Genomic DNA, 47,542 nt, shown 5'->3' on the forward strand with positions numbered 1-47,542 from the left:
AGCGTTGCTTGCGTGGCTGTTGCTTTTGCATCATTAATCTTACGTTCTTTTTTGATAGCATTCCATCTGTCCTCCTGTAATTCAGTTAAAACATATTTCGTTTTTATCTATTAGCTTTGGTTATAGGGAGGAACACCTATTCTGTGTTGCACTTAGATAAAACACTTCTTCTACCAATTGATACATTATCATGGTTTTGTCGCATTACGAAGCGTTTTCAAGATATTAAATCAAAGGTTAAATAACTACAGATTTTCTTAAAAATTGCAATAGAAAAGGCCGCCAACTCGACAGCTAGCAGCCTTTTTCTCGTTTAAATTACTTCAGGTTAATCTTCGTTTCGGCAGGTTTAGTTTCCGCCAGAATCTTTCCGTGACGGATGTTGTAGAGAACCTCAACGTGCTTGTTAAGGGCATTGTAGAAATCCGCAGCGTTTAAGAGGATGCAGTTAGCAGGCTTGCCAACCTCAATCCCGTATTGGTCGCTGATGTGCATCGTCTTGGCTCCATTATAGGTAACGTAGTTGAAGGCGTCCTGTAATTGGTGATACCCCATCAGATGAGCAATGTAAACCCCCATCGTGACCACGTCGAGCATATTACCGTTGCCCAGCGGGTTCCACGGATCCTGAACATCATCTTCACCGAAGGAAACGTTGATGCCGGCATTGGTCAATTCCTTGATCCGGGTTACTCCCCGCCGCTTCGGGTAGGTGTCAAAGCGGCCGCCAAGGTGTACATTGACCAACGGGTTGGAAACAAAGTTGATATCACTCATCTTGAGCAGGCGGAACAGCTTGTAGGTGTAGGCATTGTTGTAGGAACCCATCGCCGTCGTGTGGCTGGCAGTGACCCGATCGCACATTCCCCGCTCATAGGCTTCGGTAGCCAATACTTCAAGATTCCGTGATGCAGGGTCGTCGATTTCATCACAGTGAACATCCACCAGCCGGTCGTACTTGTCGGCCAGAGCCATCAGGAAGTGGACCGACTGCCAGCCGTATTCGGTGGTGAACTCAAAGTGCGGAATCCCACCGACAACGTCCAGGCCTTCTTTGACCGCTTGCTCCATCAGCTCACGGCCGTGCGGGTAACTCAAGATCCCCTCTTGTGGGAAGGCCACCAGCTGGAGGTCAATCTGGTCCTTTAATTCTTCCCGCAATTCCAGCAGGGCCTGGGCGGCGATCAGGTGTGGGTCGGTAACGTCGACGTGGCTCCGAACGTGCTGGATCCCATGGCCCACCATGTTCTCAATCGTCTTGCGGGCCCGCTTCTTGACGTCTTCCTTGGTCAGATCCTGCTTACGCTCACTCCAGATCCGAATCCCGTCGAAAAGGGTCCCACTTTCGTTCCATTCCGGCTGCCCCGCCGTCAGCGTTGCATCCAGGTGAACATGTGAGTCTACGAATGGTGGCAAAAGGACGTTGCCCTTGCCATCAATCACTTGCTCATTGTCAACTGCCGTCAGTTCTGGAGCGATTTCCTTAAACTTGCCATTGACGATCCGAACATCGGACGTTTCTTCATGATTATCAATATGAACATTCTTAATCAGCATAGCTATGCTTCCTTTCGATCTGCAAACAGCATCAATACATAGTACAGCAAGCCACTCAATACCATATCAACAAAGGTGGCCCCAATCGTATTGGCAAACAGTGGCAGCTGGTGGACGCCAACAAAGAAGGCAACTCCCAAAACAAATGTTATCATTGCCATCCAATTAATACCACCGTGGTACCAATATTTTCCATTGACCTTGCCTAATTCACTGACGTCATACTGCCGGTGTGCTCGGATGTAGAAGTCGGTGCAAATGATGGCAATCGTCGGTCCCAGGACCATCCCCACATAGTCCAGGAAAGATTCGAAGGTCGTCAGGAAACTACCGACAAACATCGGAATGAAGGTAACGATGGTGGCCAGCAGGACTACGATCCAAAGGGAGTACTTCAACCGCAGCTTAGTGAAAATATTGGACAGGGCGGACCCGGCGGCCATCAGGTTAACCGCGTTGGCCGTCATCGACGTCAAGATGATAACCAAGAGGGCGACCACCCCGAGTCCTAACTTGCTGGCAATTGTTGATGGGTCAGAGTTGTTAGCGTCATAGACCCCGCTTGAAATCGCGATACTAATCGTGGAGATCAAACCAATAAAGGCAAACCAAACCACCCCGAATAATGCCCCGAAGAATGGCGTGTAGATCGCGTTATTGCGCTTAGCGGTGAATCGGGTGAAGTCGGCCCCAGCAGTGACCCAAGCCAGGTTGAAGGCCGCTACATAATCAATGGCCGCACCGGTCGCCATCTTGGAATGAGCAGGTACCTGCCAGTGAACGATTTGGCTCAGAGAAACGGTCCTGAAGACGGCAATAGATTCCCAGATCACAAAGATCAAAACAAGGATGATCCCCAATCGTTCAATCATCTGGACGGACCGGGAACCGCTGGAAACACTGATGATGTGGAGGACACTCATGATCAGGATCCCGACGACCAGTCCCAAGTAGCCGCCGTGCTTGCCCCATACCGGCCAGCCGAGCAGGTCATGGAAAAGGATGCTGACGGACTGGGCGGCGATGAAGGTGTTAGCCGCGGTCCAGCCGATGAACTGGGTGATGTTGACCAAAGACGGCAGGTAGCTTCCCCGCTCACCAAATGAGGCCCGGCTGATACTCATCGTCGAAACTCCGGTCTTATAACCGATATAACCGATCAGGCTCAAGAAAACATAGGAAAGCGCCGAGGACAATACCAGGACCTTCATCGCCAGGGCAAAGCCACACGCGGCCAGGACCCCGCCGACAAACCAGGTTCCGTTGTTAGCGTTAGCCCCCACCCAAGTGGCAAACATGTCCCACCGCGTGGTCTTTCGACTCTTCATCGGAACACTGAAAATATGTGCGTGCTGTTGTTCTTCCAAAGTTTTCTCCTCCTTGATTTGAAAGCAAAAAAGCCTTAGGGTCCTCTACGTCCCCTAAGGCTTCACAAAAGTACACGCACTGTGCGCGGTTCTATTTAGTTCGAACGTCTTTCGCAGTCTCACGGGGCTACATTAAAGGACTCGTATTAATTTCCATTATTCTACAAGGATGTGACCAGGTTGTCAATCCCCAGGCTTAGTTCTTGTACACCCGGTGAACCCGGTCGCTGATTCCAGTCAGGATCTCGTAGTTGATCGTACCCACCTGCTTTGCCAGGTCGGTCGGGGTCAATTCGAGCTGGCCCGACTTTCCCATCAGGGTCACCGGAGTATCTACTGGGTAGTACTTCGGTAGCCGGATCATCAGCTGGTCCATGCAGACCCGCCCGGCGATTGGGCAGAACTGACCATCCACCAGTACCTTGAAGCCGCTCAGTGAACGGGGGTAGCCATCAGCGTAACCAACGGGGAGGGTGGCCAGCCATTCGTCTTCTTTGGCAGTGTAAGTTGCCCCATAGCTAACCGACTCGCCGGCCTTGAGCTTCTTGACAAAGCTGATGGCCGTCTTAAAGGTCCCGACCGGTTGCAGGCCCAGGTTCTCCTTGATGTCACAGCCAGATGGATTGTGGCCATACATGGAGATCCCCATCCGGACCGTGTTGGCCGTGATGTGTTCCCGGTGCCACATTCCCGTTGCCGAGTTGGCCATGTGGACGTACGGCGGGAGCTCATCCAAGCTATCGACAAACCGTTGCCAGCGTGCCACCTGCTTCTCAAAGTAGGTCGAATCGGTGCTGTCGGCCGTCGCAAAGTGGGTGAACATCCCCTCGAATTCAAACTCTGGATTCTTTAAAAGGTCCACGGCCTGCTTGAATTGATCGATATCGGTGAAGCCGATCCGCCCCATCCCCGTATCGATTCCGAGGTGAACCTTCAACGGCTTCGTCCAGTGGTTAGCCTGGGCCAGACGATGGTAATTTTCCAGCCAGTCCAGGGAACCGACCGTCAACGATACCCCAGCCATCGCTGCCACATTGGCATACTCGACCGGCGTGATCCCTAAGACTAAACTTAAGGCATCGATCCCGTTGTCCCGCAATTCCAAGGCCTCATCTAAAATAGCCACGCAAGTCCCGGCGGCCCCAGCAGCCAGTGCCGCCTGGGCGACCGGTACCAGGCCATGCCCATAGGCGTTGGCCTTGACTACCGCAAGGATCCGGCTCCCTGTTGGCAGGACGGAGCGTTGTGCCTGAATATTGTGCCGCAGCGCCCCCAAGTCAACTTGATACGTTGTTTTTCGTAAACGACCACTAATCATTTTTCATGCTCACTTTCTAAAATTATTTCTGTCATCACCAGAGTTGCAGTATGACTGACCGAGGCATGAACCCGGCCGGCAAACGGGGAGTGGGTCACTACCGGCGCTCCCGCTTGGTTGTCGACAATCTCAATATCCTGAAAACCGACCGCCTTGCCGATCCCGGTCCCCATCGCCTTGCCGAAGGACTCCTTTAACGACCAGCGGCCCGCCAGATACTCCACGGCCCGTTGAGCGCTGAATTTTTGGTACTGGGCCTGCTCACCCGGCGTCAGGATCCGGCTGACAAACTGGGGATGGCGTTTGGCGAGCTGTTCGACCCGGTCCAGCGGTGTTAGGTCAATGCCAAGTCCTACAATCATTCCCGTTCCTCCTTATAATATCCAAATCATAATCATAGCTAAGTTTAGCATAACTTGCAATTAGTCATTCTGGTGCACTAAGCGTAAATCAATTGCTATTTACTATTTTATTGAGCGGCAAAATGGTTATAATGTAAAAGTTAGAATTATATCCGACTAAACCTTGAAATTTTATTAAAGATTGCAAGATTTATGTTTCCCACTAGGATATGGTGCTAAGCTATCGCCAGTGCTACTGGCACGTTTCGAGAGGAGAGGACTAGAACGTGACAAAATTTACCCAAGAACACCCCGCCTTGAGTTTTACGCTGAAGACGGTGTTTTACTTTGCCGTGATTCTCCTTTTAGTCTATCTATACGGATATTATGGTGCTGGTCAAGAACCATTTATCTATAATGAATTCTAATAATGGAGGAAATTATGACCAAAAATATTGTGACATCGTTCGATGAGTGCGCACAACAAAACGCCGCACGCATCGCCTATGATGAGATGGGGACAACCACCACTTACGGTGAGCTGGCCGCCGCCGTCAATACTCTGGCCGCCTGGCTGACTAAGCAAAGCCTTGCCAAGCAGACACCGATCCTGGTCTTTGGTGACCACCAGGTCGAGATGCTCGTCAGCTTCTTGGCTGCTTTAAAGACCGGTCACCCCTACATCCCGGTTTCAACCGACTCCGCCCTGCCCCGGATTCAATCGATCTTGGACACGGCGCAACCTGGTATGATCATCGCTATTGATGACTTCCCAAGCGACAAGGTGACCACCGACGCTGACGTCATCACTAAGGATCAGTTGATGACGGTCTTGAAGGATCCGCAAGACTTCACGCCCGCTGCCGATCAGATGGTTAGCGGCGACGAACTGGCCTACATCCTGTTTACATCCGGGACAACCGGTTCGCCTAAAGGGGTTGAAGTTAGCCATGACAACCTGCGGACCTTCATCGACTGGATGCTCGGTGACGACTTCAAGCTGCCAGCCAACGTCAACTACTTAGGACAACCCCCATACTCGTTTGACCTATCCAACATGTACTGGTGGCCAGCTCTGCTAAGCGGCAGCACTATCAAGGCCATCCCACATGACGTGGTAGAAAACTTCGGTAAGCTCTTCACCGCTCTACCGAAATTAGACCTCAATGTCTTCGTCGGTACCCCATCATTTGCGGACATGCTGATGCTCAGCCCGGCCTTCAACGAGAAGCAAATGCCGGGATTGAAATTCTTCCTGTTCTGTGGTGAGGAACTGACCGTCAAGACCGCCAAGAACCTGCAGCAGCGTTTCCCACACGCCAAGATCTTCAACACCTATGGCCCAACCGAGGCCACGGTAGCAATCTCGGGCGTCGAAATCACCCCAGAGACGGTTGAAAACAACGACCGATTGCCGGTTGGTTACGCCAAGCCAGGGACCAAGCTTTCCATCTGGAACGGCGACCAGGAGATCACCGAACCTGGCAAACAGGGTGAAATCATCATCAGTGGTGACAGTGTTGCCCAGGGCTACATGAACAACCCGGAGAAGACGGCCAAGGCTTTCTTTACCCTCAACGGTCAAAAGGCCTACCGGACCGGAGATGCCGGCGTGCTCGACGCCGATGGCCTGCTCCACCACAAGGGCCGGATGGACTTCCAGATCAAGCTCCACGGCTTCCGGGTGGAACTGGACGAAGTGCGGGCCAGCCTAGAGAAGAGTCCGCTGATCAAGCAAGCGGTTGCCGTACCGAAGTACAATAAGGACGGCAAGGTAACCCATCTGATCGCCGACGTCATTCCAAAAGAGCAGCCTGATGACCCGGCAGCGTTGACCAAGGCCATCCGGGAGAGCCTCGACGGGCTGATCATGCCATACATGATGCCGACCCAGTTCATCTACCGGGAAAGCTTCCCAATGTCGGCAAATGGTAAGATTGCCGTCAAGCAGCTGATTAGTGAGGCTAACAAGTAATGATTAATTGGATTGCTAGTTTACCTAACTTCAGTGCCTACGGGACCCCGATGTACTTCTTCTACCTGATCCTGGCCATCTTACCCCTTGGCATCGGCCTGTATTTTGGTAAAAGATTCAGCTGGTATGAGGCCCTGATCAGCTTCATCTTCATCTTTCTGATGTTCGATGGCAGCAGCTGGCAGCAGGGAATCTCCCTGATCGTTTACGTCATCTGGGAAACCTGCCTGGTGATGTACTACCACCATTATCGGCAAAAGAACAACGCCAGCGGAGTCTTCTACCTGCTGGTGGCGCTCTCGATTGCTCCGCTGGTCATCGTTAAGCTGACCCCGGCAATGGTTGGCCACAACTCACTGCTCGGTTTCTTAGGGATCAGTTACCTGACGTTCCGGGCGGCCGGGACCATCATCGAAACTCGTGACGGAATGGTCAAGGACATTTCAGCGTGGAAGTTTAGCCGTTTCATGCTCTTCATGCCAACCCTGACGTCCGGGCCAATCGATCGCTACCGCCGCTTCTCCAAGGACTACCAGAAGGTACCTAGTCGCGAGGCCTACCTGGCCCTGGTCAACAAGGGAATCTTCTACTTGTTCCTCGGTTTTTTGTACAAGTTCGTCATCGGTTACTTCTTAGGACAGCGTCTCCTGCCCCAAGTTGAGCGGATGGCCCTCCTCCAGCCCCACATGATCTCGTGGAGCATGGTTGGGGTAATGTACACTTACGGTTTGTATCTCTTCTTCGACTTCGCCGGTTACTCGCTCTTTGCCGTCGCAATCAGTTACTTCATGGGTGTCAAGTCACCGATGAACTTCAACCAGCCATTCAAGTCCAAGAACATCAAGGAATTCTGGAACCGTTGGCACATCAGCCTGTCCTTCTGGTTTAGGGACTACATCTTCATGCGGTTCGTCTTCCTGGCCACCAAGAAGCGGTGGTTTAAGAACCGGAACGCCCTGTCATCCACAGCTTACATGCTGAACATGACCCTGATGGGCTTCTGGCACGGGATTACCTGGTATTATATTCTATACGGGATCATTCATGGCCTGGCCCTCGTTACTAACGATTGGTGGCTGCGGTACAAGCGCAAGCACCTGCCGAACCTGCCGCACAACAAGTTGACGACTGGGGTTGCCATCTTTATTACCTTTAACTTTGTAATGGTTACATTTTTGATTTTCAGCGGTTTCTTAAACACCTACCTGTTGAGCAAATAGCTGAGTAAGATTTAGGAGGATTTATCATGCAAGAACAAATTATTAACATTTTAGCTGACGCAACTGGCCGTGACGCATCTGACTTCAGCGACGCAAGTCAAGATCTCTTTACTTCTGGTCTCCTGGACTCCATGGCAACAGTCAGCCTGCTGCTGGGTCTGCAAGACGCCTTTGACATCCAGGTTCCCGTTTCTGAATTCGACCGGAGCCAATGGAACACCATCGAAAAGATCGAACAACGGGTAAAGGAGTTGCAAAATGCATAACGGCAAGCGGCTGTGGTCGGTCTTCGGCCCGGTAATTCTTGCTTTTGCCCTGGTCCTATTGCTTTTCTCCTTGCCAATCAAGAAGAACCACTCGCTCCACACGGAGAAGCAGGCCGCGGTCTCCTTGAGTCCGATTGTTTTCAAGAACCAGTCACTGAAAAAGCAGGCCTTGAACGATAAGCGGGTCAACTTTGTTCCCTTTTTCGGCTCCAGTGAGCTCCGCCGGATGGACCGTTATCACCCGTCCGTCATGGCTGCGCGCTACCACAACTACACTCCGTTTCTCTTCGGTTCCCGTGGTACCCAGTCACTGCCTCAGTTCTTCAACATCAATTCAATGGAGAACCAAATGACGGATCAGAAGGCGGTCTACATCATCTCCCCGCAGTGGTTTACCAAGCAGGGGGTTCAAGTTCCGGCCTTCAAGTACTACAACGGTTCATACGCGGACTTGACTTGGCTGCAACACGCTAACCCGCGGTCACCATACGATCGTTACGTTGCCAAGCGGCTGCTCAAGCTGATCGGTAGCGACGGAACGGTGGGGGCCGGTGCTCGTAAAATTGCCGCCGGACAATCGCTGAACTCCTGGGACCGTTTTGTTATCAACAGCCGGATTGGTATTCTGGCCCATGAGGATGCGATCTTCTCCGAATTGCAGCTCAACCAGAACTACGAGAAACACATCCTGCCAAACATCAAGCGCCTGCCGAAGAAGTACAACTACGATCGCCTGTACAGTCAGGCGGAACGGGTTGGTAAACGGGACTCAAACAACAATGAGTTCGGCATCCGCAACGCCTTCTACACTAAGCGGGTTAAACCAGAATTGGACAAGTTAGCTGGCTCACAGCGGAAGTTCAACTACACGGCTTCACCAGAATATGGCGACCTTCAGGTAGTGCTCAACGAGTTCAAGAACACCAATTCAAACGTGCTCTTCGTCATCCCACCCGTTAATGCTAAGTGGGAAAAGTACACCGGATTGGATATGGACATGTACTACCGTTCCGTGAAAAAGATTAAGTTCCAACTGCGTGAACAAGGCTTCAATCACATTCTGGACCTCTCTCATGACGGCAGCAAACCAGCCTTCATGGAAGACACCATCCATATCGGTTGGGCCGGCTGGGTTAAATTTGATCGGGCAACCAATCAGTTTATCTCTACCAAGCAGCCGCAACCAAACTACCGGCTAAATGACGAGTTCCTGACCAAGCAGTGGGCTAACTTAAACCCGACCGCACATAACCTGCAGGAATTCAAAAATCAAGAATTACGTTAAATAAAAAATGCGAACCTGAGGATTCTTCCTCATGGTTCGCATTTTTGGTTTGCTAGTCTTCTTTCCGGTGCCGGATATTGAATGAATGACGGCTGGAATGACTGTTGCCATGATGGTCATTGCGCCGGTGGGAACGGTAGCCGTTCCGACGCCCATGACCATCGCGATGACGCCGGTAGTGACCGTTGTTGTTATTCCGGGAGTGATTATGCCGGTTGCGCCGTGGCAGCGGCCGTTCTGGCGTGATCTTGACCGGAACGTCGCTGGCCGCTTCCTTGGTCATGTTGTTGAGCAGGGCGGCCACCAGGTCGGTCGCATCGTGAGTTTCCAGGAGTTTGGCCGCCGCATCCTTGTAACGGTCGGTGGTGTCCTGGGCGATTAATTCGTCGATGTCGTTAAAGGCCGTGGCCACCTGACCGCGGAAGGCTTCCTCGGCGGTCGGCGGCTTCAGCGGCAGCATCCGGACCCGGGTCAGCTTCTCGATCTCGTGGAGGTAGTCCATCTCGTTCGGAGTCACAAAGGTCAGTGACATCCCATGATGACCGGCCCGGCCCGTCCGGCCAATCCGGTGCACATAGCTGTCGGGGTCGGATGGAATATCGTAGTTATAAACGTGGGTCACGCCGGAAATGTCCAATCCCCGGGCCGCTACGTCTGTCGCAACCAGGATATCCAGCTGGCCATTCTTGAACTGGCGCATGATCTTGGTCCGCTGGTCCTGGCTCAGGTCTCCATGAATACCAGCTGCGTTGTAACCGCGGGCAACCAGTCCCTTAGACAGTTCGTCGACCCGCCGCTTGGTCCGGCCAAAGACGATCGTCAGCTCCGGATCCTGGACATCGATCAACCGGGTCATGATGTCGAACTTTTCGTAATCACGGGCCCGGACATAATACTGGTCAACCAGGTCCGTCGTCAGTTCCTTGGCCTTGATCCGGACCATCTTCGGGTCGGTCATGAACTGAACACCAATCTTCTTGATCTCTGGTGGCATCGTGGCCGAGAAGAGCAGCGTCTGGCGGTCCTGCGGGGTCTGCTTGATGATCGCCTCAATGTCATCGAGAAAGCCCATGTTGAGCATCTCATCGGCCTCATCCAGCACTAACGTCTTGATGTTGGCCAGCTTAACCGTGTGCCGGTTCAGGTGGTCACGAAGCCGTCCTGGGGTCCCCACCAGGATCTGGGGGTGCTGCTTCAGACTCTTAATCTGCCGGCGGATATCCGCCCCACCGTAGACAACCTGAACCCGGACGTGCTTATCCTTGCCGAGCCGGTAGAGTTCCTCCTGGGTCTGGATGGCCAGTTCCCGGGTTGGGGAAATCACCAGGGCCTGGATATCGGGGTCCTTGGTGTCAACGTGTTCGATGATTGGCAGCCCAAACGCGGCCGTCTTACCGGTCCCCGTCTGTGCCTGGCCGATCACGTCCTGGCCGTCCAATACCATCGGAATCGTCTGTTCCTGAATCGGGGTGGCCTCTTCGTAGCCGCTCCGCTTAATTGCCTTCAATAGGCTTTCTGATAAGCCTAATTCGCTAAATTTCAAAAAATTTCCTCCTAAAAAATACGGGCAAGGGGCTGCAACCAATGTCACAGCCCCGCGCACCATTAATCATTCTGCTTTTTTTCAATTGCGTCCAGTACTTTTTCAAGGTGAATCCCATGACTCGCCTTCAGCAAGACCAGGTCATCCCTCGTCAGGGTCGACTGCAGGTCCGCGCTCAGCTGGTCCAACTGGTCGGCCTGGTAGTAATGAATGGCTGCAGCCGGATAGCCGTCTGCTTGCAGCTGATCCTTCAGGGACATCATCTGCTTACCAACCAAGTAAACCTCCTGAATCTTGGCCGGATCGATCCGCTCAGCCAAACTGGCGTGCAACCGGGCTGAGGCCTCACCGAGCTCCAGCATGTCACCCAGGACGGCAATCCGCCGCCCCTTGGCTGGCATCTCCGCCACCGTCTTCAGCACCTGCTTAGCGGCCGTCGGGTTGGAGTTGTAAACGTCGCTTAAGATCTGCTCGCCATTCTCACCGGCAACCCATTCTGCCCGGTTCTCAGTCAGCTCAACGTTGGCGAGTGCCTGCTTGATGTGGTCTGGTGTAATGTGGAGCAGACGCCCAACGGCCATAGCCGCCAGGGCGTTGTTGACGTTGTACTCGCCGACCATCGGAATCGTGAACTGCCGGTCTGGCCATTCATTCACCGTGAAGGTCAGCGAACGGGGCTGCTCCTCCACACTCGTGGCATAGAGGTCATCGTCCAGGTGCCGGCCGAAACGAACCAGCCGTTGTTCAAGCTGCGCGGCCCGCTCGTTCAGCAACGGCTCATCCCCGTTGTAAACCAGGGCACCATCTTCTTTCAGGCCATGGGTGATTTCCATCTTGGCGTCTGCGATCCGGTCACGGGTACCGAAGAACTCGATGTGAGCTTCACCAATCATTGTAATAACTGCAATGTCTGGTGATGCCAGCTTGCTTAGAAAGTCTAACTGGCCGAAACGGTCCATCCCCATCTCCACGACAACGGCCTCCGTATTGGCCTCCATGTTGAGCAGGGTAACCGGAACACCAATCTCGTTGTTGAAGTTAGCATGGGTCTTGGTAACGTTCAGTTGGGTACTCAGGATCGACGCAATCATGTCCTTAGTGGTCGTCTTACCATTACTACCCGTAACTGCTACCACCATCGGGTTAATCTTGTGCAGGTAGTACTTACTCAGCTGCTGTAAGGCCTTCAACGGATCGTCAACCACCAGCAGCGGGTGGTCATGATCCACAATCTCGTGATCATTGGCCCACAGCGATGCCCCAGCCCCATTGGCAAAGGCGCTGGCTACGAAACGGTGACCATCCTGAGCCCCCTGCAGTGGGACGAAGAGTGCGCCACGGTCCAGGTGACGGCTGTCAAAGGACACACTGGTCAGCTCAACGTCTTGCCATTGGTCAATATTGTTTTGCGCGTTAATTGCCTTGGCAATTTCCGCTAACTTCATTTTCATGAAAAAGCTACCTCTTCTTTTGATACTTTCGTCTAGCTAATTAATTATAGCACCCTCGCCCGACAAAGGCGATCAAAAGCCGGAGGTGTTATCGAATTGAAACACGAAACAGGGCCGGAGGAAAAACAGCAGTTTCTTCCCCGGCCCTTTCGCTAATTGCAAAAAGCTTTTTTAGCTTTAATCACATTTCTTCTAGTCGTTTGATCCGGTCGTCCAACGGCGGGTGAGTGTCAAACAGGTGGGCAAAGTGCCGGTGCTTGGCATTGCGTTCCGGATCGCTGATGTACAAAGCCGAACTGTTCGGATCGGCTGCCTGCATTGGTTGGGCGCTTTTGAGCTTCTCCAGGGCCGAAATCAGACCGTGGGGATTCCTGGTTAACTCGACCGAACCGGCATCAGCCAGATACTCTCGGTTCCGTGACAGGGCCAGCTGAGCGATCGTCGCTGCCAGCGGTGCCAGAATGATCAGCAGGATGGAGCCGAAGATCGCAAAGACCCCGCCGGGATTATCATCATCACGGTCGTCTCCCCGGCCGCCAAGCCACCAGAAGTTCCCGGCAAAGTTCACCAGGGCCGAAATGGCCGCTGACAAAGCCAAGGCGATCGTTTGCAAGCGGATATCATAGTTGCGCACGTGACTCATCTCGTGGCCCATTACCCCCTCCAGCTCTTCTCTGTTCATGATCTGAAGCAGGCCCGTGGTGGCCGCCACCGCAGCATGTTGCGGGTCATTCCCAGTCGCAAAGGCATTCGGGCTGGGGTCGTTGATAATGAAGACCCGGGGCATCGGCACCTGGGCCACCATCGCCATGTCCTCGACTACGTGCCAAAGTTCAGGGGCCTCGTCAGCCGAATGAATCTCGCGAGCATTATTCATATTCATCACTACATCCGTCGATTGACCGATCATCACGGACATGTAGATGATGGCAATCACCCCGGCGATGATAACTCCTGACACTGCGGAGCGCGAAAAAAGGTAGCCGATCGCCGCCCCGATCAGCGCGACCAGCAGGAAGAAGCCAAACATTACCAGGATGGTCTTGCGCTTGTTACGGGCAATCTGTTGGTATAACATCCGTAATCACACCCTAATCATCAAACGAAACGTTTGGAACACTCTTGGCCGTGTCAGGCACCTGCAGGTATTCCATCGCCGTAAAGTGATGGATCTTAGCGATGATATTGCTTGGGAAGCTCTGGATCTTGGCGTCGAGTGCCGCCACGGTGGAGTTATACAGTTGCCGCGAGTAGGAAATTTTATTTTCCGTATTGCTCAGCTCCTCCATCAGCTTTTGGTACTCAGCACTCGCCTTTAAGTCCGGGTAGTTCTCAGAAACCGCAAAGAGGCTCTTCAGGGTTCCGGACAATTCATTGGAAACTTCCATCTTCTTGGCACGGTCATCATCAGGAACACTAGCCAGGGCCGTCCGCAACTGGGTCACCTTCTCCAGGGTTGATGCTTCATACTTGCTGTAACCCTTGACGGTGGATACCAGGTTAGGGATCAGGTCGTTTCGCCGTTGCAGCTGGACATCAATCTGACTCCATGATTCCTGGGCGTGGACCCGGAGCTGGACCAGACTGTTGTAGAGTGCAATGTAGATTCCGACGATAATCGCGATAACCACAATCACGATAATTAATGTCATTTTCATTTCTCCTTCGCCAATTTGCTCTTATTTTACCAAATCACTAATTCAAAGGGAATAAATGAGCTCCCTGTTTAGCAAATACTTACAAATTCCGGTATGATAGTTATAGATAAAGTGAGGTGTAGACATATGAACGTTTTATTTGTCTGCCTTGGCAACATCTGTCGATCACCGATGGCCGAGGCAATGTTTAGGCAGCTGGTCGATTCCGCTGGCCTAACCGACCAGATCCACGTTGATTCTGCCGGAACCAGCGACTACGAAGAAGGAAACGGCCCACACCCCGGGGCCATAAAGATCATGCGCCAGCATAATCTGCCGACAACGGGACTCATCTCCCGGCCAATCACCAAACGGGATTTCGACCAAGCGGACTACATCATCTGCATGGATGACATGAATTTTGCTGACCTGCGCCGGATGGCTCCGGCAGACGATGTCAATAAGGTTCACCTGGCCAACGAACCGGTTCCTGGCAAGGAACACACGCCGATCGCCGACCCCTGGTACACCCACCGCTTTGAAGACACTTACCAGAGTTTAGCCACGGCCCTGCCGTACTGGCTTGCCATCATGAAGAAACAACTGACCGCATAATGAAAAGCCATCATCAAGTACTCCAAGAACGGAGATTGATGATGGCTTTTCATTATGATGCTCGGCCAGTCGTGTACTTGGTACTAAAGTTTTTCTGGACCTTTTGCGGTGCTTGGTTGAACGGTTCTGACTTAACGAAGTGTCCCCGGATCATGAGGCGGCGCGCCCCGGTCGCATCACAGGTGATCAGGGTAATGATCTTTTGAGTCGTATCATTGACCACCTGGACGTCCGTGGCATCGATGAACTTCCGCTGGTAAATCCGGTATTCGTAGACCCGGTTAAGGTCGGTGATGTAGACCATCTGGCCAACCTTGGCGTGGTAGTAGAGCGGTGAGAACAGGATCTTGCTACCGTTGGCCATGTTATGACCGGCCAAGGCATAGTTGCCCTGCCCCATCTGCATGTCTGAACGCATGGTCCCAGCGGCCAGGGCCAGGGTCGTGTTGCTGACCCCGTTGGCGATTGGGATCGTCATGTTGATGTCGGGAACAGTAATCTCCCCGATGATGTTGATCGGCTGCTTTTTGGCCCGGGCACGGGCGACTGTCTGGAAGTTCAGGTCCTTAACGTTGCTAAAATCATAAGTGGCCTTTTTCTGCTTGTCCCGCTTGATCGACTGCTTGGTGATGGTCGGCCGGTAGCTGCCGACCAGGTGTTCCTTGATCTGTTGGTTAAAAATCAGGCCCACCGAGATGATGAGCAACACAATGACGGCGACCCAACGGAGCCATCCTCGTGAACGGCGCTTTTCTTTCAAGTTTTCTCCTCCTCACGTTTACTGTCCCTTAGTATACACCCTGTTATCTAGTTGCCACCATTCTCGGCGTTACCCGGGGCAGGCTTGGGATCCGGAGTGCTATCCAGCAGGTAATGGCTGATTAGGTTAACGATCTGCTTGTTCTGCGGCAGGCTGGAGTGCTGAGCCTTGCTCCCGGTAACCGTCATAGTGGTGTAATGATCGACCTGCTTCTGGTAAATGTACTTGCCGGCCTCCACGCTCTGTTCGGGAACCAGGCCGTCGGAATCGTAGCTCTCCGTTCCCGCGACCGAATAGACGTCCAGGTTCTTGGGAATCTTTTTACGCCCACGAACCAAGTCATTAAACATCTGCGTGGGTTGCGAGATCGACGTTTCGGCAAAGTTATACGGCGTCCCTAGGGTCATCAACCGTTTAATGGTAATCTGCTCGGCGTACTGATGGTAATACTTTTCCAACCACAGGGTCCAGATCAGCCCCCCGTTGGAATGCCCGAAGGCCTTAAAGTTGTTAAAGTTGTACTTCTCGTCCAGCAACGCGAACGCCGCGTTGAACATCTTCGCCTGCTTCTTGATGTTCTGGTAGCCATCATGGTTATTCTCAAAGCCCACCACGATAATCGGTTCCTGGTCGCCCCGGTTGATCCAACCGGACGACTTGATCTTCCCGTTATTTTCAACCTCCAGCCGCAACAGACTGTGTTTCTTGTTGGTCTGCTTGTTCAACAATTCGACCAGCTGGTTGAACCGGTTCATCGTCGCCGAACTACCCGGGATCATGATTACCGGCGACATCCGGGAGTTGTGTTGGGCCGCCAAGTACGCATTGGCATCCTTCATCCAGAAGTAGGTTGGCAGGGCCAAAATCACCATGAGGGCGACCAGGGCCAGCAGGACCCGGCGGCTATGCTTAGTCACCTGTTTACTCAGTCTACGCATCATGATCACCACCTAGCGTAACCGTAGCCAGCTGGTCCTCAACCAGGAAATTCAACCGGACAAACGGCAGGTACAGGACAATATCCAGGAACAAGAGCAGCAGCGCAAAGACCAGGGTGCCCCAGTTCCCGTTGGTTGCCAAGAAACCGATCAACGGACCCGGCGTCCCCAGCAGGACCGGGTACGGCGTTGCCGGGATCAGGCCCAGGGCCGTCACCCCCGCCGCAATGGCAATGTTGACCAGTGGCAGCAGCATGAACGGTACCAGGAAGACGGGGTTCAAAATCACCGGTAGTCCCACCAGTGCACAATAGTCAAAGTTGAAGACCGTCGGCAATGCCGACCAGCGGGCCACCCGGTGCAGACTGGTGTTTCCGGGAAACAGAAGAATTGCCACGAGCAGGGCCAGTACTAGCCCGTCCCCACCAAAGTTGGCAAAAGAGTTATAGAGAGTACTGCTGAGGTACTTATAGGGCACATGCCAGGCACTACCGTGGGCCAGGGCATAGTTGAGATTGGCAACGTAGGCGGTGGTGTTCAGCGGAACCTTGTAACTGCTTGGGACCCCCAGGCCGAGCCAGTCCATCACCGCCAACGCCAGCGAGAGCAACAGGCTCGTCCAGCCATTTTGTGGGTTCTGGTTGATAGCCGCACTCAACGACGAGTAAGTCCGCGCGTAGACGTGATAAAAGCGGCCCGAGTTGATTGCCAGCGACACCAGCATTGCCAGCATGGTAGTGATCGTCAGCGGCCACAGGGAAGCGAACGCCTGGTGACGCATGTCTTGCCAGGTCATCACCTTATCCGACAGTTGTGCCGGGCCCCGCCAGCGGTAAAGCTGACCGACCCCGTACCCGATCACCAAGGCAATCAGTAGGCTCCGCCCGCCCAAAAGGACCAGGTGGAAGTTAATTGGCATCTGGGGATTGCGGCCATACCGGTAGGCAACCAGCAGGAGGGCAAATACCCCGGTAACCCCCGCCATCTGGGCATCTCGTCGGTAGAAGCGGGCCGTGTTGTATGCGCAAACGAAGCAGGCCAGAACCGCCAGTAAGTTGAAAAAGATTTGGGTAACACTGGTAAAAACGAACTGGAAGGTTCGCAGCCAGCTCAGCGGAAGCCAATCCCCAATCCCGAAGATATTGTAGAAAAAACCGTTGGCATCCAGAAAGCTCTTGACCACCAGCCGGGCCAGCGAGCCAATCAGGGTCACCGGGAACAGGGCCATCAGGGTATGGCGAACGGCCTGGATAAACGACCAGCGATTGAAACGAACAAGACTGTTAACAACTTTTGACTGCATTTGACCACCCGTTTTAGAGAAAATTCTTCTCACCGATTATACCGCTAACTGCAGCAAAACAAAAAAGCGTCCCGTAATTGCAGGACGCTTTGGCAAGTAATATGGTGATTACTTGAGACCGTACTTCTTGTTGAACTTGTCGACCGCACCATCGGCTTGGGTAAACTTTTGCTTACCAGTGTAGAATGGGTGTGAGTCTGAAGTAACTTCAACCCGGATCAGTGGGTATTCGTTGCCGTCTTCCCACTTGATCGTTTCCTTAGAAGTAGCAGTAGAACCAGAAATGAACTTGTAACCAGTAGATGAGTCTTCGAATACTACTGGATGGTAATCTGGATGAATTCCTTGTTTCATAATTTAATACGCTCCTTTTGCCATGAATCATTGCCTGAAACATAGATAATCAACCCTAACAGAATAACACGGATTGAATTTCTACGCAACCGCTTAGTCGATTTTTACTGATGAATCGTCCTCGATTGCCACATTAGCGTGCAGCCGGTTCAGCTTCCAGACGATCCGGTCATAACCCCGCAGGATGTTGCCGGCATTGTTGATCACAGTAGTGCCATCAGCCATCAATCCCGCAATGGTCAGGGCCGCTCCGGCACGGATCTCACCGGCCTCGACATTGGCCCCGTGCAGGTGGTCCGTGTGCTTAACGATGATTGTGCCATCGTGGGCTTCGATGTTCATCCCCATCTTTTGGAGTTCTGGGATGTGCTTAACCCGCTTCGGGTAAATGGTATCCACAATCGTGCTGTCCCCGTCGGCCAGTGAAAGCAACGGCGTCAACGGTTGCTGAAGGTCGGTGGCAAAGCCCGGGAATGGCAGGGTCTTGACGTGGATACCCTTAAGGTGGCCGACCTTTGGAACGTAGATCTTGTCACTGTCGATCTGCAGGTCAACCCCCATCTCGATCATCTTGCTGGTGAATGATTCCAGGTGCTCGGGAATCACGTTATGGATCATGATCCCATCACCAAGGGCGGCCGCTAATGACAGGTAGGTCCCCGTTTCGATTCGGTCGGCGATAATCGTGTGGGTATTCATCGACTGGAGGGTGTTAACACCGGTGATCCGAATCGTGCCGGTCCCAACGCCCCGCACCTTGGCCCCCATGTTGTTCAAGAAGGTCGCCAGGTCAATGATTTCCGGTTCGCGGGCAGCATTCTCAATGATAGTAGTTCCATCAGCCCGAACGGCAGCCAGAATGGCATTGATTGTCGCTCCCACGGATACCATATCCATGAAGATCCGAGCACCGTGGAGGCCATTCTTGGTGGCATCGAGGTGGACCGTCCCACCTTCTTCACTAACTTCAGCCCCCATCGCCTTGAAGGCTTTCAGGTGCTGGTCGATTGGCCGTGGTCCAATGTTGTCCCCGCCAGGGAAAGTCAGGGTTGCCCGGTGAAAACGGCCCAATAATGCCCCCATAAAGTAGTAAGATGCCCGCAAGCTCTTGATAGCCTTGCTTGGCAGTTCAGCTTCCACAATTTGGGTTGGGTCAATGTCTAAGACTCCGTGACTGAACTTAGACTTAACATTCATCGACTTTAAGATAATCATCAAATTGTGAACATCCAAGATATCCGGCACGGTATCAAATTGCACTGGCGTGTCGGCTAAGATTGCTGCTGGGATTAAGGCAACGGTGCTGTTCTTAGCACCGCCGATGGTGACTTCACCCGAAAGTCGGTTTCCTCCTTGAATGATCATTCTTTTCATTTCTGTGTTTCCTCGCTTAAAGATAGTTAATTTATTTTTTAGGTTTTTAATTTAGTTTAGTAAGTGATTATTTTAATTATAAAACAGTCAACTGTAATAATAATGAAATGTTCACTAAATTACAACCTTTTCTAAATAATCTTAAAGAAAATAAAAGCCCACTTTACTTTATTTTTAGTTCAGGTTCATGCGCAACCGTTTTCGCTTAGAACCATTATAATTTCCCGGGGAATGATCAAGGGCTGTGGTCAGTCAATGATTGGCCCCAGCCCTCGGTTTCATTTTATCGATGCTTTTAGATCTTTAAAAACGGTCTAATTATGCTTGGTGGTTGTCAACGGCCGCCTTGATGAATGCCTTGAAGAGGCCTTCTGGGTGGTTTGGCCGTGACTTGAATTCTGGGTGGTATTGTGCAGCCACGAAGAACTTCTTGTCAGGCAGTTCAACTACTTCGACCAGGTTCCGATCGGGGTTAATCCCGGAGACAACCAGACCGTGGTCTTCCATCTCTTGACGGTAAGCATTGTTGAATTCGTAACGGTGACGGTGACGTTCACTGATCATCGATTGATTGTCATATGCCGCCGCAGCAACCGTGCCAGCCTTCAGTTTGCATGGGTAAGCACCTAACCGTTGCGTCCCACCCATATCTTCAACGTCTTCCTGGTCGGCCATCAGGTCAATGATGTTGTGCTTAGTATTTGGATCAAACTCAGTAGAGTTGGCATCCTTGTAACCCAGGACATCCCGGGCAAATTCGATGCAGGCGGTCTGCATCCCCAGGCAGATTCCCAGGTACGGAACATCATTTTCACGAGCGTACTTGATCGCGGTGATCATCCCTTCAACACCCCGGTTACCGAAACCACCAGGAACCAGGATCCCATCGTAATCCTTTAGGGTATCAGCCACGTTCTCCTCATTGATGTGTTCAGCGTTGAAGTGGTCGATCTTGACCTTGGCATCGACTGGGTAGCCGGCGTGCCGCAGCGCTTCGTTGACGGAAATGTAAGCATCCTGCAGGTCAGTGTACTTACCAACCATGGCAATCTTAATCGTCTTCGTCAGACCGTTTTCAATGTGGTCGACCATGTTGGTCCATTCCCGCATGTCGGCAACTGGGACGTCCAGGCCGAAGTGGTCGACAACCAATTGGTCCATTCCCTGCTTTTGGAGGTTCAACGGAATCTCGTAAAGGGTGTTAACGTCCAGTGATTCGATTACGGCCTTCGGATCAACGTCACAGAAGAGGGCGATCTTCTTGCGCATTTCTTCCGTGATCGGCTTCTCTGTCCGCACTACCAGGATGTTTGGCTGAATCCCAAGACCGCGCAGTTCACGCACACTGTGTTGGGTTGGCTTGGTCTTCATCTCACCGGCAGCCCGCAGGTAAGGAACCAGGGTCGTGTGGATGTATAAGACGTTATCGGCGCCGACCTCTTCCTTCATCTGCCGGATGGCTTCCATGAATGGTTGGGATTCGATATCCCCAACGGTCCCCCCGATTTCCGTGATCACCACTTCGGCGTCCTTGCTCTCGCCGGCCCGCTTGATCTTATCCTTGATGGCGTTGGTGATGTGCGGGATCACTTGAACGGTCCGGCCGAGGTAGTCCCCCCGCCGTTCCTTCTTCAATACTTCGGAGTAGATCTTCCCCGTGGTGACGTTGGAATACTTGTTCAAATCATTGTCGATGAACCGTTCGTAGTGACCAAGGTCCAGGTCGGTTTCCGTTCCATCGTCAGTAACAAAGACTTCACCGTGTTGGTACGGGCTCATCGTCCCCGGGTCAACGTTGATGTACGGGTCAAACTTCTGAATGGCCACTTTCAAGCCCCGGTTTTTCAGTAGGCGACCAAGGGATGCGGCAACAATCCCTTTTCCTAGTGATGAAACAACCCCACCGGTTACAAAAATGTATTTCGTCATTGCTTTCTACTCCTTAATTAAGATATTTACGTGGGCTCAATAAATAAAAAAGCTCCCTATTTCAATTGAAACAGGGAGCTTTACTATTTACGAACGATTGGCCTGTAATACAGGCGCCCAAGAAAGATAATACAAGGTCCGCGATAAATAGTCAAGCACTCATCGCCAGATTTTATTCGTCGTCCTCGTCATCGTCTTCTTCGTCGTTTAATTCGGACAGCTGACCTTCGATACCATCGTCCAGATCGTCATCATCGTCACTGTAGTCATCGTTGTCAGCATCGTAATCGTCATCATCAGTGTTGTCATCGTCAGTGTCATCGAGATCCTCATCTTCAGGGTCATCGTTGTCGTAGTCGATCACATCATCGTCATCGTCAGAGTCTGCCAAGAAGGCGTTAACCTTACGACGCTTCTTCTTTGGCCGGTCCTCGTCGTCTTCGTTTTCACCAACCGTGGCTTCATCGATGGACTCGTATGGGTACCATGCCCGCAGACCCCAGGTATTGTCACCAAGGGAAATAAAACTGCCGTCAATATTCAAATCAGTATAGAATTGGGCAAGCCGTTCACGAATTTCCTCATCACTCTTACCCAAGTATTGCTGAACCTCGTTGGTTAAGTCAACAAACGCCATTGCCTCACCGTGATCAGCCAAAATAGCGTGTGCTACTTCAATCATTGAAAGCTCTGATTTGTCTTGGCCGTCAAAAACCTTTAAATCCAAATTGGTGCACATCCCTTCAAAAAGTCTAAACTACATCTTACAATATTAGGCCGTAAAATGCAATTCAATTTGGTAACTTCCAATTTCTTGATCTCCTGCCCGAAGCCGGTAGTGCAGCGATAAACGACCCGTGGCGGATTCTGGAGCCAATTTCTTATCCAGTTGGCTTGTCACCACCTGCAACTGCATTATCCCGTATTCCGTCCGGTAACGGGTGATGGTCGGCTGCGCTTGATCGAAGACTAGCCAGGTTTCCGTCGTTCCCCGCCGGCGGATGTGAACCTCACCGTCATCGAGGCGGAACTGAACCGGGGTAGCCTGGCCATTTTGGTGTTCCAGGTAGCGCAGGTAGTACTTGTCGTTTAAGACGATAAACTCACCAGTCTCTGTAAACTGAAACGTTTCCTGCTGACCGTCCTGTTCCATGGTCGTCTTCAAGCTGACCTTTACTGGTACTTTTTTCTTAATAACAATCCCTTCTTCCCTGAATACTAATATTTACCCATCATGTTTAGTATAATAGACTGTACATAATATTAAAGAAAAGAAGTAAGCCTATGCAAAATTTTACTCAGCAACACGTTGAATACTTCAATCAGCCGCTACTGCCAGCCAATAACCTGGCCTCGTTTGCCTACACCAACGCACTTTTGCGGTCAAGCGAACACATGACCGCACCCCTTTTGCACTTCTGGACCCTCCAGGATTCGGTCATCCTCGGGCTCAAAGACCAGCGCCTCCCGCACCTGGAAGAGGCCCTCGCATTTCTTCGCGATCGTCACCAGCATTACTTCATGCGCAATTCTGGGGGCTTGGCCGTCGTCAGCGACAGTGGGGTCCTTAACTTCTCACTCTTCTTCCCCTGGCACTTAGAAGATCACCAGTTGACGATCGATGAGGCGTACCAGCGAATGGAAGAAGTCGTCGCCGCGGCCTTTCCAGAGCTGACCATCGAGACCGGTGAAATCACCCATTCTTACTGTCCCGGCAGTTTTGATCTAAGCGTCAACCAACAGAAGATCGGCGGAATCTCCCAGCGGCGCAATGCGGCCGGGGTCGTCGTGATGCTCTACCTGAGCGTCTGCGGTGATCAATTATCCCGTGGCGAGCTCATCCGCGACTTCTACACTCGGGGCCTTCAGGACGTCGATAACAAGTGGCACTTCCCTGATATCTGGCCGACCGCAATGACGACACTGGCGGACCTGCTCCACCAGCCGCTTACCGTCGAACAGACCAAAGAGTGCCTGCTTGCCGTCTTTGCCGACCACGGGCAAGATGACTTCCACCAGCTTACCTGGTCCGGTTCGTTCATCAAACTGGCTAGCAATGAACTAACGGCTATGAATCGCCTACAGGAACGACTGAACAAGGGGTGATCCACGTGGAACAATTCGAACGCTTCAACGAAGAAAAGCTGCCCCGGGAGAAAGTCTTCAGGGACCCCATCCACGGGCAGATTATCGTCGATAACCAGATCATCATGGACCTGATCAACACCCCGGAATTCCAACGGCTCCGACGGGTCAAGCAGCTGGGGACCTCCTCGTTCACCTTTCACGGCGCTGAGCATTCCCGTTTTGGTCACTGCCTCGGGGTCTATGAGATTACCCGCCAAATGTGCAATAATTTCCAACGCAACTACCCCAGTAAACAGCCCGGTGACGGTCTCTGGGATGACCGGCAACGGCCCGTAGCCCTCTGCGCGGCCCTGTTGCACGACCTCGGTCACGGACCCTACTCGCACACCTTTGAACACATCTTTCACACCGATCACGAGCAGATCACCCGTCAGCTGATCACCAATCCAGAGACCAACATTAACCGAATTCTGCGACGGGTCTCCCCCGACTTTCCTCACCAGGTGGCCAGCGTGATCGACCATACCTACCCGAATAAGCAGGTCGTGCAGATGATCTCCAGCCAGGTCGACGCAGACCGAATGGACTACCTCCAGCGCGATTCCTACTACACCGGGACCAACTACGGTAAGTTCGACCTCGACCGCGTCCTTCACGTCATGCGGCCGGTCCAAAACGGGATCGCCTTTGAAATCTCAGGAATGCATGCCGTCGAGGACTACATCATCAGCCGGTTGCAGATGTACTTGCAGGTCTACTTCCACCCCGTTTCCCGCTCAATGGAGGTCATCTTAGACCACCTGCTGATGCGGGCCAAGCACATCTACGAACACCCCAATGAGTTCGAGCCCAGTTTCACCCCCTACATGCTGATGCCGTTTTTCAACAAGCACTTCACCCTCGACGACTACTTAGCGCTTGACGACGGAGTCTTAACCACCTACTTCAACCACTGGACTCACTCTAGCGACGACATCTTAAACGACCTGGCCAACCGTTTTCTCAACCGGCGGCCATTTAAGTCGGCAATCTACGACCAGCAGACGGCCGACCTGCTGCCAAACCTGCGCAAGCTCATCCGAACGGCCGGCTTTGATGAACGCTACTACACGGCCGTCAATGACAGCTTCAAGCTTCCCTATGACACCTATAACCCTAAGGCCTCCAAGCCGCAAACCCAGATCGAGCTGGTCCAGCCCAACGGCGAGTTCATCGAGCTGTCCCAGGTCAGCACCCTGGTTGCAAGCGTCTCGGGCCGGGAAGCCGGTGACCAGCGCTTCTTCTTTCCCAAGGAAATGCTCCAAGGACAGCAGAGCATCGAGGTCTTTGAACCAATCTACGAGAAATTCCAAAGTTATATTCAAAACAATCACATCATCAACCCCAAGGAGGAAAAATAATGGCAATCAAACTAGTTGCAATCGATATCGACGGTACCCTGATCAATGACCAGCAGCAGATCACCCCGCAGACGGTGGCCGCCCTCAAGAAGGCCAGCGCAGCCGGGGTGAAGGTCGTTCTCTGCACTGGACGGCCCATGACTGGGGTAGAAGCCTACCTTGAAGAACTCGGGGTAGCCGGCAAGGATGACGAGTACGTGATCAGTTTCAACGGCGGTCTGGCCCAATCGACCAGTGGCAACGTCATCGTCAATCACAGCATCTCCTTTGATGACTACGCCGACTGGGAAAACTACTGCTTAAAGCAAAAGGTCCACTCCCAGATCGAAACCCGCGATTACATTTACACCACTAACCAAAACCTTAGCAAGTACACCATTTACGAGTCGGGCCTGGTTAGCATGCCAGTCCGTTACCGCTCGCTGGACGAAATGTCTCGGCAACGCGACCATTACATCATCGCCAAGGCCATGATGGTCGATGAAAAGGACGTCATCGACACGGCATTAGCTAACCTCCCGCAAGACCTGCGCGACCGTTTTTCAATCGTGCGTAGCGAGGACTTCTACCTGGAATTCATGCACCCAAGCGCCAGCAAAGGCAAGACCCTAAAGACTTTAAGCGACCGGCTGGGAATCAAGCAGAACGAAGTAATGGCCCTAGGAAACGCCCAAAACGACAACTCAATGATCGAATTTGCCGGCATCGGGGTGGCCATGGGCAACTCGGTTCCAGAAACTTTGAAGATCGCTGACGTAACCGTTGCGGATAACAATCACGACGGGGTTGCCGAAGCGGTTAATAAGTACGTCTTTGGTGAAGACTAGTAAGATCACATCCTAAAACGAAATCGACGAGTGCAGAAGCTAGAATCTGTACTCGCCGATTTTTTAGTTTAACATTATTCGAATCGTTGGGGAGCGGTTGGAAAGGCCGCCATCAACTCCCGAAGGTGATGGCTGACCACCGTCCCCGAATGCAGATCGTGAAAATCATACCGTTGCTTAGCAAGGTCGATCACGGCCTGGTAGTGGGTATAGTTATGGGCATGCGCCGGGGTATTCGGCACCGTCACGCTTCTCAGGAAGGCCCACAGCGCGGTGGGGTCTTGCGGCGGCTGCTTCCACCGGCAAATAGCCGCCTTAGTGAAGCGTTCCACCGAATTGCCCCCGGTCGGCAACGGTTTGGCCGTCGTTGAAGCAGCCGTAATCAGTTGGGCAACACTCGCTGTCGTGGGCTGCCCCAGGTAGGTAGCTAATCGTGCGGACTGTTCATCCAATGACGGGGTGTTGGTGAAAACGGCCAGGGGATTGGCCCGGACCTGGAGCCGGTCACCCAGTGGCTCAATCACGTAGGTTCCAGTCGCATCCATCACCAGCCAGTGAAAGGGATAACGCTGGTGGTCATACCAACGCTCCTCAATCACTGTCACCTGATCGAGATCGGCGGCAAGCTCGCTGACCGTGGCGTGGCTGCCCAGGGCCCACATGATGAAGTCCTGGGGTGTCAGAGCGTGGGTGCCGGGCCGGACCACCACTGGATAATCAGCTGCGACCGGAAAGAAAAGCTCCGCGACTGCCATTCCCGTGTCGTTAACCCCGTCCCCGACCAGATAGTGGCCATCAACCACCCGCATTCCGCCGAGTAAGGCCCGCTGGTTGCGATACGTGGTAGTCGTATTTGCCGGTTGCCAACTATAACCCCGCGGCAGGTAAGTCAGGTGCCAGGGCGTGCGCGGAGGAAAGTCCATCGTCCGACCTAACAGCTGTTCTTGGTCAATTGTCATCACAGTACACATCGCATTGCCCCCCTAAAAAAGGACCCGGTACCTTACGATACCGGGTCCCATTGCTTATTCATCGATATGGTTATTGCAACTTGGTAACCGCGCCAGTCTGACTGTTGTACTGGTAGATTCCAATCATGCTGGCAACCGTGTTATCTTCGTTATTTTGCCGAACTTCAAACCGGTAAACATTGCCATTCTTCGCCGTTGGGATAATCTCATAGCCCTTGTTGCCGACAAAGCCCATCTTATTAGCAAACTGGGTAACCACTTGGTCGCTCGTCTGGCTATCGACCGTCGCATTAGCGGCCGTACTGCTACCTTGACTGCTACTGGAGCTAACCGCTGAACTAGCACTGCTGCGGCTAGTGCTGGTCGTCGAACTGCTACTGGAGCTGCTCTTCTTCGCACTCGTGATCTTATCCTGCAGGTCGGCATATGCATCCCGCATCGCCGGACTCGTCGACTTCAGGTTTTTCAGGTTGCCGGCCGCTTGATCATAGTCACCGTTGTCATAGGCTGACTTGGCATTGATGTAGTTCTGCAGGTCGGTGCTCAGCTTGTCGACCTGGCTGGAACGGTGATTGACCGTGTTCAGCTTGTCGTATGCACCTTGGTAGTCATGATTGCGGATTAGGCGGTTGGCAGAACGGTATGCTTTAGTCGATTCGTTTTCCGTAGAATGGACCTTAGAAGACGAACTGCTCGACGGCGAACTGGCCGTACTCTGCTGACCACAAGCCGCCAGCAGAAGGGAAACTGCTAAAGCAGTCGTCCCAACAATTGTCTTTTTCACTACCTTGTTCATAGTAAATCCTCCCCTAAACCAGATCTGGATAATTATATTCACTCTTATTATATCATGGATGGAACAGTCCGACTAAAAAACGACGTGATCGCGGTCAGCGTTCACGTCGCCTGTTATCTTACTTTTCTGCACTCTGGAAAACCCGCTTGAAGAGAGGGCTAACCGGCCGGTTTTCGTTGATCCGCTTGATGGCATCAGCAATCAGCGGTGCAACTGAAACCTGCTTAATCTTCTTGATCTGCTTTTCAGCCGGCAGCTGGATGGAATCCGTCACAACGACCTCCTTGATCGGTGACTTATCCAATCGTTCAATGGCTGGACCAGAGAGAACCGCGTGGGTACATGAAGCGTAAACTTCCTTGGCACCAGCGTCAATCAACGCCTGAGCACCAAGCGTGATGGTCCCGGCAGTGTCAATCATGTCATCAATCATGATGCACTTCTTACCCTTCACGTTCCCGATGATGTTCATGATCTGGGCAACGTTGGCACGGGGGCGACGCTTATCAATGATGGCAATTGGTGACTTTAAGAATTCGGCCAATGCCCGCGCACGAGTAACCCCACCGTGGTCTGGTGAGATAACGACAGCTTCGTCAGCTACCCCTTCACGGATAAAGTATTCCGCCAGCAGGGGTGCCCCCATCAAGTGGTCAACCGGAATGTCAAAGAATCCCTGGATTTGGGCCGCGTGCAGGTCAAGGGCAATCACCCGGTCCACCCCGGAGTTTTGGAGCATGTTGGCAACCAGCTTAGCCGTAATTGGTTCCCGGCTCCGGGCCTTCCGATCCTGCCGCGCATAACCATAGTATGGCATAACCACGTTAATGGTCTTGGCGCTGGCCCGCCGCAGGGCATCAACCATGATCAACAATTCCATCAGGTTATCGTTGACCGGCGCAGAGGTTGATTGGATGACGTAGACGTTGTCACCCCGCACACTTTCCTCAATGTTGATCTGAATTTCGCCATCACTAAACCGGTCGACGGATAACTTCCCCAGTTCGACGCCGACGTGTTCTGCAATCTTTTCAGCCAACGGACGGTTGGAATTTAACGCAAAGATTTTTAAATTAGAGTCAGAATAATGCTGTGTCATTAGATCCTCCGCAATTATAAAATAGCTACTGACGTACGGTTAGCTCATTAGTCAAAGATATGTTCTATCCTTTTCTATCATATAGAGCCGCCTGTTAAAAAGCAAGCAAAACCGGGATTACCACGGTAGCTTCTTAGCGTAATCCTTCTTGTTGACCTGGCGGGCCCGGGCGATCGCCATGTCGTATTGTTCGACACTGTCGGTAATCGTGGAACCGGCCGCAATGAAGGCATCCTTGGCGATGTTGACCGGGGCGACCAGGTTGCTGTTGCTGCCGATGAAGGCGTGGTCGCCGACGTTGGTGTGGTGCTTGTTGGTCCCGTCGTAGTTGACGAAGACCACCCCGCAGCCGACGTTGATGTTCTTACCCAGCGTCGCATTGCCGATGTAGGTCAGGTGGCCCACCTTGGTGCCTTCACCGATGTAGGCCTTCTTGACCTCACAGAAGTTACCAATATGGACGTTTTCACCGATCTCAGCCTCCGGACGCAGGTGGCTGTTTGGACCAATGTCACTGCCGTTATGCATCTCAGCGCCCTCCAGGGTCGAAGAAATAATCTTAACCCCGTCGTGGATCGTGGAGTCGATGATCCGGGAACCCGCACTGATGTAGCAATCATTGCCGATCACCGTCTTACCCTTCAAGACGACGTTGCCTTCCAGGACGGTATCCCGACCCAGCGTGACGTCGGCATCAATGTAGGTGGTAGCCGGGTCGATCATTGAGACCCCTTCTTGCATCCAGTGCTTGTTGATCCGGTCGCGCATTACCTTGTTGGCCCGGGCCAGGGCAACCCGATCGTTAACCCCCATCGACTCGTCGAAGTCATCCATCTTATAGGCCGTGACAATCTCGTCTTCGCCCTTCAGGATGCCGATCACGTCGGTCAGATAGTATTCGCCCTGGGCGTTGTTGTTATTGATCTTGTCCAGTGCTGCGAAGAGCTTCTTGTTGTCAAAGCAGTAAACCCCAGTGTTGATTTCCTTGATCGCCTGTTCCTGAACAGTGGCGTCCTTTTGTTCCACAATCCGTTCCACAATTCCAACATCGTTGCGGACAATCCGGCCATAGCCAGTCGGGTCTGGGGCAACAGAAGTCAGGATCGTGACGGCAGCGTGGCGCTGTTCGTGGTATTGGAATAGCTTCTCAAAGGTTTCTGCCTTAAACAGCGGGGTATCACCACTGACGATGATCGTCTCACCGTCGATGTCGCCCAGGATGTCCTTGGTCTGCATCACCGCGTGTCCCGTACCCAGCTGCTGCTTTTGCAGGACATAGCGGGTCCGGTGCCCAAGGCTTTCCTCAACGGTCTTGGCACCGAAGCCAACCACCGTGATGATGTTTTCGATGTGGGCCTTCTCAAGCTGCGTCAAGACGTGGTCCACCATCGTCTTACCACATACCTGGTGGAGGACCTTGTAGAGCTTGGACCGCATCCGGGTCCCCTTACCAGCTGCCAAAATAATTGCGTTACGTTTTGCCATCTTTTAATCTTTCTCCATTCCTAATCAAACACTGTTGTCATAAAGTTGCCGGGACGGGCCGTGATTGACTTCGTCTCACCGTCTTCAGCATCTACTTTAATTAACGAGGTGCAATTGTCAACCAGCCGCTTCCCGTTCGTGGCGTTTCCCTCTGCCAAGACGGTCATACCAACCAAGTTCGCGTCAAACTCCTTAATCAGGGAGTGCATCCCGTTGAGGGTGCCCCCACCCTTCATGAAGTCATCAACCACGACCACATTGGATCCCGCCGACAAGGTCCGCCGGGAGAGCTCCATCTTCTTGATCCGTTGAACTGAACCGGAGACATAGTTAACACTGACGGTTGGCCCTTCAGTAATGTGGGAACTGTTGCGGACAATCACAAACGGCTTGTTCATGTACATAGCCACACTCTGGGCGATTGGAATCCCCTTGGTTTCGACCGTCATGATCACATCTACGTCGGAATCGACGTACTGAGTGGCGATCAAGCGACCCACCTGTCGGAGAATATCCGGCCGGCCGATCAAATCAGACAGGTAAACATAGCCACCCGGGAGGAGACGGGAGTTATCATTGACCTCCGCGACCAGGTTGTCGATGGCCTGCTGAGCATTCTCCTTAGAGTAAAGCGGCGTCAGCACGGCACCGCCACTGGCACCGGGGATGGTCTCAAGACGTCCTTCTCCCCAGGTATGGAAGGTGTGCTTGACGATACTTAGGTCTTCACTGATCGAGGACTTGGCGGATCCGTAGCGTTCACTGAAGAACTTCAAGGATACCAGGGTGCGGGGATGTTCCATCAGGTAACGGGTCATATCTACCAAACGGTTACTTCGACGTACTTTCATCATTCTTCTCTGCCTTTCAAAAAGTATTAATTCTAATTAATTCTACCATAAAATGTTCGGATTTAGCTGAAATATTTGAAAAACATCGGCTCGTGGGTGGTGGAGTAAAAAAGCGCACTCCTAATGGCTAAGTACGGATAAGCATCGGCCCATTCTGTGCCGACGCTCGTCCTACCTTAGCTATGCGGAGCGCGCTAGTGTTTTTTCCAGCTTCCAAACTAATTAGACTCAACAAAGTAATTCTGATAGACCAGGGCCACCACGTAGATCACAACCTCGATCACCGCGATGAAGAAGCTAACCGGCCAGTTGGTCAAATAGCCCAACAAGAGCCCCAGCCAGGTCCCCAGCAGGGAGAAAAGGATCGCCAGGATGATCATCTTGCAGACCCCGTGAGTGAAGTACTTAGCACTGGCAGCCGGCAAGGTTAACAGGATGAAGATCAAAAGTGAACCCACGATCTGGGCAGCGACACTGACGCTCAAGGCCAGGAGGAGCAGGAAGATCACCGAAACCAGCGTCTCGTTGATCCCGGCCACCTGGGCACCAATCGAGTCGAAGGAACTGAACTTCAGCTTCCGGTAAATTGCCAGGGTAATCAATAATACCACCGCAGAAAGGGCGATCAGCTGGTGAACCTCATTAGCGCTGATCCCGACCACGCTCCCGAAGAGGATGCTGGTGGCGGAACTGGCAGTCTGGCTACTCAATGACAAGAAGAGAATTCCCAAACCGATGAAGAGAGCCGAGACGGCACTAATCACGGCTTCCCGCCGCGACTCCTTGATACTCATCTGACCGACCAGGACCGAGCTGAGCATGGTAAACAGGATCATCCCGTCTAAAGCTGGCCAGCCCGCAAACACCGCAAATGAGGCCCCGGCAAAGCCAATTTCAGAAAGGGTATGCGTCAAAAACGACAATTGCCGGGCCACTACAAACACCCCAATGACCCCACTGACCACCGCAATGAAGGTACTGGCGATAAAGGCATGCCGCATGAAAGATAGTGTTAACATTTAGTCCCCTCCTACTCTTGCAACGTGGGCAGTTCATTGATCGGCCCCTCGCTATAACTATTAGGCATCATGTGCAGGAAGCGGGTCCCATAATGGCGAGCCAGGTCCCAGTCATGAGTGATGAACATCACGCTTAAGCCATCCTGCTGAAAGCGAGTCACCAGGTCAAGCAGCTCGTACTTCATCTCATTGTCCAGGCTGGCAGTTGACTCATCGAGGATCAAGAGTTTAGGGGAGCGAAGCAGGGCCTGGGCCAGGTAGGCCCGTTGCTTTTCCCCACCAGAGGCTAACCCCAGGGGCCGGTCCGCGATGGCCGTCAGGTCCGTCATCCGGATCATCCGGTCGACCTTATCCCGTTCCTTCTTGCTCAGCCAGGGAAAACCCGTCTTCTTGACGTTTAGCGAGACGAAATCCCGGATTGAGAGCGGATATTCCGTGTCGATGTTGCGAAATTGCGGAACATAGCCGATCGCGCTGCGGGCGGGCACATCAATTTCACCGCTGTGGGGCTTGATCATTCCCAGCAGGGCCCGGACCAGAGTGGTTTTCCCCACCCCGTTTTCGCCGACCACCACCATGAAGTCACCCTCGTTCACCGTAAAGCTCAGGTCTGAAATGACCTGGTGGTTTCCATAGGCCACGTTAAGATCCTCTACTGATACAACTGCCATCCTATTCTCCTTCCTGCTGAATCCGAGCCAACTGCCGGTACTGGTTCAACATCCATTGAACATAACTGACCCCGTTTGGTTTAGTCTCGGTCACTTTCCACACCGGAACACCGTGTTGGTGAGCCAGCGTGACCATATTGTCGATGACCCGGTCACTCGATTGGCTGTTCTCAACAAAGAACGCAATCTGGTGGTTGACAATTGCCTGCTGGAGTTCTTGAATATCCTGCGGCGACGGGTCATTACCATCCTCAATTGCCTTCTCAAAGTGCGGGTCAATCACCCGGTATCCCAAGGCCTTCAACGCGTAATCGGCGACCGGCTCGCTGACCGCCACCGCGCGCTTGTTGCCCACGTTGGCCTTTATACTGGCGATCTCCTTATTAAGCGGTACCAGTGATCGGTGGTATTGACGGGCCCGGCGCTGGTAATAGGCCCGGTGTGCAGGGTCGATCTGGCTGTAGCGCTTGGCCAGCGTATCCGCCAGTTTCCCCATCGTTTGCGGGTCGTACCAGACGTGCTCATTGTCCCCAGAATGCTTCTTAGCCACCTGACTGCCGACATCGACGACGGTACAATCTTGGCTGCCCGATGACTGGGTCAGCTTAGTCAGCCAGTGATCATAGCCGAGGCCGTTTTGGATCACCACGTTGGCCTGGGCCATCTTCTGCGCCTGGGAAGTCCCCGGCTGGTAATCATGCGGATCAATAGAAGCGTTGTTGATCAGCGACGTCACCTGGCCATACTTACCAGCCACCTCCTGGGCAACCTCCCCATAAAAATCCAGGCTGGTGATCACCCGGATCGGCCGTTGCTCTTGGTGCATGGTGCGCCACGGAACCATTGATAACCCCAGGATCACCAGCAGGGCCGCTACCAGACCGCTAACCCCTAACCAATACTTGCTTTTCCTCACCAGTCGTTATCCTCCTTCTCTTTAAATAGTAATCATTACTATTTGCAACATGAACTATCTTACCGAAGATTAACTCAGTGTGCAAGCCTCCAATTGAAAAAGACTGCCAAAAGCTTTATGAGCAAAAAGCGGCTTCAAGCATTCGGCGGAAACGAACACTTGAAGCCGTTAGGTATATGGTAGCTGCGCACCACCGCAACCTTCAAATTTACAACATGGTAACGACATGCACATCTCGGCAAAAGCCCCGGATACTGTTTTGGATTCGCCGCGCCCGCGATTCAGTATGGCAAATGGCAAAAACCGTCGGCCCGGTACCGCTCATCTGCGCCACGTCCGCGCCGAGGCTGACCATCTTGTCCTTTAAGCGACGGATCTCCGGGTGACTCTGCATCGTCACCGGCTCCAAAACATTACCCATGTATTTGACGGCGTTTTTCCAATCCTGGGCCTTAAGACACGCGATCAAGCGTTTATTATCCAGGTGTTCCAGCTTCTCGTAGTTGATCTGACGAAGAATTTGCGGGGTGGAAACACTTGTCTGCTGCTTGGCAATCACTACCCAGTAGTGCGGATTGCCCGGCAGTAGCTCAATCTGCTCACCGTGGCCAGTCACGTGGGCTAGCCGACTGTAAACACAATACGGCACGTCTGAATCGATCGTCAGCGCTACCTTAGCCAATTCCTGCTGACTGAGGCCGAGCCGCCAGATCCGGTTCAGAGCGCGGAGAACTGCCGCCGCATCCGAGGAACCGCCGCCTAGGCCAGCTGCCACGGGAATGTTTTTCTTGATCCGGATGGTTACTCCTTCCCGGCAGTGAAAACGACTGCGGAGGATATGGGCAGCCTGGTAGGCCAGGTTCCGCTGATCATTGGGCAAGAAGCCGCTATCGGTGTAAACCTTGATTGTTACGGGCCGCGCATGAGTCTCTACGGTCACGTAATCGGCCAGGTCAGCCGAGGTCATCACCATGTCCCAGCGCGGGGACCCATCGAAATACCGCATGGGAGTATCAAGGCTCAGGTTAAGTTTTGCAGGGGCCTTTTCTGTAACAAGCATAGCGATCACCACTCCTTTCCGGAAAACATTTTAATTTGATTATACTAATGCTGGAGTAGTGCTGGCAAGTATTAGCGAAGGAGCCCTTATTCTGTCTAAAAAGCCCGCACCAAAGGACAAATTTGGTGCGGACTTAAGCTTATTTAATTAACATTTTCCCGGTCAGCCAAGTTCTTACAGAAGGTCGGCCGCGTGCAGGGCATTCGCCAGGGCGATGAACTGGTCAAGGGTCAGCCGTTCGGGCCGAATCTGCGGTGAGATGCCCAGCTGTCCCAGCACCTGGGCCATCTTATCCTTGGTGGCCGGCTGTTTACCAATGACGCCCTGAAGGTTATTCCAGAGGCTCTTGCGCCGGTGGGCAAAGCAGCCCCGGATGAAGCCGAAAAGCTTCTGCTTATCAAAGGGTTGAACCGCCAACGGCTGCTGGCGCGGCGTCAGGACAACAATTGCCGAATCAACGTTAGGCGACGGCACGAAGACCCGCCGGGAAACGTCAAAGGCAATCTTGGCGTCCATCTGATACTCAATCGCCAGCGTCAACGCCCCGTACTGCTTAGTGCCCGGTGCCGCCGTCAGACGTTGGGCAACCTCCTTTTGCATCATGACACAGATGGCCGCCCAGTCGACCGGACTAGCCAAAAGGTTCATCAGGATCGGACTGGTGATATAGTACGGCAAGTTAGCGACCACCTTCACCGGCTTAGTCGGGTCGGCAAACTGTTCCTGAATCAAGGCCGGCAAGTTGGCGTCCAAGACGTCCTGGTTAAGGACGGTGACGTTGTGATAGGGAGCAAGCACCTCGTTTAGAACCGGGATCAGGTCGGCGTCGATTTCTAGTGCCAGCACCTCCCCGGCAGCCTGGGCTAACTGCTCCGTCAGTGCCCCGATTCCGGGACCAATCTCGATTACGTTGTCGTCCTTGGTGATCTTGGCCGCAGTGACGATATTGTTGAGGACGTTCAGGTCCGTCAAGAAGTTTTGTCCAAAACTCTTCTTAGTGTGAATCCCGTACTTCTCCATGATCGCCCGGGTCCGGGTCCGACTGCCAATTTCTGGTGATTGCCTCATCACTCTTCCTCCTGCTTAATCTTTGCCAGTGCCTGCTTAAACTGCGCAGGCGTGATCTGAAACATGTTCAACCGGTGAGCCAGCTGCTTACCGTTGCCGTAACCAATTCCCAAGATAGCCCCCAGCCGTTCGCGCCGAACTCGGGCACGAGGGTTCCCCGTCAGTCCAGCTGCCTGCAAATCTTGGATGGTAAAGGGGCTAGCTGGCGGCTCGGTAGTCTGGGTATACAGGTGGGCCAGGGCCTGCCTAATCGTGGCCGGGGTGGCGTGTTCAACCCCCAGGCTACCATGGGCCTGCTCCGGTACTCCTTGGTCACGGCGAATGAAGGCGTGCTTCACTCCGGGAACGGCCGTGCTGATCATCTTCCGCAACCGTTCACCATTGAAGTCCGGATCAGTGAAAACGATCAGCCCACGACTGGCCTGTAGCTTCTTCAACCGGGCCAGGTCCGCTTGCGATAGTGCCGAGCCATTGGTCTCATAGGTGTCGGCATCGACTGCCTTATGAATCTGTTTGGTGTCATCCTTGCCTTCAACAACGATGACTTCTTTAATCTTGCTCATCATGCATCCCATCCTTGAGAAATAGTCGCACGGCATTGTGGTAGGTGTGGTAGGCGACCCGTTCGCTATCAACGTCCTTCAGTTCGGCGAGCGCATCCACCACAAACTTGGTGAAGGCGGGCTCGTTCTGCTTCCCCCGGTATGGCTTCGGGGTCAGGTATGGCGCGTCAGTCTCAACCATCATCCGATCCAGTGGGGTTGCCAGGGCTGCCGCGTGAACATCGGTAGCGTTCTTGAAGCTGACCACTCCGCTAAAGGAGATCGCCATCCCCAGTCCCATGAACTTATCCGCCCATTCAGGACTGCCGTTAAAGCTGTGCATGACCCCGCCAAATTCAGCGAGGTGGGCATTCTTCAGGATGGCGTAGGTGTCTTCCAGCGCATCCCGGCAGTGGATTGAGACGGGCAGTTGGAGGTCACGCGCCCACTGAAGCTGCTTTTCAAACAGGGCCCACTGCTGATCATGGGGCGAGTGCTGGTCATTGAAGTAATCCAGGCCAATCTCACCGACCCCCACCACCGTCGGATCCGTCAGCTGAGCCGTCAGGTGCTCCTCCTCGGTCGCGTTAAAAGTCGCCAAGTCCTCCGGGTGCCAGCCGATAATTGGGTGCAGGTTAGGGTAGCGATGCCCCAGTGCAATCGCCCGGTCGTTGAGCTGCCGGTTTGAACCAACGATGTTCATCGCCGTAACGCCGTAGTGGTCAGCCCGGGCAATGAAAGCCGGGACGTCATCGTAAAACGGCCCATCATTCAGGTGAGTGTGCGAGTCATAGACTTGACGCCATGCGTGCTTGCTCATAATTGCCTCGCTTTATTCAACGCCCATTCCTGGAACCAGGTCATCTGGTGCAATGACGACCTTAACATCCCCATCCTTTTCAGCGGAGAGCAGCATCCCCTGGCTGATTTCGCCACGCATCTTCCGTGGCTTCAAGTTGGCAACGATAATGACGTTCTTGCCGACCAAAACAGATGGGTCCGGGTACCACTTAGCAATTCCAGAAAGAATCTGCCGACCGTCTGCAGTCCCGTCATCCATGTGGAATTTGAGCAGCTTGTCAGCACCTTCAACATGGTCTGCCGCGGTGATCTTAGCCACTTTCAGTTCCACCTTGTCGAAGACATCAATCCGGATAGCCTTCTTGCCAGTACTTTCTTCCTTAGCCTGTTCTTGGGCCTTTTGCTTTGCTTCTTCCATTGCTTTGCGACCTTTCTTCTTTTCGTTCGTCGTCATCTTACCCTTGATGAACTCGACCTCTTCCTTGACGTCGCGCCGTGGGAAGATTGGGGTCCCCTTCTTGACAACCTGGGCCGTCTCCGGGAAGTCGTTGAAGCTCAGGTCACTCAAAGTGATTGGGTCCTCAGGAAGGCCAAGTTGCCGGCAGATTTCCTTTGGGGCATCTGGCATTACCGGTTGCAGCAGGGCCGCGATTACCCGCAGGCTCTTAGCCAGGTGGGTCATTACGTCGGAAAGTTCTTCCTTCTTGCTGTCGTCCTTAGCCAGTACCCATGGTTCGGTCTCGTCGATGTACTTGTTGGCCCGGGAAACCAGCTTCCAGATTGCGGCCAGAGCATCCGCAAAGTGGGTCTTGTCCATCAGGTCCTTGTATTCACTGATCACGTCGGCCGCGGTCTGCTCCAGGTCGGCGTCGTATGGTGTCGTAGCGCCATTTTCAGCGACCAGCTTGCCGTCCTGGTACTTGTTGATCATGGCAACGGTCCGGTTCAAGAGGTTTCCGAGGTCGTTAGCCAGGTCGTAGTTCACCTTGTCGACAAAGTCTTCCGGACTGAAGACCCCGTCGTTGCCAAACGGCATTGCCCGCAGCAGGTAGTAACGGGTCGCGTCAAGGCCGTAGCGGTCAACCAGGGTCTCTGGGTAGATCACGTTCCCCTTGGACTTGGACATCTTGCCGTCCTTCATCGTCAGCCAGCCGTGGCCGATGATGTGCTTTGGCAATGGCAAGCCGAGGGCGTGAAGCATGATTGGCCAGTAGATGGTGTGGAAACGAACGATTTCCTTCCCCACCATGTGGACGTCGGCTGGCCAGAACTTCTTGAAGAGACGGTCGTCATCGCTGCCGTAGCCAAGCGCCGTGATATAGTTGGACAAAGCATCGATCCAGACGTAGACCACGTGCTTAGGGTCGTTTGGCACCTTAACCCCCCAGTTGAAGGAGGTCCGGGTAACGGCCAGGTCTTCCAGGCCCGGCTTTAAGAAGTTGTTGACCATCTCGTTCATCCGGGTGTGGGGTTCGATGAAGTCCGGGTGTTCCTTGTAGTAGTCCATCAGCCAGTCCGCGTACTTGCTCATCTTGAAGAAGTAGGACTCTTCCTTGACCAGCTGAACCTCATGACCAGATGGGGCCTTCCCGCCGATTACCTTGCCGTTGTCGTCGCGGTAAACCTCGGCCAATTGACTCTCGGTGAAGTATTCCTCATCGTCCACGGAGTACCAGCCGGTGTATTCACCCTTGTAGATGTCGCCCTGGTCGACGAACTTCTGGAAGATCTTCTGGACGGCCTTTTCATGGTAGTCATCGGTCGTCCGGATGAACTTATCGTTGGTGATCTTTAATGTCTTCCATAGTTTCTTGATCCCAGCCGCCATTTGGTCAACGTATTCCTGCGGTTGCATACCGAGCTTGTCGGCCTTCTGTTCGATCTTCAGGCCGTGTTCATCGGTTCCGGTCAGAAAGAAGACGTCATAACCATTCAGACGCTTGAAGCGCGCTTCCGCGTCACAAGCAATGGTGGTGTAGGAGTTACCAATGTGCAGCTTACCAGATGGATAGTAAATTGGTGTCGTAATGTAATAAGTCGGTTTTTCAGTTGCCATATGAGGCCCCTCTCTCTAATTAATTTCTAAGATTAGTTTTACATTTTAGTATAGCATATTAGCCGCCCGGCAACAGGCTAAAACAGGTCGATCTGTTCAGGAGAGCGCGGTGCTAGACCAGTGAAATGAACGCCGAGCATCTTTTGCAGCTGGCGGGCATTCGGGGCGGCGTCTTTTCCCGAGTTGTTGTTGAAGATCACACAGAGTTCCTTGGGCTGTGGGGTCAGCGCATTGATCTGGTCGCAAAAATCCTGCAGCTCAGCGGAGGAATACTTATAAAGGGTCCGGGTCTTGCGCCAGCTCTTCCCCTGGTTGATCCACCCCTTGGTGTTTTGTCCGTGCAGGCGCATCATCACCAGGTCAGGGTTGGTCGTTGCAAGCACAAAGGGAACCGAGGTAACCGTCCCGTGAGGCTCGTCGGCGGCTACCAAGGTAAAGTGCAGTTCTTGACAGAAGGCCAATAAGGATTTCAATGTGCCCGGCCGATACCACGTTTGGTTGCGCAGCTCGATGGCCACCGGCAGCTTGCCCATCCAGAGGCGGACAAGGCGGAGGTATTCAATATCCTGCGGGGAGGCATCGAAGTAGGGCGGGAACTGAAAGAGAACCGTCTTGAGCTGACCAGTAGCCACGAGGGGCGCAATCGTCTTGCGGTAACGATTGAAGAGCTGTTCGAGCTCCCCCTTCTCTTGCCCCCGCTCGTGCAGGGTCATCCCCCGGTGGGCCTTTACAATGAACTGAAATTCATCCGGCACCGAAGCGAGCCAGTGCTGGATGGTGGTCACCTGGGGAAGGGCGTAGAAGAAGGTGTCCACCTCCACCGTTGGGAAGTGTTGGGCATATTCATTTAAGGTGACGGGCCGTTGCTCATTGTTGATCAGGGCCGGATGCTCACTCCAGGTGGTCAGGCCAATGGTTATCTTCATAATTCATCCCTCCATATTCGTTTCTATCCTAAGAGCTGGACGACCACATTGCAATTGAAAAGAAGAAAAGTCTCATCACTCTGCTTAGCAAATTCTTATTCACGGCAAAATAAATCTATATTCAGATATTGGCCGGTCATCAGCCCTCAAGCACCGCCTTTTATGCAGAGCTACCGGCGCAGCCACGCAGATTATGCAAAATTCCGCAGGACAATAATGAGAGCCTTTCTCAGACTGGCATTTTTGACTGTAAATGTCCTAACAAACATGCTATTTTACAGGTGAACAACAAGGAAAGGAGCGATCATAATGCTGCTAAACACTAAAGCAATTCGTAATGTTACCCGCTACTTCAAGAAGGATGGTCACCCAAATGGTTCAGTGGCATTACCATTCAAGGTGGATGGCAAGGTCGTCTTCTTTGAATAGTCAAGTGCCGACAGCTCCGCAATCCGCGGGGCTTTTTAATTTGACTAACAAAAAATCAGTGAAAACTGTTGACAAACGTCACCGCAGTATTCTAGAATACGAGTATCAATTTTGAAAGGAGCCGAACCCATGTCATTCATTAAATCTGCAATGTGTTGTCAACCTTCAAGTACATTCGGACAAACTGACATGAGTTCAGCTGGCCGTTTTCTTTGAGGTTGACTTTTTTTATCTCAAGGAACCCCGCTTAAAGTAGGTAAACGCCACCGATCATGTCTTGATCGGTGGCGTTTTTTTATATTCCAGAAGAAAGAGTGATTATTTATGAGTTTAAGTCGTGAAACAGTCTTGAAAGCCCTGCATAACGAGTCCGTTGACCAAGTTCCGGCATCGTTCTGGCGCCACTTTGCCGATAACGAGTTTACCAACGCCGCCACTACCCCCAGCGTCCTGACGACCAACCTGACTGGCCACCGCGATTACTACCAGGAAGTTGACGTCGACTTTGCCAAGACGATGCTCGATGGCTACTTCCCTTACCCATTCCATGGGGTGGCTGACCCTAAGAACATTACCGACCTCCATAATCTGCGGCCAATTGAAGACAACGATCCCTGGCTGACCGGCCAGGTAGCCCTGGCCAGCAAGCAGAAGCAGCTTGCCGGCGACCGGCCAACCTTTGTCACCATGTTCTCACCGCTGTTCCTCCTGAAGTGGGCCCTGATTGAACACTACCAAGAACCATTGCTGCTGGCCGACAAGCGTTTTGCCGACATGTACGAGCAGGATCCCCAACTGATCCTGCACGTCTTGAAGGTGATCAGTGACGACCAGAAGAAAGTCGCCCGGGCCCTGATGACCACTGGTATCGACGGCATCTACTACAGCACCCAAGAGATCCAAGACGAACGCACCAGCAACCCGAAGTTCTTTGAAGAGGTGATGGAACCAATCGACATCGACGTTCAAAACGCCATCAATGCCGTCTCCCCGCTCAACATCCTGCACATCTGCGGCTTTGACGGGGCCGACAATCACCTGGACTGGTTCGTCAACTACCCGCTCCAGGTGATCAACTGGGCCACTGAAACTGATGGCTACTCCCTGGCCGCGGGCAAGAAGCTTTTCGGCGACCGGCCGGTAATGGGCGGCCTGGACAACAGTACCAAGGGGATTCTCTATTCCGGTACCAAGCAGCAGATCCAGGACAAGGTTCACGAACTACTCAGCGAAGCCGGCAATCGCGGCGTCCTGCTCGGTGCCGACTGCACGGTGCCGCGCGACATTGACTACGACCACCTGCGTTGGGCAATCGAAGCCGCACATAACTAAAGGAGGAGTGAACTTGCTACTGAGACTACGACCACCTGCGTTGGGCAATCGAAGCCGCACATAACTAAAGGAGGAGTGAACTTGCTACTGACGGTTAAAGACTTACATAAATCATTCAATGACCGGGAGATCCTCAAGGGAATTGACTTCCACATCCAAAAGGGCGAGATCGTCGTCATGATTGGCCCATCCGGTTCCGGGAAGACCACCTTCCTGCGCAACCTCAACTTCTTAGAGCACGCCGATTCGGGAACAATGGACTTTGCCAATCACCGCATTGACCTGGCTAGCCCGGATAAGAAGGACGTGCAATGGGTGCGGCGCCACTCCGCAATGGTCTTTCAAAACTACAACCTCTTCAAAAACAAGACCGCGTTGCAAAACATCGCCGAGGGCCTGATTTATGCTCAAGGGATGAACAAGGAGCAGGCCAACGCCATCGCCAGCAAGGAACTGGCCAGTCTCGGTCTCAGCAAGCAGGCCAACCTTTATCCAGCCCAGCTCTCCGGTGGCCAGCAGCAGCGGATTGGGATTGCCCGGGCAACGGTGCTAAACCCCGAAATCATCCTCTTCGATGAACCAACCTCCGCCCTTGATCCCGAACTGGTCGGTTCCGTACTCGGTGATATGCGCAAGCTTGCCGAAGACGGCCAGACGATGATCATCGTCACCCACCAACTTGGCTTTGCCCGACAGGTGGCCGATCGAATCGTCTTCTTCGATGAAGGAAAGATCGTCGAGGAGGGCAGTCCTAAAGACCTGTTCGACCATCCCCAGAACCAGCGGACGGCCCAGTTCCTAACGGCCTTAAGCGACGCCAACTAAGGGAGGCGATTGGCATTGAACAATACTAAAATCCTAAGCGTGATCCTGCGGGGGCTGCCTAACACCCTCTACCTGTTGGTGCTCTCCTTTATCTTCGCAACCATCCTGGGAATCTTCTTGACCTGGCTGGACCTGCGCAAGAACCGGATCGCGACCGGGATCGCCCACGTCTACCTCGGGCTGATCCGGGGGACCCCACCACTATTGATGCTCTTGCTAGCGTATTACGGGCTGCCGGTCCTGCTGAAGGCCATCGGGATCAACATCGACGGCTGGACCCGGCTGACCTTCGGGGTGCTGGGGCTTTCGCTGGGTTGGAGCGCCTACCTGTCCGAGGCTTTCCGCAGCGCCTACCTATCCGTGGACCCCGGCCAGCTGGAGGCGGCTCGTTCCATCGGGTTGCCCGACCGCACCACCTTCTGGCAGATCCTGATCCCTCAGGCGGCCATTATCGCCCTGCCCAACATCGAAAACCTGGTCATCGGCCTGGTAAAGGCAACCTCCCTGGTCTATGTTCTAGGGCTTTACGACCTCTACAACGAGGCCGCCAACCTGTCCAACCAAACCGCCGGCATTCACCAACTCCGGATCTTTATCATTCTGGCGTTAACCTACTGGGTCATCGTCTTGGTCATCGAGGGAATCTTCCGGCTGATCAGAAATCGCTTCGCCGCTATCCGCGCTTAATCGAAAGGAGGAAGTACCCTTGTTTGACTTAAACTTTGCCCGCGAGTCATTCGGCCAGATCTTAGCGGCCGCCCCCCTCACCCTCCTGGTGGCGGTGGTAGCGACCCTGATCGGGCTGATCCTCGCCATCCTGGTCGCCATTGCCCGGGAGAAGAAGATTCCCGTCCTCTCCCAGGTGCTGGCAGTCCTGGTGTCCTTTATCCGGGGAACCCCCATCCTGGTCCAGCTCTACGTTGTCTACTACGGGCTGCCCCAACTGTTGGTCCTGATGAAAAGCTGGGGCTGGAACACCAATCCGGACGGTCTGCCTGCCATCGTTATTGCCTTTTCGGCATACGGGCTCAACGCGATGGCCAATCTCTCGGAGAGTATCCGGTCCGCCTATCATTCAGTGGACTACCGTCAGTACGAAGCTGGACTGGCCGTTGGAATGACCCCCGTTAGGACAATGACCCAGATCGTGGTCCCCCAATTGATCACCAACCTGATTCCCAATTTCACCAACATCTTCCTTGACCTGATCAAGGACACCGCGCTGATCTACAACATCGGCCTGGTTGAAATCATGGGGCAGGCCAACATCGTTTCTTCAATCGGGTTCAAGTACCTCGAGACCTACACCGATGCGCTCGTCATCTACATCATCATTTGCTGGATCTTTGCCAAGATCTTCCAACTGATCGAAGACCGTCTCCGTCAGCGCTACGCAATTAACTAAGTTTCAATAAGCGAGAAAGAGAAATGCTAATGAAATTATCCAAGATTTTCCAAACGGCTATCCTGACCTGACCAAGAAAAGACACCTTTTCCCTGGTGCCAAGAAGTCCTATAACGCTGAATTCAACAAATAATCATCTAATAACAAAGGAGAAAAAATCATGAAGTTATCCCAATTAATTACCCGTACCGCCTTGGCTGGCCTGACCATCCTCGGTCTCTCAACCGCAGCTGGTTCCGCCTCCGCCGCTACCACCGTCACCGTCGCTGCTCCTAACGGCAATTCGCCATACATCATCAACACCGACCACGGGGCCAGCGGTTACTACGGCGAATTAATCAAGCGGATCGACCGTGACCTGCCACAGTACAAGTTCAAGACCACCTTCACTTCCCAAAACGCGGTCTTTGCCGGTCTGCAATCTGGCAAGTACGACGTCGCCATGTCTAACTTCTGGTACAACAAGCAGCGGTTCAACAACTACTACCACACCCGGGCCAACGGATTAGACGACTTGCGGCTGGTTGAACGGAAAAACGGCAAGAAGGCCAACTCGCTTGCCGAAGTGGCCAAGAAGAAGATGACCGTCGTTCCGGTATCCACCAGCGATGCCCGTTACAGCCTGTTGGAAAACTACAACCAGCAACACCCAAATAACAAGCTCAACCTAAAAGGGATCGGTGACCAGACGACTGGGGACGCCCTGAAGCAGGTCGCCCAGGGCAAGTACGACGTAGCCGTTTACCCTTACGCCGCCTACAAGTCCGTCCAAACAACGTCTGCCGGCAAGAACCTGACGGCCTCCAAGTCAATCGGGCTGGAGAGCTCCTACTTCCTCCTTCACAAGAGTCCTGCTAACAAGAAGCTGACCCAGGCAATGAACAAGGAACTCAAGAAGCTCCACGATGACGGTTACTTGGAAAAGCTGACCAACAAGTACCTCTACGAAAATACTTTCAAGCTGCCGGGCGCCCAAAAGGAATTTAACGCGCACAACTAGGAAGCTGGGAAAAAGAAGCTGCCAAAGCATCTTGGCAATAAAAAAGCGGATCCGTCATGATCCGCTTTTTTTATATTCTGAATTAGACTTGCAACTCGTCGAAAAACTTGGTGGCGTCCGTCTGCACCATCGTGAACTCGCACGGCAGGTTCAGCTTCTGCTGGTTGATCGCTAAGACTTTGGCGTCACGGTTCCGGTACTCGAGCAGCCCGGCAAATGGGTAGACCTTCATCGAGGTCCCCACGATAACTACCAAGTCGACCGCCTGCATTGCCCGAACAGAATTCATGATGTCATCCTGCTTGATCCCCTCATCGTAGAGGACAATGTCCGGCCGCAGCGAACCGCCATCCTTGGCATGGAGCCGGCTCTTCAAGTAGTCGTCCACCGGGACCGTCTCGCCGCACTTCTCGCAGTAAACATGGTAAAGATTACCGTGGAAGTCAATTAAGTGAGTCGCCCCCGCTTCCTCATAAAGGTTGTCAATGTTTTGCGTGATCACCGTTGCCCGGTCCTGGTTCGTCAGGGCCGCCTGCTTCTTGTGGATCACGTTTGGCTTGGCATCCGGGAAGTAGAGGTTCTTCTTGCAAAATTCGTAGAAGCCCTCCGGATCACTGCTGAAGTAGCGGTGACTCAGGTAGTACTCGGCATTCTTATCCTGGGTGTAAAGCCCGTTGGCCGAGCGGAAATCTGGAATCCCCGAGGCGGTCGAAACGCCAGCCCCGGTCAAGAAGACGATCCGCTTGGCATCATCAAATAGTTGCTGAATTTGCGTGTCCATGGACTCACTTCCTTACAATGTATGGCACGCTATGGTCTTCCAAGAACTTCTTCACCGGCATGTCGTAGATTCGCTTGAAGTACTCCGCGCTATCCTTTTGCGGTGCCGGCAGGGTGAAGGAATTCTGCCGATCGCTCCGCCGCAAGCCAACATAGGCCCGCTGGGTCGTTCCCCGCTCCTTCATGTCAGAGTGGAAGATCTCAAAGACCTGGCGCATCTCAAGCCGAAGCTGCCGTTCACTCAGTACCGGCGAAACGGTCGTGTATTCATTGTTGTGCAGGGCCGGCAACCCCCACTGCTGCATCTGTTCGTCAAACAGGGAGTAGATCTTGATAATCGTCCGGCGCATGTCGAATGGCGACTTAATCGGCTTGGCAGTGATCTCGGCGTAAATCTTCTGGGCAGCTGCCAAGGCCTGCGGGTAGTTCTCCTGGAAGCGGTCCGCGAACTTGTCAAAGTGGTCGCCATAAAAGACCAGGGCATCGAGGATCGTCAGCAAGCGCAGGGTCCGCTCGTCATCGTCCTTGGCTCCCTCCTTGGTCAGGGTGTGTTCAACGCCCTTCCAATATTCTTCCTCGATCTGGTCATTAATCAGGCCGTGCTTACGCTGCTCGGCCACCACCACCCGGTGGATTGCCACGTTGTAGAGGTCCGTGGACATGATCATCATCTGTTCATCGAGTTCCTTGTCCCCAAGTGACAGCTGGAAGAAGATCTGCGGGAATCCCTTGAGTAGCATCAGCAGGTGCAAGAGTTCGTGAGAGGCAGTGTAGTTTGGCTCTGTCAGATCGGTCACAATGATAAAGAGACCGCCGGGTAAAGTCTTCTGGGTTGCCTGGTCATGCCGGACATAGCCGGACTTTTCCCCATGGAATTGGACAAAGACCGTGCCATCTGGGTAGAGGGAATTGATCTCATCCAGCAGGGCCTGGTTCGTTTCATTTAACTTGATTTCTTCTTCACTCATTTTTTGTCCTTTCTAATCTTAGCTAGTATCAGCCGCGCCGTTTCCTGGTCAACGTGGGCACACTGAGCTAACTGGGCAGCCACCAACGGAACCTCCGCTGGCTCGGCCCCGACGCTCACCGCCAGTGACCGGTACTGAAGCTTCATGTGTCCGGCCTGAATCCCTGTCGTTGCCAGGGCGCGCAGGGCAGCCAGATTTTGGGCCAACCCTAGGCTCGCCGTGACCGCCGCCAGCTCCTCCGCGGTCTTAATCTTGCTAATCTGATAATTAAGTTTTGTCAGCTTGTTCAGGCCGATCGAGCCGCCGACCACGCCCACCGGCAGGGGCAGGGTCAGTTCGCCGTGCAGCTTGCCATTGACAACCTGCCAAGTGCTGAGCCCACGGTATTGACCGCTCCGGGCAGCATAAGCATGAGCCCCGCTCTCGATTGCCCGCCAATCGTTGCCGCTGGCAATCATCACGGCATCGATTCCGTTCATGATCCCCTTGTTATGAGTGGCAGCCCGGAACGGGTCTACCTGGGCGAGGTCGCTGAGTTTGGCAATCCGCTGGGCAACCTGGGCCCCCGTCTGCTCTTGGGTAGCCAGCTTAGCAAAGTCAACGTCACAACTGACCGTCTGCAGGCTGTTGGTGGCCAGGTTGCTCAAAATGGCCACCAGGACGTGGTAGCCCTGCCTGCTCAGCTCGCGGCCAACTGCCTCGGCCATCGTGTTAACGCTGTTGGCGCCCATCGCCTGGCAAACGTTGATCCCCAGGTCGACACTGATAAAGTCGCCAGGGGTCCGGACTGTCATTGACTGGGCGCCCCCGCCGCGGCGTTGCATCGACGGGTGGGCCGCATTGGCTACGGCCAGCAGGTGGTCGCGCTGGGTGGTCAGCTTTTCGACCGTCGCGATTACGTCATCAACATCGGTCAGTACCACCTGGCCGACCAGTTCACGGTGTTGGTGCGGCGCGGTGAAGCCGCCACTAGCCTGGACCCGCTTGGCACCGT

At 53.2% G+C, this 47,542-nt stretch carries 47 protein-coding genes; 14 read left to right on the forward strand and 33 right to left on the reverse strand.

The genetic code is table 11. From position 1 onward, the window contains the following. Positions 1 to 318 precede the first annotated feature (318 nt). From codA to acpS, 4 genes are all read right to left on the reverse strand, one after another. Positions 319 to 1,557, reverse strand: a complete 1,239-nt coding sequence (codA, locus tag ACI31J_RS01025) for a cytosine deaminase (RefSeq protein ID WP_439772616.1) — start codon at positions 1,555 to 1,557, stop codon at positions 319 to 321. Between the two features lie 2 nt (positions 1,558 to 1,559). After that, a complete protein-coding gene (locus tag ACI31J_RS01030; RefSeq protein ID WP_439772684.1) occupies positions 1,560 to 2,885 on the reverse strand; it encodes a cytosine permease in 1,326 nt (441 codons plus the stop codon). A 235-nt stretch (positions 2,886 to 3,120) separates the two neighbouring features. Next, positions 3,121 to 4,242: an alanine racemase gene (gene alr, locus ACI31J_RS01035; RefSeq protein ID WP_439772617.1), complete on the reverse strand. Its 1,122-nt coding sequence runs from the start codon at positions 4,240 to 4,242 to the stop codon at positions 3,121 to 3,123. After that, positions 4,239 to 4,604 (reverse strand): holo-ACP synthase, encoded by a 366-nt coding sequence (gene acpS / locus ACI31J_RS01040; protein ID WP_439772618.1) that lies wholly within the window; start codon positions 4,602 to 4,604, stop codon positions 4,239 to 4,241. Before acpS ends, alr begins: the two co-directional genes overlap by 4 nt. Positions 4,605 to 4,870: 266 nt before the next feature. On the opposite strand from acpS, the gene ACI31J_RS01045 reads away from it, so the two are divergent. From ACI31J_RS01045 to dltD, 5 genes are read left to right on the forward strand one after another with little or no spacing between them, the layout of a single operon-like run. After that, positions 4,871 to 5,011 (forward strand): teichoic acid D-Ala incorporation-associated protein DltX, encoded by a 141-nt coding sequence (locus tag ACI31J_RS01045; RefSeq protein ID WP_439772619.1) that lies wholly within the window; start codon positions 4,871 to 4,873, stop codon positions 5,009 to 5,011. Between the two features lie 14 nt (positions 5,012 to 5,025). Further along, the gene (gene dltA, locus ACI31J_RS01050; RefSeq protein WP_439772620.1) at positions 5,026 to 6,558 is read left to right on the forward strand and encodes a D-alanine--poly(phosphoribitol) ligase subunit DltA; all 1,533 of its coding nucleotides are present in this window, start codon (positions 5,026 to 5,028) and stop codon (positions 6,556 to 6,558) included. Then, entirely contained in the window at positions 6,558 to 7,778 is a 1,221-nt protein-coding gene (gene dltB / locus ACI31J_RS01055) for a D-alanyl-lipoteichoic acid biosynthesis protein DltB (RefSeq protein WP_439772621.1), read from the forward strand. The genes dltA and dltB overlap by 1 nt, the downstream gene beginning before the upstream one ends. 26 nt (positions 7,779 to 7,804) lie before the next feature. Further along, positions 7,805 to 8,044, forward strand: coding sequence for a D-alanine--poly(phosphoribitol) ligase subunit DltC (gene dltC, locus ACI31J_RS01060; protein ID WP_057806418.1), 240 nt, complete (start codon positions 7,805 to 7,807; stop codon positions 8,042 to 8,044). Beyond that, positions 8,037 to 9,329: a D-alanyl-lipoteichoic acid biosynthesis protein DltD gene (dltD, locus tag ACI31J_RS01065; RefSeq protein WP_439772622.1), complete on the forward strand. Its 1,293-nt coding sequence runs from the start codon at positions 8,037 to 8,039 to the stop codon at positions 9,327 to 9,329. The genes dltC and dltD overlap by 8 nt, the downstream gene beginning before the upstream one ends. A gap of 52 nt (positions 9,330 to 9,381) precedes the next feature. Here the strand turns inward: dltD and ACI31J_RS01070 are convergent, their stop codons facing one another. From ACI31J_RS01070 to ACI31J_RS01085, 4 genes are all read right to left on the reverse strand, one after another. Next, on the reverse strand, positions 9,382 to 10,872 hold the full coding sequence (locus ACI31J_RS01070) for a DEAD/DEAH box helicase (protein WP_439772623.1): 1,491 nt from the start codon (positions 10,870 to 10,872) through the stop codon (positions 9,382 to 9,384). A 62-nt stretch (positions 10,873 to 10,934) separates the two neighbouring features. Next, positions 10,935 to 12,323 (reverse strand): UDP-N-acetylmuramoyl-tripeptide--D-alanyl-D-alanine ligase, encoded by a 1,389-nt coding sequence (locus tag ACI31J_RS01075; RefSeq protein ID WP_439772624.1) that lies wholly within the window; start codon positions 12,321 to 12,323, stop codon positions 10,935 to 10,937. A gap of 181 nt (positions 12,324 to 12,504) precedes the next feature. Further along, entirely contained in the window at positions 12,505 to 13,401 is an 897-nt protein-coding gene (gene htpX, locus ACI31J_RS01080; RefSeq protein ID WP_439772625.1) for a zinc metalloprotease HtpX, read from the reverse strand. Positions 13,402 to 13,414: 13 nt separating this feature from the next. Continuing rightward, complete coding sequence (locus ACI31J_RS01085; RefSeq protein ID WP_439772626.1) at positions 13,415 to 13,975, reverse strand: LemA family protein; 561 nt, start codon at positions 13,973 to 13,975, stop codon at positions 13,415 to 13,417. Positions 13,976 to 14,107: 132 nt separating this feature from the next. Between ACI31J_RS01085 and ACI31J_RS01090 the strand changes: the two genes are divergently transcribed. After that, positions 14,108 to 14,575, forward strand: coding sequence for a low molecular weight protein-tyrosine-phosphatase (locus ACI31J_RS01090; RefSeq protein WP_439772627.1), 468 nt, complete (start codon positions 14,108 to 14,110; stop codon positions 14,573 to 14,575). Positions 14,576 to 14,627: 52 nt separating this feature from the next. Here the strand turns inward: ACI31J_RS01090 and ACI31J_RS01095 are convergent, their stop codons facing one another. The 8 genes from ACI31J_RS01095 to ACI31J_RS01130 all read right to left on the reverse strand — a co-directional run bounded on the left by ACI31J_RS01095 (position 14,628) and on the right by ACI31J_RS01130 (position 22,398). Beyond that, complete coding sequence (locus ACI31J_RS01095; protein ID WP_439772628.1) at positions 14,628 to 15,335, reverse strand: class A sortase; 708 nt, start codon at positions 15,333 to 15,335, stop codon at positions 14,628 to 14,630. A gap of 47 nt (positions 15,336 to 15,382) precedes the next feature. Next, the gene (locus tag ACI31J_RS01100; protein ID WP_439772629.1) at positions 15,383 to 16,273 is read right to left on the reverse strand and encodes an alpha/beta hydrolase; all 891 of its coding nucleotides are present in this window, start codon (positions 16,271 to 16,273) and stop codon (positions 15,383 to 15,385) included. Continuing rightward, a complete protein-coding gene (locus ACI31J_RS01105) occupies positions 16,266 to 17,576 on the reverse strand; it encodes a PTS transporter subunit EIIC (protein ID WP_439772630.1) in 1,311 nt (436 codons plus the stop codon). Before ACI31J_RS01105 ends, ACI31J_RS01100 begins: the two co-directional genes overlap by 8 nt. Positions 17,577 to 17,684: 108 nt before the next feature. Beyond that, positions 17,685 to 17,930 (reverse strand): type B 50S ribosomal protein L31, encoded by a 246-nt coding sequence (locus tag ACI31J_RS01110; protein WP_003714015.1) that lies wholly within the window; start codon positions 17,928 to 17,930, stop codon positions 17,685 to 17,687. A 93-nt stretch (positions 17,931 to 18,023) separates the two neighbouring features. Next, positions 18,024 to 19,304 carry a UDP-N-acetylglucosamine 1-carboxyvinyltransferase gene (locus ACI31J_RS01115; protein ID WP_439772631.1) on the reverse strand — a complete coding sequence of 427 codons (1,281 nt, stop codon included), beginning with the start codon at positions 19,302 to 19,304 and terminating at the stop codon, positions 18,024 to 18,026. Between the two features lie 318 nt (positions 19,305 to 19,622). Next, positions 19,623 to 21,233, reverse strand: coding sequence for a CTP synthase (locus ACI31J_RS01120; RefSeq protein WP_439772632.1), 1,611 nt, complete (start codon positions 21,231 to 21,233; stop codon positions 19,623 to 19,625). A gap of 172 nt (positions 21,234 to 21,405) precedes the next feature. Continuing rightward, positions 21,406 to 21,960, reverse strand: coding sequence for a DNA-directed RNA polymerase subunit delta (gene rpoE / locus ACI31J_RS01125; protein WP_439772633.1), 555 nt, complete (start codon positions 21,958 to 21,960; stop codon positions 21,406 to 21,408). Positions 21,961 to 22,005: 45 nt separating this feature from the next. After that, positions 22,006 to 22,398 carry a DUF1934 domain-containing protein gene (locus tag ACI31J_RS01130; protein WP_439772634.1) on the reverse strand — a complete coding sequence of 131 codons (393 nt, stop codon included), beginning with the start codon at positions 22,396 to 22,398 and terminating at the stop codon, positions 22,006 to 22,008. A gap of 119 nt (positions 22,399 to 22,517) precedes the next feature. On the opposite strand from ACI31J_RS01130, the gene ACI31J_RS01135 reads away from it, so the two are divergent. The 3 genes from ACI31J_RS01135 to yidA are packed head-to-tail and all read left to right on the forward strand — an operon-like array spanning position 22,518 to position 25,548. Beyond that, positions 22,518 to 23,339 (forward strand): lipoate--protein ligase family protein, encoded by an 822-nt coding sequence (locus ACI31J_RS01135; RefSeq protein WP_439772635.1) that lies wholly within the window; start codon positions 22,518 to 22,520, stop codon positions 23,337 to 23,339. 5 nt (positions 23,340 to 23,344) lie between these two features. Beyond that, on the forward strand, positions 23,345 to 24,721 hold the full coding sequence (locus ACI31J_RS01140) for an HD domain-containing protein (RefSeq protein WP_439772636.1): 1,377 nt from the start codon (positions 23,345 to 23,347) through the stop codon (positions 24,719 to 24,721). Continuing rightward, positions 24,721 to 25,548 (forward strand): sugar-phosphatase, encoded by an 828-nt coding sequence (gene yidA / locus ACI31J_RS01145; protein WP_439772637.1) that lies wholly within the window; start codon positions 24,721 to 24,723, stop codon positions 25,546 to 25,548. The genes ACI31J_RS01140 and yidA overlap by 1 nt, the downstream gene beginning before the upstream one ends. 74 nt (positions 25,549 to 25,622) lie before the next feature. Here the strand turns inward: yidA and ACI31J_RS01150 are convergent, their stop codons facing one another. The 14 genes from ACI31J_RS01150 to ACI31J_RS01215 form a co-directional block, all read right to left on the reverse strand. After that, positions 25,623 to 26,519 (reverse strand): linear amide C-N hydrolase, encoded by an 897-nt coding sequence (locus ACI31J_RS01150; protein WP_439772638.1) that lies wholly within the window; start codon positions 26,517 to 26,519, stop codon positions 25,623 to 25,625. Positions 26,520 to 26,589: 70 nt separating this feature from the next. Further along, on the reverse strand, positions 26,590 to 27,315 hold the full coding sequence (locus ACI31J_RS01155; protein ID WP_439772639.1) for a hypothetical protein: 726 nt from the start codon (positions 27,313 to 27,315) through the stop codon (positions 26,590 to 26,592). 118 nt (positions 27,316 to 27,433) lie between these two features. Continuing rightward, on the reverse strand, positions 27,434 to 28,414 hold the full coding sequence (locus ACI31J_RS01160; protein WP_439772640.1) for a ribose-phosphate diphosphokinase: 981 nt from the start codon (positions 28,412 to 28,414) through the stop codon (positions 27,434 to 27,436). A 117-nt stretch (positions 28,415 to 28,531) separates the two neighbouring features. Further along, positions 28,532 to 29,899: a bifunctional UDP-N-acetylglucosamine diphosphorylase/glucosamine-1-phosphate N-acetyltransferase GlmU gene (gene glmU / locus ACI31J_RS01165; protein ID WP_439772641.1), complete on the reverse strand. Its 1,368-nt coding sequence runs from the start codon at positions 29,897 to 29,899 to the stop codon at positions 28,532 to 28,534. Positions 29,900 to 29,919: 20 nt separating this feature from the next. Then, positions 29,920 to 30,750: a pur operon repressor gene (gene purR, locus ACI31J_RS01170; RefSeq protein WP_439772642.1), complete on the reverse strand. Its 831-nt coding sequence runs from the start codon at positions 30,748 to 30,750 to the stop codon at positions 29,920 to 29,922. A 218-nt stretch (positions 30,751 to 30,968) separates the two neighbouring features. Further along, entirely contained in the window at positions 30,969 to 31,769 is an 801-nt protein-coding gene (locus ACI31J_RS01175; protein ID WP_439772643.1) for a metal ABC transporter permease, read from the reverse strand. An 11-nt stretch (positions 31,770 to 31,780) separates the two neighbouring features. Beyond that, the gene (locus ACI31J_RS01180) at positions 31,781 to 32,440 is read right to left on the reverse strand and encodes an ABC transporter ATP-binding protein (RefSeq protein ID WP_439772644.1); all 660 of its coding nucleotides are present in this window, start codon (positions 32,438 to 32,440) and stop codon (positions 31,781 to 31,783) included. A gap of 1 nt (position 32,441) precedes the next feature. After that, a complete protein-coding gene (locus ACI31J_RS01185) occupies positions 32,442 to 33,356 on the reverse strand; it encodes a metal ABC transporter solute-binding protein, Zn/Mn family (protein WP_439772645.1) in 915 nt (304 codons plus the stop codon). A 208-nt stretch (positions 33,357 to 33,564) separates the two neighbouring features. Further along, complete coding sequence (gene ispE, locus ACI31J_RS01190) at positions 33,565 to 34,416, reverse strand: 4-(cytidine 5'-diphospho)-2-C-methyl-D-erythritol kinase (RefSeq protein ID WP_439772646.1); 852 nt, start codon at positions 34,414 to 34,416, stop codon at positions 33,565 to 33,567. A gap of 174 nt (positions 34,417 to 34,590) precedes the next feature. Further along, positions 34,591 to 35,484: a 16S rRNA (adenine(1518)-N(6)/adenine(1519)-N(6))-dimethyltransferase RsmA gene (gene rsmA / locus ACI31J_RS01195; protein ID WP_439772647.1), complete on the reverse strand. Its 894-nt coding sequence runs from the start codon at positions 35,482 to 35,484 to the stop codon at positions 34,591 to 34,593. After that, the gene (rnmV, locus tag ACI31J_RS01200; protein WP_439772648.1) at positions 35,484 to 36,047 is read right to left on the reverse strand and encodes a ribonuclease M5; all 564 of its coding nucleotides are present in this window, start codon (positions 36,045 to 36,047) and stop codon (positions 35,484 to 35,486) included. The genes rsmA and rnmV overlap by 1 nt, the downstream gene beginning before the upstream one ends. Then, on the reverse strand, positions 36,034 to 36,846 hold the full coding sequence (locus ACI31J_RS01205; RefSeq protein WP_439772649.1) for a TatD family hydrolase: 813 nt from the start codon (positions 36,844 to 36,846) through the stop codon (positions 36,034 to 36,036). The genes rnmV and ACI31J_RS01205 overlap by 14 nt, the downstream gene beginning before the upstream one ends. A 12-nt stretch (positions 36,847 to 36,858) precedes the next feature. Then, positions 36,859 to 38,883 (reverse strand): methionine--tRNA ligase, encoded by a 2,025-nt coding sequence (gene metG / locus ACI31J_RS01210; RefSeq protein WP_439772650.1) that lies wholly within the window; start codon positions 38,881 to 38,883, stop codon positions 36,859 to 36,861. Positions 38,884 to 38,960: 77 nt separating this feature from the next. After that, positions 38,961 to 39,809, reverse strand: a complete 849-nt coding sequence (locus ACI31J_RS01215; protein ID WP_439772651.1) for a DUF72 domain-containing protein — start codon at positions 39,807 to 39,809, stop codon at positions 38,961 to 38,963. Positions 39,810 to 40,562: 753 nt separating this feature from the next. Here ACI31J_RS01215 and ACI31J_RS01220 point away from each other — a divergent pair. The 5 genes from ACI31J_RS01220 (at position 40,563) to ACI31J_RS01240 (ending at position 44,800) form a co-directional block, all read left to right on the forward strand. Further along, a complete protein-coding gene (locus ACI31J_RS01220; protein ID WP_439772652.1) occupies positions 40,563 to 41,570 on the forward strand; it encodes a uroporphyrinogen decarboxylase family protein in 1,008 nt (335 codons plus the stop codon). A gap of 81 nt (positions 41,571 to 41,651) precedes the next feature. Then, positions 41,652 to 42,395 (forward strand): amino acid ABC transporter ATP-binding protein, encoded by a 744-nt coding sequence (locus ACI31J_RS01225; protein ID WP_439772653.1) that lies wholly within the window; start codon positions 41,652 to 41,654, stop codon positions 42,393 to 42,395. Between the two features lie 15 nt (positions 42,396 to 42,410). Beyond that, positions 42,411 to 43,082 (forward strand): amino acid ABC transporter permease, encoded by a 672-nt coding sequence (locus ACI31J_RS01230; RefSeq protein ID WP_439772654.1) that lies wholly within the window; start codon positions 42,411 to 42,413, stop codon positions 43,080 to 43,082. A 19-nt stretch (positions 43,083 to 43,101) separates the two neighbouring features. Beyond that, positions 43,102 to 43,800, forward strand: a complete 699-nt coding sequence (locus tag ACI31J_RS01235) for an amino acid ABC transporter permease (RefSeq protein WP_439772655.1) — start codon at positions 43,102 to 43,104, stop codon at positions 43,798 to 43,800. A gap of 160 nt (positions 43,801 to 43,960) precedes the next feature. Continuing rightward, entirely contained in the window at positions 43,961 to 44,800 is an 840-nt protein-coding gene (locus ACI31J_RS01240) for a transporter substrate-binding domain-containing protein (RefSeq protein WP_439772656.1), read from the forward strand. 82 nt (positions 44,801 to 44,882) lie between these two features. Here ACI31J_RS01240 and ACI31J_RS01245 read toward each other — a convergent pair whose 3' ends face one another. The 3 genes from ACI31J_RS01245 to ACI31J_RS01255 form a co-directional block, all read right to left on the reverse strand. Beyond that, a complete protein-coding gene (locus ACI31J_RS01245) occupies positions 44,883 to 45,581 on the reverse strand; it encodes an NAD-dependent protein deacylase (RefSeq protein WP_439772657.1) in 699 nt (232 codons plus the stop codon). A 4-nt stretch (positions 45,582 to 45,585) separates the two neighbouring features. Further along, a complete protein-coding gene (locus ACI31J_RS01250; protein WP_439772658.1) occupies positions 45,586 to 46,548 on the reverse strand; it encodes an IpaB/EvcA family protein in 963 nt (320 codons plus the stop codon). Next, on the reverse strand, positions 46,545 to 47,542 hold a 998-nt coding region (locus ACI31J_RS01255), incomplete at its 5' end, for a hydroxymethylglutaryl-CoA reductase (RefSeq protein ID WP_439772659.1). The genes ACI31J_RS01255 and ACI31J_RS01250, both read right to left, overlap by 4 nt.

Origin of the sequence: Limosilactobacillus sp. (assembly GCF_051873075.1) — a bacterium.
GTDB lineage: Bacteria > Bacillota > Bacilli > Lactobacillales > Lactobacillaceae > Limosilactobacillus.

Coding starts and splice junctions, on each gene's coding strand:
- ACI31J_RS01135 (WP_439772635.1), top strand. CDS start 22,518: ATGCAAAATTTTACTCAGCAACACGTTGAATACTTCAATCAGCCGCTA.
- purR (WP_439772642.1), bottom strand. CDS start 30,750: ATGAAAGTACGTCGAAGTAACCGTTTGGTAGATATGACCCGTTACCTG.
- ACI31J_RS01245 (WP_439772657.1), bottom strand. CDS start 45,581: ATGGACACGCAAATTCAGCAACTATTTGATGATGCCAAGCGGATCGTC.
- ACI31J_RS01215 (WP_439772651.1), bottom strand. CDS start 39,809: ATGAAGATAACCATTGGCCTGACCACCTGGAGTGAGCATCCGGCCCTG.
- rnmV (WP_439772648.1), bottom strand. CDS start 36,047: ATGAGCAAGATTAAAGAAGTCATCGTTGTTGAAGGCAAGGATGACACC.
- dltB (WP_439772621.1), top strand. CDS start 6,558: ATGATTAATTGGATTGCTAGTTTACCTAACTTCAGTGCCTACGGGACC.
- ACI31J_RS01120 (WP_439772632.1), bottom strand. CDS start 21,233: ATGACGAAATACATTTTTGTAACCGGTGGGGTTGTTTCATCACTAGGA.
- codA (WP_439772616.1), bottom strand. CDS start 1,557: ATGCTGATTAAGAATGTTCATATTGATAATCATGAAGAAACGTCCGAT.
- ACI31J_RS01075 (WP_439772624.1), bottom strand. CDS start 12,323: ATGAAAATGAAGTTAGCGGAAATTGCCAAGGCAATTAACGCGCAAAAC.
- dltA (WP_439772620.1), top strand. CDS start 5,026: ATGACCAAAAATATTGTGACATCGTTCGATGAGTGCGCACAACAAAAC.
- ACI31J_RS01085 (WP_439772626.1), bottom strand. CDS start 13,975: ATGACATTAATTATCGTGATTGTGGTTATCGCGATTATCGTCGGAATC.
- ACI31J_RS01160 (WP_439772640.1), bottom strand. CDS start 28,414: ATGACACAGCATTATTCTGACTCTAATTTAAAAATCTTTGCGTTAAAT.
- ACI31J_RS01220 (WP_439772652.1), top strand. CDS start 40,563: ATGAGTTTAAGTCGTGAAACAGTCTTGAAAGCCCTGCATAACGAGTCC.
- acpS (WP_439772618.1), bottom strand. CDS start 4,604: ATGATTGTAGGACTTGGCATTGACCTAACACCGCTGGACCGGGTCGAA.
- dltD (WP_439772622.1), top strand. CDS start 8,037: ATGCATAACGGCAAGCGGCTGTGGTCGGTCTTCGGCCCGGTAATTCTT.
- yidA (WP_439772637.1), top strand. CDS start 24,721: ATGGCAATCAAACTAGTTGCAATCGATATCGACGGTACCCTGATCAAT.
- alr (WP_439772617.1), bottom strand. CDS start 4,242: ATGATTAGTGGTCGTTTACGAAAAACAACGTATCAAGTTGACTTGGGG.
- ACI31J_RS01105 (WP_439772630.1), bottom strand. CDS start 17,576: ATGCAGTCAAAAGTTGTTAACAGTCTTGTTCGTTTCAATCGCTGGTCG.
- ispE (WP_439772646.1), bottom strand. CDS start 34,416: ATGCTTGTTACAGAAAAGGCCCCTGCAAAACTTAACCTGAGCCTTGAT.
- ACI31J_RS01115 (WP_439772631.1), bottom strand. CDS start 19,304: ATGAAAAGAATGATCATTCAAGGAGGAAACCGACTTTCGGGTGAAGTC.
- ACI31J_RS01150 (WP_439772638.1), bottom strand. CDS start 26,519: ATGTGTACTGTGATGACAATTGACCAAGAACAGCTGTTAGGTCGGACG.
- ACI31J_RS01100 (WP_439772629.1), bottom strand. CDS start 16,273: ATGCGTAGACTGAGTAAACAGGTGACTAAGCATAGCCGCCGGGTCCTG.
- ACI31J_RS01175 (WP_439772643.1), bottom strand. CDS start 31,769: ATGTTAACACTATCTTTCATGCGGCATGCCTTTATCGCCAGTACCTTC.
- ACI31J_RS01205 (WP_439772649.1), bottom strand. CDS start 36,846: ATGAGCAAGCACGCATGGCGTCAAGTCTATGACTCGCACACTCACCTG.
- ACI31J_RS01110 (WP_003714015.1), bottom strand. CDS start 17,930: ATGAAACAAGGAATTCATCCAGATTACCATCCAGTAGTATTCGAAGAC.
- metG (WP_439772650.1), bottom strand. CDS start 38,883: ATGGCAACTGAAAAACCGACTTATTACATTACGACACCAATTTACTAT.
- ACI31J_RS01240 (WP_439772656.1), top strand. CDS start 43,961: ATGAAGTTATCCCAATTAATTACCCGTACCGCCTTGGCTGGCCTGACC.
- rsmA (WP_439772647.1), bottom strand. CDS start 35,484: ATGAGGCAATCACCAGAAATTGGCAGTCGGACCCGGACCCGGGCGATC.
- dltC (WP_057806418.1), top strand. CDS start 7,805: ATGCAAGAACAAATTATTAACATTTTAGCTGACGCAACTGGCCGTGAC.
- htpX (WP_439772625.1), bottom strand. CDS start 13,401: ATGTTATACCAACAGATTGCCCGTAACAAGCGCAAGACCATCCTGGTA.
- ACI31J_RS01250 (WP_439772658.1), bottom strand. CDS start 46,548: ATGAGTGAAGAAGAAATCAAGTTAAATGAAACGAACCAGGCCCTGCTG.
- ACI31J_RS01090 (WP_439772627.1), top strand. CDS start 14,108: ATGAACGTTTTATTTGTCTGCCTTGGCAACATCTGTCGATCACCGATG.
- ACI31J_RS01155 (WP_439772639.1), bottom strand. CDS start 27,315: ATGAACAAGGTAGTGAAAAAGACAATTGTTGGGACGACTGCTTTAGCA.
- glmU (WP_439772641.1), bottom strand. CDS start 29,899: ATGGCAAAACGTAACGCAATTATTTTGGCAGCTGGTAAGGGGACCCGG.
- ACI31J_RS01030 (WP_439772684.1), bottom strand. CDS start 2,885: ATGAAGAGTCGAAAGACCACGCGGTGGGACATGTTTGCCACTTGGGTG.
- ACI31J_RS01180 (WP_439772644.1), bottom strand. CDS start 32,440: ATGGCAGTTGTATCAGTAGAGGATCTTAACGTGGCCTATGGAAACCAC.